The sequence below is a fragment of the Pseudoalteromonas nanhaiensis genome (assembly GCF_051235485.1).
GTDB classification, from domain to species: Bacteria; Pseudomonadota; Gammaproteobacteria; order Enterobacterales; family Alteromonadaceae; genus Pseudoalteromonas; species Pseudoalteromonas lipolytica_C.
In genome coordinates, this window is the sequence record NZ_JBPNYQ010000015.1 from 1 (window position 1) to 57,671 (window position 57,671).

54 protein-coding genes (1 of these 54 running past the window's edge) are annotated in these 57,671 nt (G+C 41.3%); 23 read left to right on the top strand and 31 right to left on the bottom strand.

Annotated features, from left to right (window positions below; translation table 11 throughout):
• Positions 1 to 282: 282 nt before the first annotated feature.
• The 10 genes from ACSFVZ_RS13350 to lrp form a co-directional block, all read right to left on the bottom strand.
• Positions 283 to 687 carry a LexA family protein gene (locus tag ACSFVZ_RS13350; RefSeq protein ID WP_435559050.1) on the bottom strand — a complete coding sequence of 135 codons (405 nt, stop codon included), beginning with the start codon at positions 685 to 687 and terminating at the stop codon, positions 283 to 285.
• 388 nt (positions 688 to 1,075) lie between these two features.
• Complete coding sequence (locus tag ACSFVZ_RS13355; RefSeq protein WP_235382486.1) at positions 1,076 to 2,398, bottom strand: ABC1 kinase family protein; 1,323 nt, start codon at positions 2,396 to 2,398, stop codon at positions 1,076 to 1,078.
• Between the two features lie 170 nt (positions 2,399 to 2,568).
• Positions 2,569 to 3,471, bottom strand: a complete 903-nt coding sequence (locus ACSFVZ_RS13360; RefSeq protein ID WP_435559051.1) for a sulfatase-like hydrolase/transferase — start codon at positions 3,469 to 3,471, stop codon at positions 2,569 to 2,571.
• A gap of 182 nt (positions 3,472 to 3,653) precedes the next feature.
• On the bottom strand, positions 3,654 to 4,112 hold the full coding sequence (locus tag ACSFVZ_RS13365) for a sulfatase-like hydrolase/transferase (RefSeq protein WP_435559052.1): 459 nt from the start codon (positions 4,110 to 4,112) through the stop codon (positions 3,654 to 3,656).
• Between the two features lie 173 nt (positions 4,113 to 4,285).
• Positions 4,286 to 5,590 carry a serine--tRNA ligase gene (serS, locus tag ACSFVZ_RS13370; RefSeq protein WP_135925091.1) on the bottom strand — a complete coding sequence of 435 codons (1,305 nt, stop codon included), beginning with the start codon at positions 5,588 to 5,590 and terminating at the stop codon, positions 4,286 to 4,288.
• Between the two features lie 9 nt (positions 5,591 to 5,599).
• Positions 5,600 to 5,986 (bottom strand): fluoride efflux transporter CrcB, encoded by a 387-nt coding sequence (crcB, locus tag ACSFVZ_RS13375; RefSeq protein ID WP_074989576.1) that lies wholly within the window; start codon positions 5,984 to 5,986, stop codon positions 5,600 to 5,602.
• On the bottom strand, positions 5,979 to 7,316 hold the full coding sequence (locus ACSFVZ_RS13380; RefSeq protein ID WP_435559053.1) for a replication-associated recombination protein A: 1,338 nt from the start codon (positions 7,314 to 7,316) through the stop codon (positions 5,979 to 5,981). The genes crcB and ACSFVZ_RS13380 overlap by 8 nt, the downstream gene beginning before the upstream one ends.
• A gap of 3 nt (positions 7,317 to 7,319) precedes the next feature.
• Positions 7,320 to 7,946 carry an outer membrane lipoprotein periplasmic chaperone LolA gene (lolA, locus tag ACSFVZ_RS13385; protein WP_435559054.1) on the bottom strand — a complete coding sequence of 209 codons (627 nt, stop codon included), beginning with the start codon at positions 7,944 to 7,946 and terminating at the stop codon, positions 7,320 to 7,322.
• A complete protein-coding gene (locus ACSFVZ_RS13390; protein WP_435559055.1) occupies positions 7,946 to 10,435 on the bottom strand; it encodes a DNA translocase FtsK in 2,490 nt (829 codons plus the stop codon). Before ACSFVZ_RS13390 ends, lolA begins: the two co-directional genes overlap by 1 nt.
• A 141-nt stretch (positions 10,436 to 10,576) precedes the next feature.
• Entirely contained in the window at positions 10,577 to 11,056 is a 480-nt protein-coding gene (gene lrp / locus ACSFVZ_RS13395) for a leucine-responsive transcriptional regulator Lrp (RefSeq protein ID WP_063704651.1), read from the bottom strand.
• A gap of 142 nt (positions 11,057 to 11,198) precedes the next feature.
• On the opposite strand from lrp, the gene ald reads away from it, so the two are divergent.
• Positions 11,199 to 12,320, top strand: a complete 1,122-nt coding sequence (ald, locus tag ACSFVZ_RS13400; protein WP_135925100.1) for an alanine dehydrogenase — start codon at positions 11,199 to 11,201, stop codon at positions 12,318 to 12,320.
• A 99-nt stretch (positions 12,321 to 12,419) separates the two neighbouring features.
• Here the strand turns inward: ald and rluB are convergent, their stop codons facing one another.
• The 4 genes from rluB to ACSFVZ_RS13420 form a co-directional block, all read right to left on the bottom strand.
• Positions 12,420 to 13,292 (bottom strand): 23S rRNA pseudouridine(2605) synthase RluB, encoded by an 873-nt coding sequence (gene rluB / locus ACSFVZ_RS13405; protein ID WP_135925103.1) that lies wholly within the window; start codon positions 13,290 to 13,292, stop codon positions 12,420 to 12,422.
• Positions 13,289 to 13,879, bottom strand: coding sequence for an SMC-Scp complex subunit ScpB (scpB, locus tag ACSFVZ_RS13410; protein WP_435559056.1), 591 nt, complete (start codon positions 13,877 to 13,879; stop codon positions 13,289 to 13,291). The genes rluB and scpB overlap by 4 nt, the downstream gene beginning before the upstream one ends.
• 130 nt (positions 13,880 to 14,009) lie before the next feature.
• Positions 14,010 to 14,531, bottom strand: a complete 522-nt coding sequence (locus ACSFVZ_RS13415) for an EF-hand domain-containing protein (RefSeq protein WP_435559057.1) — start codon at positions 14,529 to 14,531, stop codon at positions 14,010 to 14,012.
• Positions 14,532 to 14,737: 206 nt separating this feature from the next.
• The gene (locus ACSFVZ_RS13420; protein ID WP_135925109.1) at positions 14,738 to 15,172 is read right to left on the bottom strand and encodes an exonuclease III; all 435 of its coding nucleotides are present in this window, start codon (positions 15,170 to 15,172) and stop codon (positions 14,738 to 14,740) included.
• 246 nt (positions 15,173 to 15,418) lie between these two features.
• Here ACSFVZ_RS13420 and xthA point away from each other — a divergent pair, with 246 nt between their 5' ends.
• Genes xthA through ACSFVZ_RS13435 form a run of 3 tightly spaced genes read left to right on the top strand, consistent with a single transcriptional unit; the run spans position 15,419 to position 17,669 of the window.
• Entirely contained in the window at positions 15,419 to 16,228 is an 810-nt protein-coding gene (xthA, locus tag ACSFVZ_RS13425) for an exodeoxyribonuclease III (RefSeq protein WP_054552965.1), read from the top strand.
• Complete coding sequence (locus ACSFVZ_RS13430) at positions 16,225 to 16,875, top strand: energy-coupling factor ABC transporter permease (RefSeq protein WP_135925113.1); 651 nt, start codon at positions 16,225 to 16,227, stop codon at positions 16,873 to 16,875. Before xthA ends, ACSFVZ_RS13430 begins: the two co-directional genes overlap by 4 nt.
• Positions 16,872 to 17,669, top strand: a complete 798-nt coding sequence (locus ACSFVZ_RS13435; protein WP_138557371.1) for a putative RNA methyltransferase — start codon at positions 16,872 to 16,874, stop codon at positions 17,667 to 17,669. The genes ACSFVZ_RS13430 and ACSFVZ_RS13435 overlap by 4 nt, the downstream gene beginning before the upstream one ends.
• Here the strand turns inward: ACSFVZ_RS13435 and yfbV are convergent.
• Positions 17,666 to 18,112 carry a terminus macrodomain insulation protein YfbV gene (gene yfbV / locus ACSFVZ_RS13440; protein WP_138557370.1) on the bottom strand — a complete coding sequence of 149 codons (447 nt, stop codon included), beginning with the start codon at positions 18,110 to 18,112 and terminating at the stop codon, positions 17,666 to 17,668. The genes ACSFVZ_RS13435 and yfbV overlap by 4 nt on opposite strands.
• Positions 18,113 to 18,401: 289 nt before the next feature.
• Here yfbV and ACSFVZ_RS13445 point away from each other — a divergent pair, with 289 nt between their 5' ends.
• The 7 genes from ACSFVZ_RS13445 (at position 18,402) to ACSFVZ_RS13475 (ending at position 25,059) form a co-directional block, all read left to right on the top strand.
• Positions 18,402 to 19,616 (top strand): acetate kinase, encoded by a 1,215-nt coding sequence (locus ACSFVZ_RS13445; protein ID WP_435559058.1) that lies wholly within the window; start codon positions 18,402 to 18,404, stop codon positions 19,614 to 19,616.
• 4 nt (positions 19,617 to 19,620) lie between these two features.
• Entirely contained in the window at positions 19,621 to 21,777 is a 2,157-nt protein-coding gene (gene pta / locus ACSFVZ_RS13450; protein ID WP_435559059.1) for a phosphate acetyltransferase, read from the top strand.
• A gap of 210 nt (positions 21,778 to 21,987) precedes the next feature.
• Positions 21,988 to 22,380 (top strand): ACT domain-containing protein, encoded by a 393-nt coding sequence (locus ACSFVZ_RS13455; RefSeq protein ID WP_253040036.1) that lies wholly within the window; start codon positions 21,988 to 21,990, stop codon positions 22,378 to 22,380.
• A 3-nt stretch (positions 22,381 to 22,383) separates the two neighbouring features.
• Positions 22,384 to 22,881, top strand: a complete 498-nt coding sequence (locus ACSFVZ_RS13460) for a PTS glucose transporter subunit IIA (protein ID WP_138557368.1) — start codon at positions 22,384 to 22,386, stop codon at positions 22,879 to 22,881.
• A gap of 5 nt (positions 22,882 to 22,886) precedes the next feature.
• Positions 22,887 to 23,231: an ArsC family reductase gene (locus ACSFVZ_RS13465; RefSeq protein ID WP_135925138.1), complete on the top strand. Its 345-nt coding sequence runs from the start codon at positions 22,887 to 22,889 to the stop codon at positions 23,229 to 23,231.
• The gene (gene dapE / locus ACSFVZ_RS13470; protein ID WP_435559060.1) at positions 23,231 to 24,361 is read left to right on the top strand and encodes a succinyl-diaminopimelate desuccinylase; all 1,131 of its coding nucleotides are present in this window, start codon (positions 23,231 to 23,233) and stop codon (positions 24,359 to 24,361) included. The genes ACSFVZ_RS13465 and dapE overlap by 1 nt, the downstream gene beginning before the upstream one ends.
• Positions 24,358 to 25,059, top strand: coding sequence for a M15 family metallopeptidase (locus tag ACSFVZ_RS13475; protein ID WP_435559062.1), 702 nt, complete (start codon positions 24,358 to 24,360; stop codon positions 25,057 to 25,059). Before dapE ends, ACSFVZ_RS13475 begins: the two co-directional genes overlap by 4 nt.
• On the opposite strand, the gene ACSFVZ_RS13480 is transcribed toward ACSFVZ_RS13475, so the two are convergent.
• On the bottom strand, positions 25,040 to 25,897 hold the full coding sequence (locus ACSFVZ_RS13480) for a DMT family transporter (RefSeq protein WP_249930204.1): 858 nt from the start codon (positions 25,895 to 25,897) through the stop codon (positions 25,040 to 25,042). The two genes, ACSFVZ_RS13475 and ACSFVZ_RS13480, sit on opposite strands and share 20 nt — an antisense overlap.
• Positions 25,898 to 26,031: 134 nt before the next feature.
• Here ACSFVZ_RS13480 and ACSFVZ_RS13485 point away from each other — a divergent pair, with 134 nt between their 5' ends.
• From ACSFVZ_RS13485 to ACSFVZ_RS13500, 4 genes are read left to right on the top strand one after another with little or no spacing between them, the layout of a single operon-like run.
• Complete coding sequence (locus ACSFVZ_RS13485; protein ID WP_138557365.1) at positions 26,032 to 27,396, top strand: COG3014 family protein; 1,365 nt, start codon at positions 26,032 to 26,034, stop codon at positions 27,394 to 27,396.
• Between the two features lie 8 nt (positions 27,397 to 27,404).
• A complete protein-coding gene (locus tag ACSFVZ_RS13490; RefSeq protein WP_135926286.1) occupies positions 27,405 to 27,830 on the top strand; it encodes a YcfL family putative periplasmic lipoprotein in 426 nt (141 codons plus the stop codon).
• Positions 27,831 to 27,840: 10 nt separating this feature from the next.
• On the top strand, positions 27,841 to 28,452 hold the full coding sequence (lpoB, locus tag ACSFVZ_RS13495; RefSeq protein ID WP_421968116.1) for a penicillin-binding protein activator LpoB: 612 nt from the start codon (positions 27,841 to 27,843) through the stop codon (positions 28,450 to 28,452).
• A 12-nt stretch (positions 28,453 to 28,464) separates the two neighbouring features.
• Positions 28,465 to 28,932, top strand: coding sequence for an outer membrane lipoprotein (locus ACSFVZ_RS13500; protein ID WP_199526714.1), 468 nt, complete (start codon positions 28,465 to 28,467; stop codon positions 28,930 to 28,932).
• A gap of 25 nt (positions 28,933 to 28,957) precedes the next feature.
• On the opposite strand, the gene ACSFVZ_RS13505 is transcribed toward ACSFVZ_RS13500, so the two are convergent.
• Together ACSFVZ_RS13505 and ACSFVZ_RS13510 are read right to left on the bottom strand one after the other, a co-directional pair.
• Positions 28,958 to 30,175 carry a pyridoxal phosphate-dependent aminotransferase gene (locus tag ACSFVZ_RS13505; RefSeq protein WP_135925153.1) on the bottom strand — a complete coding sequence of 406 codons (1,218 nt, stop codon included), beginning with the start codon at positions 30,173 to 30,175 and terminating at the stop codon, positions 28,958 to 28,960.
• Positions 30,176 to 30,268: 93 nt separating this feature from the next.
• Positions 30,269 to 30,613 carry an Hpt domain-containing protein gene (locus ACSFVZ_RS13510; RefSeq protein WP_135925156.1) on the bottom strand — a complete coding sequence of 115 codons (345 nt, stop codon included), beginning with the start codon at positions 30,611 to 30,613 and terminating at the stop codon, positions 30,269 to 30,271.
• 127 nt (positions 30,614 to 30,740) lie between these two features.
• Between ACSFVZ_RS13510 and ACSFVZ_RS13515 the strand changes: the two genes are divergently transcribed.
• Positions 30,741 to 31,340, top strand: coding sequence for a tRNA-uridine aminocarboxypropyltransferase (locus ACSFVZ_RS13515; RefSeq protein WP_435559091.1), 600 nt, complete (start codon positions 30,741 to 30,743; stop codon positions 31,338 to 31,340).
• Complete coding sequence (locus ACSFVZ_RS13520) at positions 31,340 to 32,116, top strand: CLCA_X family protein (RefSeq protein WP_199526715.1); 777 nt, start codon at positions 31,340 to 31,342, stop codon at positions 32,114 to 32,116. Before ACSFVZ_RS13515 ends, ACSFVZ_RS13520 begins: the two co-directional genes overlap by 1 nt.
• Here the strand turns inward: ACSFVZ_RS13520 and ACSFVZ_RS13525 are convergent.
• Positions 32,082 to 34,577: an EAL domain-containing protein gene (locus tag ACSFVZ_RS13525; protein ID WP_435559063.1), complete on the bottom strand. Its 2,496-nt coding sequence runs from the start codon at positions 34,575 to 34,577 to the stop codon at positions 32,082 to 32,084. The genes ACSFVZ_RS13520 and ACSFVZ_RS13525 overlap by 35 nt on opposite strands.
• A 129-nt stretch (positions 34,578 to 34,706) precedes the next feature.
• A complete protein-coding gene (gene dcd / locus ACSFVZ_RS13530) occupies positions 34,707 to 35,294 on the bottom strand; it encodes a dCTP deaminase (protein ID WP_130051745.1) in 588 nt (195 codons plus the stop codon).
• A gap of 276 nt (positions 35,295 to 35,570) precedes the next feature.
• Between dcd and ACSFVZ_RS13535 the strand changes: the two genes are divergently transcribed.
• Entirely contained in the window at positions 35,571 to 35,897 is a 327-nt protein-coding gene (locus tag ACSFVZ_RS13535; protein ID WP_135925164.1) for a hypothetical protein, read from the top strand.
• A gap of 82 nt (positions 35,898 to 35,979) precedes the next feature.
• Here ACSFVZ_RS13535 and ACSFVZ_RS13540 read toward each other — a convergent pair whose 3' ends face one another.
• The 3 genes from ACSFVZ_RS13540 to apbC form a co-directional block, all read right to left on the bottom strand.
• Positions 35,980 to 38,928 carry a TonB-dependent receptor gene (locus tag ACSFVZ_RS13540; protein WP_435559064.1) on the bottom strand — a complete coding sequence of 983 codons (2,949 nt, stop codon included), beginning with the start codon at positions 38,926 to 38,928 and terminating at the stop codon, positions 35,980 to 35,982.
• 76 nt (positions 38,929 to 39,004) lie between these two features.
• Complete coding sequence (locus ACSFVZ_RS13545; RefSeq protein ID WP_435559065.1) at positions 39,005 to 41,647, bottom strand: family 16 glycosylhydrolase; 2,643 nt, start codon at positions 41,645 to 41,647, stop codon at positions 39,005 to 39,007.
• A 309-nt stretch (positions 41,648 to 41,956) separates the two neighbouring features.
• Entirely contained in the window at positions 41,957 to 43,036 is a 1,080-nt protein-coding gene (gene apbC, locus ACSFVZ_RS13550; RefSeq protein WP_253039534.1) for an iron-sulfur cluster carrier protein ApbC, read from the bottom strand.
• Between the two features lie 178 nt (positions 43,037 to 43,214).
• Between apbC and metG the strand changes: the two genes are divergently transcribed.
• Positions 43,215 to 45,239 carry a methionine--tRNA ligase gene (gene metG / locus ACSFVZ_RS13555; protein WP_435559066.1) on the top strand — a complete coding sequence of 675 codons (2,025 nt, stop codon included), beginning with the start codon at positions 43,215 to 43,217 and terminating at the stop codon, positions 45,237 to 45,239.
• Between the two features lie 63 nt (positions 45,240 to 45,302).
• Here the strand turns inward: metG and lepB are convergent, their stop codons facing one another.
• Positions 45,303 to 45,962 carry a signal peptidase I gene (gene lepB, locus ACSFVZ_RS13560; protein WP_138557359.1) on the bottom strand — a complete coding sequence of 220 codons (660 nt, stop codon included), beginning with the start codon at positions 45,960 to 45,962 and terminating at the stop codon, positions 45,303 to 45,305.
• Between the two features lie 185 nt (positions 45,963 to 46,147).
• On the opposite strand from lepB, the gene ACSFVZ_RS13565 reads away from it, so the two are divergent.
• Positions 46,148 to 46,606, top strand: coding sequence for a hypothetical protein (locus ACSFVZ_RS13565; protein WP_435559067.1), 459 nt, complete (start codon positions 46,148 to 46,150; stop codon positions 46,604 to 46,606).
• Positions 46,607 to 46,813 carry a helix-turn-helix transcriptional regulator gene (locus ACSFVZ_RS13570; RefSeq protein WP_054552938.1) on the top strand — a complete coding sequence of 69 codons (207 nt, stop codon included), beginning with the start codon at positions 46,607 to 46,609 and terminating at the stop codon, positions 46,811 to 46,813.
• A gap of 58 nt (positions 46,814 to 46,871) precedes the next feature.
• On the opposite strand, the gene ACSFVZ_RS13575 is transcribed toward ACSFVZ_RS13570, so the two are convergent.
• Genes ACSFVZ_RS13575 through aceK form a run of 4 tightly spaced genes read right to left on the bottom strand, consistent with a single transcriptional unit; the run spans position 46,872 to position 50,431 of the window.
• On the bottom strand, positions 46,872 to 47,132 hold the full coding sequence (locus tag ACSFVZ_RS13575) for a DUF2999 family protein (RefSeq protein ID WP_054561248.1): 261 nt from the start codon (positions 47,130 to 47,132) through the stop codon (positions 46,872 to 46,874).
• A 53-nt stretch (positions 47,133 to 47,185) separates the two neighbouring features.
• Positions 47,186 to 48,148 (bottom strand): zinc-binding dehydrogenase, encoded by a 963-nt coding sequence (locus tag ACSFVZ_RS13580; RefSeq protein ID WP_435559068.1) that lies wholly within the window; start codon positions 48,146 to 48,148, stop codon positions 47,186 to 47,188.
• 8 nt (positions 48,149 to 48,156) lie between these two features.
• Positions 48,157 to 48,549 carry a hypothetical protein gene (locus ACSFVZ_RS13585; protein ID WP_171040403.1) on the bottom strand — a complete coding sequence of 131 codons (393 nt, stop codon included), beginning with the start codon at positions 48,547 to 48,549 and terminating at the stop codon, positions 48,157 to 48,159.
• 52 nt (positions 48,550 to 48,601) lie between these two features.
• Positions 48,602 to 50,431 (bottom strand): bifunctional isocitrate dehydrogenase kinase/phosphatase, encoded by a 1,830-nt coding sequence (gene aceK / locus ACSFVZ_RS13590; RefSeq protein ID WP_435559069.1) that lies wholly within the window; start codon positions 50,429 to 50,431, stop codon positions 48,602 to 48,604.
• A 105-nt stretch (positions 50,432 to 50,536) separates the two neighbouring features.
• Here aceK and ACSFVZ_RS13595 point away from each other — a divergent pair, with 105 nt between their 5' ends.
• On the top strand, positions 50,537 to 51,484 hold the full coding sequence (locus ACSFVZ_RS13595) for a LysR family transcriptional regulator (protein ID WP_435559070.1): 948 nt from the start codon (positions 50,537 to 50,539) through the stop codon (positions 51,482 to 51,484).
• Positions 51,485 to 51,595: 111 nt separating this feature from the next.
• Positions 51,596 to 52,039 (top strand): hypothetical protein, encoded by a 444-nt coding sequence (locus tag ACSFVZ_RS13600; protein WP_135925191.1) that lies wholly within the window; start codon positions 51,596 to 51,598, stop codon positions 52,037 to 52,039.
• Here ACSFVZ_RS13600 and icd read toward each other — a convergent pair.
• From icd to ACSFVZ_RS13615, 3 genes are all read right to left on the bottom strand, one after another.
• Positions 52,036 to 53,310 carry an NADP-dependent isocitrate dehydrogenase gene (gene icd / locus ACSFVZ_RS13605; protein ID WP_135925193.1) on the bottom strand — a complete coding sequence of 425 codons (1,275 nt, stop codon included), beginning with the start codon at positions 53,308 to 53,310 and terminating at the stop codon, positions 52,036 to 52,038. The two genes, ACSFVZ_RS13600 and icd, sit on opposite strands and share 4 nt — an antisense overlap.
• 107 nt (positions 53,311 to 53,417) lie before the next feature.
• On the bottom strand, positions 53,418 to 56,096 hold the full coding sequence (locus ACSFVZ_RS13610) for a 7TM diverse intracellular signaling domain-containing protein (RefSeq protein WP_435559071.1): 2,679 nt from the start codon (positions 56,094 to 56,096) through the stop codon (positions 53,418 to 53,420).
• 37 nt (positions 56,097 to 56,133) lie between these two features.
• Positions 56,134 to 57,671 carry the 3' portion of a TonB-dependent receptor gene (locus ACSFVZ_RS13615; RefSeq protein WP_435559072.1) on the bottom strand. It continues 727 nt past the right edge of the window, so 1,538 of the gene's 2,265 nt are visible here — the last part of the coding sequence; its start codon lies off the right edge, out of view — the gene reads right to left on this strand; its stop codon occupies positions 56,134 to 56,136.

Sequence of the window (57,671 nt, forward strand, 5' to 3'; positions counted from 1 at the left end):
GCTGGTTTAGCGCCAAATGAATCAGAGGTTAGATACCAAGATTCTAAAACTGTGGCCAAAATTAGTTGACCACTACAATTGAGAATTTACAAGAAACGGCGAAAAGAAACATTAAAATGATCAGGGAAGACCAAAGTACTTTTAAAAATGGAAAATTACATGGCTTTTGGATTCAACAGTTAGCTAATGCTCAATTAAGTTTAGACAATTTAAAATAGATTTATACAAAGAATATAACCAAACTTAGTCCATGATAATTCTTCTTTTAATCTTTTAGCGTCTTTAATTACTAAACTCCAAACAAGGCTTATGCAACCTTATACTCCTGGTTACAACCCCTTCTAAGCAAAAATCATCCTCTGGTGAGACATATACGGGCTTGAACTCATCAGAGGCTGATAGCAGCAACCGATTGTCTTTATCGATGATCTTACATACAAAGCAGCCGTTGTAACTTGCAACAACAATATCACCGGTACTGGCATCAACGGCCCTATCAACTAACAGTAAGTCACCATCATAAATCCCTACTCCCTGCATAGACTGCCCTGAGGCAATTCCAATAAAGGTAACATCAGGATGCTTTATTAAAAGCTGATCAAGCGAAAGACCTAATTCTTTGCATTGAGCTGCTGGAGATTCAAAACCTGTAATACCAGCTTCAATATAGATTGGAATAACGAACATAAAAACAAAAAACCAAACACTGTACACTGTACACTGTACACTGTACACATATACAGTATGGTGAAAAATTTAACTGTCTGAAAGTGGATTTTGAAGTCGCTTGAACTTAGGCTTACACAATTAGATTTTCTAATATGTTGTTTAGGAAGGGCTTTATAAAAACGCTGAGAATTGCATTTGTAATAAGCACTTTAACCGCTTGATTTTACAAAAGTATAAAAATGAGAAAAATGCACTTTTGCCTGTATAAAAAACAGTGTTTAATTTTTAATATTACATAATTTCAATAGGTTAACTTAATTTTTAAGAAAGTCATAGGGTGTCAGGGGTCGCAGGTTCAAATCCTGCTATGCCGACCATTTTTTCTACACCCCAAACTCCCGCTCTATTATTTATCCCTCTGTGCTTTAAACTCCTTAAAAATACTGTTCACATTCACTTTTGCGCCTAGCTTTGCAGCGATTAAAAACAGGCCTGCTAGTTTTCTGTGTACGAATAAGGCATCTACGGGTGGTGCGTGCCAATGCTCTGAAGCGGTGCTCATTTTTAGGCCGAGCTCTTTGATTCGTTTTGGTAAGTCGCTATTTGCAAAGTCATACTCACCTTGGTGACGCAGTGGCTCGCAGGCAAGGAGAAATATATCAACGACATTATCTATATATTCTTGCGCAAGCCCTTGTTGAAAATAGCCAATTTGCTGTGCTGCTGTTGCAACACCTGCTCTGTCGTTACTAATCGCGGCAGATAATAACTGTAAGTAACCAGCACTAATATGCTGAGGTAGTTCGCGGGTGGCGCCAAAGTCTAAAAGTACTAAGCGTTGATTGTCGACTTGATATTGATAGTTGGCAAAGTTTGGATCTGTTTGAACTAATTTAAAGCTAAATAGCTCCTGTAAAAACAAGCTTACTAACTGCTGAGCAGCTTTATTACGTAGCGCTTGCTCTGTGTTTACCAGTTCATCGAGCTCTTGTCCTTCAACAAAACTCATGACTAAAACTTGAGAAGAACTAAGCGAATCTACCACAGTTGGAATAAGGTAATTGTCGTCACCCTTTAAACACTCGCTGTAGCGTTTTAAATAATTTGCTTCTAATTCGTAGTCAGCTTCGTTTATAAGCTGTTGTTTTGCTTCATCGATAAGAGGCTGTATTTCTACCTCTTTGGGTAATAAGCCACTGAGCTTCAGAAGGTAAGCTAAGTTATCAACATCACTAGCAATGCCTTTTGCAATACCTGGGTATTGCACTTTAACTGCTAACTTTTCGCCCGATTCTCGATAAGCAATATGCACTTGCCCTATTGATGCCGCAGCAAATGGTCTGAGTTCAAAATGCGATAATTGCTCTAACCACGCATCACCCCAATGCTCACGCATTACTTTAACTAGCTGCTTTTGCGGCATAGGTGTCGCTTCTGAACGCAGCCTTGCTAAAATTGCAGATAGCTCAGGAGTAAGTAATTCGCCACTATCCATGGATAACAGCTGGCCCAATTTCATTGCGGCACCACGCAGGTTTGCAAGCTGTTCGGCAAAGCGCTGAATATTTTTGGGCTGTAACAGTAACTCTTGTCGTGATGTTTGCTTGCCCGTCGCCCATGCTTTTGTGCCTTCAAACAACATATTACCCGCCACTTTACTAGCTAAAGAGCCAAGCCGAACAGCGCGTGAAAACCGTGATGTTGGCACAGACTTTTGTTTATTACTCATAATGTTTCACACTATTAACTTAATGCTTTGAATACGTTGATTGCTCGGTTTTAGATCCACTTTAGCTTTTACAATCTTTTGCCCATTAGCATAAAACTAAAAAAGCCGCATGGTTTCCCGATGCGGCTATTTATTTAGATTAACAACTTAATAAATCGTTTTATTGAGTGTTACTGCTTACCAGACATCAACTGTTCCATCAGTTGGCTAAAGTCAAAGCTCGCTGCTTTTTGCAGTGGTGGATATTCAGTCAATGACTTAATGTGTTCACCAAGTAGATGTTGCACAGGCTCATTTAGCCATTGCTTAGCTTGCACAATGTCTGAACGGTCTGTTAAGCCATCAAAGCTTTCAAATGGGTCCATACGTAAGTTATAGATGATCGGGAACTTTTGCTTTTCGTACTGAGCGTAATAGTTTTCGCTTGTTTCGAAATGAAGCTTCCACTGTTTGTAACGTACGGCTTTAATGCTTGATTCGTAATAATACAGAAAACTATCACGCGCACTTTCGTCTGTTTTACCTAACCAGTAATCTAAGTTGTTTACGCCATCAATCGGTTGCTTGTGTTCTTTAAGCGCTTTTTTCACGATATTTGGTTCACCCGCTGCTGCTGCAAGGGTTGTGTAAATATCCATGTGCGATTGAATACCCGTTAGTATCGTATTTGCAGGGACTTTACCTGGCCAACGAACAATCATAGGAACGCGTACGCCGCCTTCGTAAGTTGTCATCTTTTCACCACGGAAAGGTGTTGTACCGCCGTGTAATCGAGCGCTGTGCTCAGGACCATTATCTGTTGAGTAAATAACGATAGTGTTATCAAGTACACCCATATCATCTAGCGCAGCCATTAACTCACCCACTTGCTGGTCATGTTCAATTAGGCCACTGCCGTATAAATCATGCTCTGTGGTGTACTCTTCAGCTAAATAACGACTTTCGTCACTTAAACGCGTATACATGTGCATACGACTTGGGTTAAACCAAACAAAGAAAGGTTTATCAGCTTTTTTTGCACGCTTGATAAAATCTAGGCTCGCAGCCATAAACTCTTTATCTACGTTTTTCATACGTTCGCGAGAAAGCTGGCCGGTATCTTCAATTTTTTGTTTACCTACTTTACCAAAACGTGGATCAACCGTTTTATCATCTACATTAGTTGCGTAAGTATGTAAAACACCTCGCGTACCATACTTTTTGAAAAATTCAGGGTCTTTTGGATAATCACGTTGCTCGAATTCTTCTTGCGTATTTAAGTGATATAAGTTTCCAAAAATTCATCAAAACCATGAACGGTTGGTAAGTGCTCGTTGCGATCACCTAAGTGGTTTTTACCAAATTGACCGGTAGCGTAACCTTGCTCTTTAAGAACTTCAGCAAGGGTATAAGAGCCCGCTTTTAAACCAAGCTCTGCGCCTGGTCTGCCAACAGTTGTCATGCCACTACGGATTGGGTACTGGCCGGTAATAAGGGCAGCGCGACCAGCAGTACATGATGGTTGTGCATAGTGATCGGTAAACATTGCACCTTCATGGGCAAGTTTATCAATATTTGGGGTTTTATAACCCATTGTACCTAGGCCATATGCACTGACGTTTTGCCAGCCTACATCATCGGGGAATATTATGAGGATATTGGGCTTATCTTTAGCAAAAGCGACAGAGCTTGCTAAATACAAAGCAGCAGATGCTACGGCGAGTAGTTTTTTCATAACAGCAGTCCTTCGTGTATTGTAATAAAATACTATGTGATTTAGTTTTAAAACTGATAGTACCTATTTTTAGTTTACTAAACATACTGCTTACCGCAATTAATTATTATCAAAAAATAAAAAAAACCGCATGGTTTCCCAATGCGGTTTCATAAAATGACTAAAAATTAAGCCTATTTAATTACTTCTAAGCCACCCATGTATGGACGTAATACTTTTGGCACGATGACCGAGCCGTCAGCTTGTTGGTAGTTTTCTAAGATTGCTACAAGGGTACGACCAACCGCTAAACCTGAACCGTTTAGTGTGTGAAGTAGCTCAGGTTTTTTCTCGCCTTGACGACGGAAACGCGCTTGCATACGACGTGCTTGGAAATCAACCATGTTTGAACATGATGAGATTTCACGATAGGTGTTTTGTGCAGGTAACCAAACTTCTAAATCGTAAGTTTTTGCTGCACCAAAGCCCATATCACCTGTACATAAAATCACTTTACGGTATGGCAGCTCTAATGCTTGTAAGATTTGTTCAGCGTGACCTGTTAGTTCTTCTAGTGCTTGCATTGAATCTTCAGGTTTTACTAGTTGTACTAATTCAACTTTGTCGAACTGGTGCTGACGAATAAGACCACGGGTATCACGGCCATAGCTACCCGCTTCACTACGGAAACATGGTGTATGTGCTGTTAAACGAATTGGTAAGTCGCTTTCGTCGTAAATTTCGTCACGAGCACTGTTAGTAAGCGGCACTTCCGCTGTAGGAATTAAGCTGAAACCTGGTTGTTGCTGACCGTCGTCATCAACTAAACCTAATGTGTGGAATAAGTCACCAGCAAACTTAGGTAATTGACTTGTGCCGTATAAGCTTGCGCTATTTACTAGGTAAGGCACATACATTTCTGTATAGCCATTTTGCTCTGTGTGCGTATCAAGCATAAACTGCGTAAGAGCACGATGCATACGTGCAACTTGACCGCGCATAACGGTAAAACGTGCACCACTGATCTTAACGCCCATTTCAAAGTCTAGGCCGTTAACATCTTGACCAACATCAACGTGATCTTTTACTTCAAAGTCGTATGACTTAGGCGTACCCCATGTTGAAATCTCAACGTTTTGATCTTCGTCTTCACCAACAGGTACTGATTCATCAGGTAAGTTTGGAATAGCAAGTGCAATTTGCTTAAGCTCTTCTAACACTGCATCTTGCTCTGCTTTAACGCTGTCTAGTTGGTCGCCAAGATTACTAACTGAATCAAGCAGCTGTTGTGCTTTTTCGTGCTCGCCTTTCGCTTTTGCTTGGCCGATAGCTTTGGAACTTGCATTACGCTCGCTTTGAAGTTCTTGCGTTTTTACTTGTAATGTTTTGCGTTTTTCTTCAAGAGCAGTCACTGCTGCAATATCAAGCTCGAAACCACGCGTTGCTAAACGTGCAGCCGCTTGTTCAATATCTTGACGTAAATATTTAGAATCTAACATGTTCGATTTTTAACCTTTTTGCATTACCAGCTGAAGGCCCAGCCAAGCCATAAATATACACACCACCACGTTTAAGGTGATATTGAGGGCCATTTTAAAAAAGTGACCTTGTTGCAATAGCAACAACGAATCCATTGAGAATGTTGAAAAGGTGGTCAATGCACCTAAAAAGCCAATACCAATTAAGGTTTTAGCTGGGCTAACAGCGATTATTTCTTTTTCAATCAAGCCGTACAAAATGCCCATTAACAATGAACCAAGAATATTAACTGTCAACGTGCCAAAAGGGAATCCCCTACCCAGCAGTTTTAGCATGGTTTCGCTAAGAAAATAGCGTAAACATGCTCCTGATGCACCACCTAGCGCAATCATCATGTAAAGTTTCAAACTATTCATAACGTTTAATATCACTTTGCTCGTTGCGCTGAGTTAAGTAGTCCAGCTTTTGTTTGATTTTTTGTTCAAGTCCACGTTCGGTTGGGAAGTAATACTGGCGATCATTAATTGCTTCTGGGAAGTACTTTTCGCCAGCCGCAAATGCACCTTCTTCATTGTGAGCATAACGATATTCAGCGCCATAACCTAAATCTTTCATTAAACTTGTTGGTGCATTGCGTAAATGCTCTGGCACAGGATAACTCGGCTCATTTTTAGCATCTTGTAGCGCTTGGTTAAACGCCATATACACAGCGTTACTTTTCGGTGCACTTGCTAAGTAAATAGTGGCTTGTGCAATAGCGCGCTCACCTTCACTTGGGCCAACACGTTGAAAAATATCCCACGCATTGAGTGCAACTTCCATTGCTCGCGGGTCAGCATTGCCAATATCTTCTGTGGCAATCGCTAATAAACGCCTAGCCACATAAAGTGGGTCGCCGCCACCGGCTAAAATACGGCAGTACCAATATAAGGCGCCATCAGGTGAACTTCCTCGTACTGACTTATGAAACGCTGAAATCAAGTCGTAAAACTCATCACCGCCTTTGTCGTATTTGGCTAAGTGAGTTGGCAGTACTTGGCTTAAAACATGTTGATCAACAAGATATTTACCCTGCTGCTCCGTGGTTAAATCAACCGCTTGTTCTAACAAGTTAAGTACTTTTCGCGCATCGCCATCACTTGCTTGGCAAAGCGCCTGTTTGGCGTTATCGGCAATTTCAATGTGTTTTTGGCTAAGCTCTACGTCTTCACGCAAGGCGCGCTCAATCACGGTAAATAAATCGGTTTGCTCAAGCGCTTTTAAAACATACACACGGGCACGAGACAATATCGCGTTATTGAGTGCAAATGATGGGTTTTCGGTGGTTGCGCCAACAAAAATAAAGGTGCCATCTTCGATATGTGGTAAGAATGCATCTTGCTGAGATTTATTAAAGCGGTGCACTTCGTCTACAAATAATAAAGTGCGTTGTCCTCGCCCAGCAAGGTTTGCTTTCGCTTCGCTTACTGCCTCACGAATATCCTTCACGCCTGCTGTAACAGCCGACATTTGAATAAGGCTTGCATCGGCATGGTTAGCAATAATTTGCGCTAAGGTAGTTTTACCAACGCCAGGCGGCCCCCACAAAATAAGGCTGTGGCATCGTCCAGCAAGAATCGCTTGGTAAAGAGGTTTGTCGGGGCTCAATAGGTGCTGCTGACCTATATAGTCATTCAGTGTTTCTGGTCGCATGCGCGCCGCGAGTGGGCGCACATCAGGGCCAAAATTAAATCCGAGGTTACTCAAGCCTTAATCACCTTGGCTTTGGTCGTCAACTTCCACGCCCTCAGGAATGGTAAATTCAAATGTTTGAGCTGCAAGCGCTTCGTTTACTTTGGCATCTTTAAAGGTAAATAAAGATTGCTGACCAGAGGTGTCTAATACAGTTAGTGATGCAAGACCTTGCTCTTTAGCATTAAAGGTAATATCTAACTTTTCAACTTGGCTCTCAACGCCTTTGTTCGGCGTGACACTAAAGCCTGCCTCTGTTGCCACAACTTGGTACTTTGCCCATTGCTCAGGATCTTTTGAGGTCAACAATACAAACGGTGTTGAATCAATTAGGCTGTGGGTATTCATAATGGTTACTTGTTCAGCAAAGCTGTCGAAGTAATAAGTTTTGTCGCCATTTGATACAAACAAGGTGTCATCTGGGCTTTGTTGTTGCCAGCGGATCATCATAGGCTGCTGAAGGGCAATGTTCCCCTCTCCTTGCATGATAGCTTCACCTTGAGAATCGGTCACTTGTTGCGAAAACTGTGCTTTAAAACTTTTAATCGCAGCCAGTTGTTGTTGCAACGCTTCGCTGTCGTCTGCAAAACTTTGACCGCTTAATAAACAGCCCATAATTAGGGCTAGGTATTTAATTTTTTTCATTAATTTGCTCCACCATTTGGCACTAAGACTTCGCGGGCACCGTTATGACCCGGTGCGCTAACAATGCCTGATGTTTCCATTTGTTCAACTAAGCGAGCTGCGCGGTTATAACCTACGCGAAGCTTACGCTGCACACTCGACACCGACACTTTACCGGTTTCAATTACAAATGATACTGCTTCATCGTAAAGCGGATCTGACTCTTCATCACCGTCTTCACTGGTTTCTCCAGGTAGTAAAATTTCTTCTGTGGCATCACCACTTAAAATTTCATCTATATAATTTGGTTTACCACGTTTTTTCCAATCATCTACAACCGCGTGAACTTCGTGGTCGTCTACAAACGCGCCATGTACACGCACTGGCACACTGGTACCCGGCGGTAAGTAAAGCATGTCACCCATACCCAGTAAGTTTTCGGCACCTTGCTGATCTAAAATGGTACGCGAGTCAATTTTACTTGAAACTTGGAACGCCATACGCGTTGGAATATTCGCTTTAATTAAACCTGTAATAACGTCAACCGATGGGCGCTGTGTTGCTAGCACTAAATGAATACCTGCAGCACGAGCTTTTTGTGCAATACGAGCAATCAGCTCTTCCACTTTTTTACCCACGATCATCATCATGTCGGCAAATTCGTCTATCACCACCACAATACTTGGCAATTTACCAAGCTCTTCAGGGCCATCGGCCATGCCATCTGTGTCTTTAAAAAGTGGGTCTAAAATAGGGTGACCCGCTTCTTTCGCATCAAGCACTTTTTGGTTGTAACCTTTTAAGTTACGCACCCCAAGCGCCGACATTAGCTTATAACGACGTTCCATTTCACCTACACACCAACGCAATGCATTGGCTGCTTCTTTCATGTCGGTAACAACTTCACATAATAAATGTGGGATGCCTTCGTACACCGAAAGTTCAAGCATTTTCGGGTCAATCATGATCATACGAACATCATCAGGGCCCGATTTGTACAGTAAGCTTAATATCATTACATTAACGCCCACTGACTTACCTGAACCTGTGGTACCTGCAACGAGTAAATGCGGCATTTTGCCAAGGTCAGCACATACTGGCTCACCAGCAATGTCTTTGCCTAACACCATGGTGAGTGGTGATGGGTTTGATTCAAATTTAGGTGCGTTAATAACTTCACTTAGACGCACGATTTCACGGTGTTTGTTAGGTAGCTCTAAACCAACATAGGTTTTACCCGGAATAACCTCTACAACACGAACACTCACAGCAGACAGTGAACGCGCTAAATCTTTAGCAAGGCCAGTGATTTTAGCTACTTTAATACCCGGCGCTAAATCAAGCTCAAAACGCGTTACTACCGGACCTGGGTACACACCCACAACTGCAGCTTGAATGTTAAAATCAAGTAATTTGGTTTCAACTAGACGCGAAATACCATCAAGCTCTTCTTGCGATAATGGGTTTTTCGCTTTATCTGGGCGGTCTAATAAATCAAGTGATGGTAACGGGTTTGTAGGCGGCTGCTCATCTAGTAAGGCTTCAAACTTTTCTTTTGCCGTTGGCGGTGGCTGGTACGCAGGTTTTGCATTAGGCATTGGGCGCGCAGGCGACACAACCGTTGTTACAGGTTTTTCTGGCTCAACGACCGGGCTTTGATCAAGCGCATTAAGTGCCGATACAGTATCGAATGATTCGTCATCAAGCGCACTAAAGCCAATTTCTTGGTCAAGAATATCGTCAAGCTCATCAAAACCTTCAAATTCATCATCACTATTGCTTGGCTGTTTTTTCTGTGTTTGTGATGGCTTTGTTGCTGGCTCGTCTATGTCATCGAAACCTATAGCTGGGTTGCTATCTTGCTGTTCAAAGTTAGCGTCAGGCTCGGCTGACGTTGGTTTAACCGCTTCTCTTTCGCGATTTAACCATGCAGAAAACTGCGCGCGTAAGAAGTAGAATATTTTCATCACCCACTTACCAACAAAGTCAACAAACTGAACCCAAGAAACTCCAGTTAGTAGCGTTAGGCCGGCAAAAAAGAAACACAACAATAAAATAGAGGTGCCAGTGAAATTAAAAGTTGGCATCATGGCTGTGGCAATCACATCACCTACTACCCCGCCCGATGAAAAATTATATATGTCATCAAAATTGATGCTACTAATTGCCGTGGCTGAGGTAATGAATAATGCAAAGCCAATGACTCTTAGAGCAAGCGTGGTGTAGTCAAGCTGTAAAATACGATGAGGTTGTTTAAACAGTAAATAGCCAAACAGCTGAATGGCTACCGGCACAAGATAAGCTAGCCAGCCAAAACTAAGCAAAAGGATATCCGCAATCCATGCACCTGCGGTGCCGGTAATATTCTTAACATTAACAAATTCACCGGTTTGCGACCAAGAAGGATCGGCTGGATCAAAACTGATTAATGCACATAAAATAAATACTGCTGCAAAGGTACTAATAATTAGCCCCGTTTCTAACAGTCTTTGAACACCATTTAGGCGCATAGCTCCCTATTCCTTATTACTCTTTACTCATCGATTAGCAGTGAAATACCTTAGCAGGAAATGCCGTTTGATGCACTTTATCTTAACCTTGATGGACTGATAATGAACAAGTTTTTGTTACTCAATGTGTATTTTAACAGTTTAGGCAATATATGGGCGAATAATGACCCCTTGCTCACCTTTTACTTCTTCCATTACCACATAGGTCCGGCTTTCACTGACATTAGGTAGTTTTAGTAGAATATCCCCTAAAACATTTCGATATTCCGACATGTCGTTTACCCGCGTTTTTAATAGAAAGTCGAAATTACCTGATACTAAATGGCATTCAATAATTTCATCGTGCTTTTTAACTGCAGCGTTAAATTCTTCAAATACATCGGGTGATGTTTTAGTGATAGTCACTTCTACATAAACCGACAAACCTTGCCCGAGTTTTGCTGGATCTACCACGGCTTTATAACCGAGTATGTACCCTTCCCTTTCGAGCTTTTTTACCCGCTCTAAACAGGGTGTTGCACTTAGGCCTACACGCCTTGCCAGCTCTACGTTAGAGATCCGACCATCGAGCTGTAATTCCATTAAAATTTTACGGTCAATTCGGTCGAGTAATTGGTGCATAAGACAAACCAGAGTTTTAAACTGTTAAAATTAATTTTTTAGATTATATCACTAGAATATAACTTAAAAAAGGTGAGACACACTGGCATGTCATGAATATAATAGTCAAAAATTTTATCCCGTTCTATTAAGGCGAAAAACTATGATTATTGGTGTACCTAAAGAAATTAAAAACCATGAATACCGTGTAGGTATGGTTCCTGCGAGTGTTCGTGAACTAGTAAACCATGGCCACCAAGTGTTTGTTGAAACTGATGCAGGTATGGGCATTGGCTTCACTAACGAAGATTATGTTGCAGCTGGTGCTGAAATTTTACCAACCGCTGCTGACGTTTTTGCTAAAGCTGAAATGATCGTTAAAGTAAAAGAGCCTCAAGCTGTTGAGCGTGCAATGTTACGCGAAGACCAAATTCTATTTACTTACCTTCACTTAGCACCGGATCTTCCACAAACTGAAGACCTAGTTAAAAGCGGCGCAATCTGTATCGCTTACGAAACTGTAACTGACGCTCGTGGCGGTTTACCTCTTCTTGCTCCTATGAGTGAAGTTGCTGGTCGTATGTCTATCCAAGCTGGTGCACAAGCGCTTGAAAAATCAAACCACGGCCGTGGTATGTTACTGGGTGGTGTACCTGGTGTTGAGCCAGCAAAAGTTGTTGTTATCGGTGGCGGCATGGTTGGTCGTAGCGCAGCGCAAATGGCAGTTGGCCTAGGTGCTGATGTTGTTGTTCTTGACCGTAACATCGACGTATTACGTGCATTAGACGCACAGTTCGGTAACAAAGTTAAAGCTATTTACTCTACTGCTGATGCGTTAGAAAAACACGTACTAGAAGCTGACCTTGTGATCGGTGGCGTACTAATCCCAGGTGCAGCAGCGCCTAAACTAGTTACAGCTGAGCACATCAAAGCAATGAAGCCTGGTTCTGCTATCGTTGATGTTGCAATCGACCAAGGTGGTTGTATCGCTACTTCTAAAGCAACAACTCACGCAGATCCTACTTACATCGTTGATGACGTTGTTCACTACTGTGTTGCTAACATGCCAGGTGCTGTACCACGTACTTCTACGTTTGCACTTAACAACGCAACATTACCGTATATCATCAACCTTGCTAACAAAGGCTATAAGAAGGCGCTTCTTGATGATGCACATTTCTTAAAAGGCTTAAACGTGATCAAAGGCCAAGTTACTTATAAAGAAGTAGCTGAAGCTTTCAACATGGAATATGTTGACCCACGTACAGCGGTTGAAAATGCTTAATTAGCATTGTGCTCGAAACAAAAAAAGCAGCGAAATCGCTGCTTTTTTTATGCCTGTTTGCAAATAAATCAGTTTATCTGCAAACAATGATATTGCTGATTAACGACGCTTAGTTTGTTTAGCGCGTTGATTGTGCTTTTTAACCGCCTTACGGATTTGGTTAATTTTAGCACGCTTGTCTTTACGTTTTTCAGGAATAGCCGACAACTTAGTTTGTGTTTCGCGACCTAACTGTACAGTTTTACGTAAATAGTTAACGGTATCTAAATCAAGCTCAGCCCAACCACCTTGTGGTAAACGCTTATCAAGCTCTAACTTACCGTAACGAATACGAATAAGACGAGAAACTTCTACATCTTGCGATTGCCATAAACGACGTACTTCGCGGTTACGTCCCTCAGTCAACGTAACATTAAACCAACGGTTGATACCTTCACCACCCATAGGTTTAATATTTAAAAATTTTGCTGGACCATCTTCAAGCTCAACACCTTTTGTTAAAGTGCGTAGCGTTTCGTTAGTCACTTCCCCAAACACTCGCGCTGAGTATTCACGCTCAACTTCGTAACTTGGATGCATTAAACGGTTAGCAAGTTCACCATCGTTAGTAAAAAGCATTAAACCTGCAGTGTTGATATCTAATCGACCTACCGCAATCCAACGTTCGCCATCAACGCGTGGTAAACGATCAAATACCGTACGACGGCCTTCAGGGTCTTTACGTGTACATAACTCGCCTTCTGGTTTGTTATACATAAGTACACGACAAATACGCTCAGCTTTGTCTTCAATTTTCACAACGTGACCATCAACACGGATTACATCGCTTGCCTCTACACGGTCACCTAAACGGGCAACTTTACCGTTAACACTTACGCGGTTGGCATCAATGTATTTTTCCATTTCACGACGTGAACCCACACCAGCACGGGCTAATACTTTTTGTAACTTTTCAGTTTCTAAATTACTCATTCAGATAGTTCTCTCACAGAAGGATCGCTCAATAACTGGTTGATTTTACTTTCCTGAAGCTCAGGCAGTGGTGGTAATTCATCTAAACCAGCTAATGAAAAATAGTCTAAAAAAGCAGCAGTGGTGGCGTACAAGGCAGGACGCCCCGGCACTTCTTTGTGGCCAACAACTCTTATCCACTCTCTTTCTAATAATGTTTTAATTATCCCTGAGCCAACTGTAACCCCCCGTACTTGTTCAATCTCACCACGGGTTATGGGTTGTCTATAGGCAATCAAGGATAAAGTTTCTAATAGTGCTCTTGAGTATTTCGGTGCTCGCTCTTGCCATAAGTTTGCAAGCCAAGGTGCTAAACTTGCACATGCTTGAAACCGATAACCGCTGCCAACGGCAACAAGCTTAATGCCTCGAGTTTGATAATGCGTTTGAATTTGGTCAATTGCATTATTTATGCGTGGCATAGATACGCTTAAATCAGCTAATACTGTATCTTTTAAATGACGCTTAGACACGGGCTTCCCGGCAACAAAAATCGCGGCTTCTATGATTTCGACTAATTGTTCATCACTGATACGTTTTGCGGCCATTGCTACTAAAGGTCATTTTTACTCACTAACGCTCTATTATGACAGAAGTCGACCAAGGTTGGAAAAATTATTATAAAAAAGCCAGCGTAAAACACTGGCTTTATGGGTATTTAATAGCTGCTTTATAAAATTAGCTCTTGTTAAGCATCTCTAACGCGTCGTCTTCGGCAACTTCACTGCCATATTTATTAATGTAACTAATAAACTCATTGCGGCTTACACGTTTATCTTTGTTGCTATCCATATAGCCAAAGTGATTTGCAATGTCGTCGTCATCCGCTTCTTCAATAGAAATATAGCCATTTTTATCGTTATCTAACGATTTAAAGTCATTTTCGATTGGGTCAAATTTAGCGATTTCAGCTTTAAATGCTGATTCAGATACCTCACTATCAGTTGCAACCTTGCCTGTATTTAACCGCATGTAAGCATTAAATTCAGTACGGCTGATTTGCTCATCCATATTGGTATCGATATTTGAAAAGTGCTCCCAAATAGCATCGTCGTCAGCTTCTACTTTAGAGATATAACCGTCGTTGTCATTATCTAGGCTGCCAAAATCGCTGTCGATTTTTGCTAAAGAGTTACTCGCAGAACAGGCTGATAGGCTTAATGCTGCTAAAATTGTTGATGCTAAAGTTAACTTTTTCATAAGACATTTCCTTGTAGTCGATTAGATTCACTTCAACTGTTACAAGTTGAATGCCAAAATGCCTTATTAGCTAAAATCAAGCACTTACAACCTAGTTAAGTTAAGGTAAAGCCTATGATTTAGCAAGCTTTTCATTAATTACTGTAATTTTTTCATAAAAAAAGCGCTCTAAAAAGCGCTTTTTCAATCTAACTGTAATGTTGCTATTAGATAGCTGCGTTTTGGTAACGCTTGACGAAATCTGTTACTGCTTCGCCATTACATTTTAAAGTATTTAAGTTACCAATTTTTTCACGCACAGGTGTTAAACCTTTTTTAAGTGCAGTGATACAAAGTTGAGTCTCTTTTTGCTCATTTTTAGCAAACACTTCAACAGCTGCCTTTGTTGCAGCTTCTTGTGATTGTGCTTTTTTAGCAATTTCACGGATGTCAGTACCGTTACATAAAATGCTCTTTGAAAAACGTGACATTGAAATGCCATGCTTTGCTGCTTCTTTACGTGCAGCGGTAAACCCTTCGTTCGCACTTAAGCTACATAACTTTGATTCAATACGGTTATCAGCTGAAAAGTAGTGCGGGTTGCTTGCTAATGAGCCAAATGAGATACATGCAAGAGAAAGCATCACTAATTGTTTTTTCATGGTTTACCTTTAAATAGTACATAATATGAACGGGTGATTTGCGCGCATTATATAACCAAAAATAAGTAGATCAACTGAATTATTTATTTAATTTAATTATTAATACTGAGTTAACAATGTTTTTAAAATAAGCAGCAATTGATCAACATTTATTCAATTTGATTTTCGTAATTTGCTCATGAATAAGCCCTATTTTGATGGTAGAATTGCGCTAAACGAATAAACAAAAATTCAGATAGGTAATCCATGAAGGTAATCTCATTTAACATTAACGGCCTGCGCGCCCGTTTACACCAGTTGCAAGCGGTGATTGATAAACATCAACCAGACATCATTGGCTTACAAGAAATCAAAGTGCATGATGAAGCCTTCCCGCTTGAGGATGTACAAAAAATGGGTTATCACGTTTATTTCCATGGTCAAAAAGCGCATTACGGCGTGGCAATGCTATGTAAGCAAGAACCTAAATCGGTTGTAAAAGGTTTTGCAACCGATACAGATGAATCACAACGTCGTATGATCAGCGTAACAGTGACTCAAGAAAATGGTCGCGATCTTACTGTAATGAATGGCTATTTCCCACAAGGCGATAATATTGCCCATGAAACCAAGTTCCCATATAAGCGTCAATTCTATAAAGATCTAATGACCCACTTAGAAGATAATCACACACCAGAGCAAGATGTTATTGTGATGGGCGACATTAATATTTCACCAACCGATCTCGACATTGGTATTGGAGAGCCTAACCGTAAGCGCTGGTTAAAAACGGGTAAATGTTCTTTTCAACCAGAAGAGCGTGAATGGCTAAGCACGTTATTAAACTGGGGCTTTAAAGATACCTTCCGTGAACTATACCCAGAAAAAACCGAACAATATTCGTGGTTTGATTACCGCTCAAAAGGTTTTGATGACAATCGCGGTTTACGTATTGATGTGATTTTAGCAACCCCAGCGCTTGCTGAGCGTTGTGTTGAGTCAGGTATCGATTACGAATTACGTGGTATCGAAAAACCATCTGATCATGCGCCAATTTGGTCAACATTTAACGCATGATAGAGACGATGCAATGGCAGCTCCCTTTGTGGAGCTGTGTGGCTTTAGTACTTTGGCTAAGCTTTGATAAGCAAAGCGCATCCCAATTATTGGCAACACCAATAAGACAAGTGGGTGTGCTCGCGTGTGCTTTAGTACTTGCAATATTATGGCGCATTAAAGCGGGAATATTGCCGGGCCTCGAATTGCATATATTAGGGGTCACCGCAGTGACCCTGATTTTAGGTTGGCGACTGGCTATTTTTGCAAGCAGCCTTGCAAGTCTACTGCTGGTGTTAGTCGCTCAGTTACCACTGCCCTTATTACCGGTGCATTTACTGTTTACGGCATTTATACCTATCACGCTGAGTTACTTGTGTTTTGTACTTTGCTATAGCTATTTACCAAGACACTTTTTTATTTATATCTTTTTATGCGCATTTTTAACCGCGGCTGTTATCGCTTGTATCAAAATACTTACCAGTGGTGTGTTTTATTACTTATTGGGTGATTACAGTTTTATTGAGATTTCAGAAAACTATCTCATTCTATGTGCCATAATTTGGTTTCCTGAAGCAATGCTCAATGGCATGGCTATTACCTTGTTGATCACCTATCGCCCGCACTGGGTTAAAACCTTTTATGATAAGGACTATTTAGACTCATGAGTCTTCACTATCACTGCCCGCTTTGCAAACTTGAACTTACGCTAACCGATAAAACTTACCGCTGTGACAACAACCATAGTTTTGATATCGCCAAAGAGGGTTATGTCAATTTACTACCCGTGCAAAATAAAAAGTCGAAACAACCGGGTGATAACCTTGAAATGGTGCAAGCACGCCGAGCTTTTTTAAGTGCGGGGCACTACCTTTTTTTACAGCAAGCTTTAGCTGAGTTAGTGGCATCACTTAAACCAAATACAGTAATTGATTTAGGATGTGGCGAAGGCTTTTATACCCAAGCAATAGCAGCGCAATCGAGTGCCGAAGTATATGGTGTTGATATTTCGAAGCCGGCGGTAAAATACGCGGCTAAGCGTTATGAAAATGCAAATTTTAGTGTTGCCTCGATTAGCCAAGCCCCTTTTGCTGACGCATCTGCCGATGTGCTTGTCAGTGTGTTTGCCCCCTTATTTGCACAAGAACTTGCTCGACTTGCCAAATCGCAAGGCAGTCTAATTGTCGCAAGCCCAGGACCTTGGCATCTTAAAGAATTAAAAGCGTTTATTTATACGGATGTAAAACCACATACAGAGATAGAGCCACCAGCAGGGTTTAGTAAAGAGTCAATAAACTTACTAGAGCAACAGGTGCTATTGCCTGTTGATGAGATTAAACATTTAATTATGATGACACCGTTTGCTTGGAAGTTTCGCCCAGAGCATTGGCAGCAGATAGAGCAACAAGGCCCACAAAAAGTAACGTTATCGTTTTATGTGAGCCAGTTTATTCGTGATTAAAAGTGTTCTTTTGTGAACGCTTTATCCATCTTTTCGAACATATCTTTTAAAAGTTGAGCTAAATCTGTGTAGCATGGTTTTTCAGTTGTGAGTTGTGACTGATAGCCATGCGCCTTCATTTTACTATGCAGCTCGGTATACCAACTTAACATGGCTGGTTCTAAGCGGGTTTGAGCGCGACGACCTAACCACAGTAAGCCTTGAAAAGGTAACGACAGAAAAAATAAAGCGATAGTGATAGCTTGAGGGAAGTAATCACTACCTAAATAGTTTACTTGCATGAACACTGTGAACATAGCCAGAATAGGCATGACTGTGATCGCCAAGTCAGTGGCTTTGATCACTCTGAATTCAGCAAACATTGGAGCTAGCTCTTGTCGCATTGGCCACTTTTTCGCGTACTGACGACCTGTTTGCACTTGTGACATGACACCTTTTTGCATCATCACTCCTCGGGTTTTCATACTGTTTCACAACTGAGTGTAACACACTCCCGGATACAATCCCTGCAAAACCTGTCCTCGTTTTTATAACAATTTATGTCATTGACACTAACGTTAATAGTCTAAATGAGATAAAATGTTATCGGCTTAAGTCAACGAGACTTTAGTATAATTACAGCCCACCTTTGTTAAGTGTAGCAACAAAATACTTATTTACTATACTGGCAAAGAATTCTAATTATCAAGCCTTAATATACACTGACTGATATCGTACTTTTAGGACCTAGCTATGCCAACGCCCCTTTACCCACCACACCATGTTTTAGTACTGAACTGTGGTAGTTCAAGTTTAAAATTTGCCATTTTAGATGCCACCACTTCTGACGAAGTTATTTCAGGTTTAGCTGAGCGCCTTGGCTCAGACACGCCTTCAATCAAATATAAATATAATGGTGAAAAAAAGCTGATTGAACTTGCTAAAGGTCAAGCCCACGATGCGGCGATTGCTGAATTGGTTAAGCTAGTCAATAACTTAGGTCTTGCAGATAATTTAATCGCTGTAGGTCATCGTGTGGTGCACGGTGGCGAGCATTTCACTGAATCTGTACTTATCGACGATGATGTACTTGCAGCTATTGAAAAAACAGCGACACTTGCACCACTTCATAACCCAGCAAACTTATTGGGTATTCGCACTGCAAAGCAAGCGTTCTCAGCGCTGCCACAAATTGCCGTGTTTGATACTGCGTTTCACCAAACCATGCCAAATATTGCTTACTTATATGCTTTGCCTTACTCGCTTTATAAAGAGCATGGCGTAAGACGCTATGGTTTTCATGGTACCAGTCATTATTACGTTGCTGGTGAAGCAGCAAAATTATTAGGCAAAGAGCGCGAGCAAACTAATGTGATCAGTGCACATTTAGGTAATGGTTGTTCAGTGTGTGCGATTAAAGATGGCAAGAGCGTAGATACCAGTATGGGTCTTACGCCGCTTGAAGGCTTAGTGATGGGTACTCGCAGTGGTAGCATCGATCCGGGTTTATTCACCTTTTTAACGCAGCAACTTAATTACACGGCTCAAGAAATTGATGATTTACTCAATAAGCAAAGTGGCTTGCTAGGTATTAGTGAATTATCAAATGACTGCCGCACTATCGAAGAAGCCGCCGTTGAAGGCCACCCGCAAGCAAACCTTGCACTCGATATCTTCTGTTACCGCTTAGCTAAACAAATAGCTGCTTTTTTAGTTCCTCTACAACGTTTAGATGCACTTATTTTTACCGGCGGTATCGGTGAAAACTCAGATATTATTCGTGACAAAGTCATCACTCAATTAGGCTTTTTAGGCCTTGAGTGTGATGAAGATGCAAACTTAGCGGCACGTTTTGGTAAAGAAGGCCTAATTTCAAAAGGTCAAGCACATGCGAAAGCGTTTGTGATCCCTACCAACGAAGAATGGGTGATTGCTAACGATGCAGCCCGTATTGCACAGGAGGCTTAAGTAAATGGCACATAGAATTATGTTGATCCCTATATCAACAGGGGTTGGTTTAACGTCTGTTTCTGTTGGTTTAGTCCGCGCGCTTGAGCAAAAAGCGCTAAAGGTTAACTTTTTTAAGCCAATCGCACAGCCTCGTTCTGGCGATACAGGCCCAGAAAAGTCAACGCAAATTGTCACCCATGGTTCGCCAATTAATCCACCTACACCATTTGAGCTGAGCTATGCAGAGCAAATGATTGGTGATGGTAAAGGCGACGACTTACTAGAAGAAATCGTAGAGCGCTTTGAAAGCACTATTAAAGAAGACGAAATTGCGATTATCGAAGGTATGGTGCCAACACGTCGTCAGCCTTATGCTGGCCGTGTAAACCGCGAAATCGCGCAAACACTGGGTGCTGATATTGTTTTTGTATTAACACCAAGCAACGATAGCAATGACCAAATTGAAGACCGTTTAGAAATCGCCTCTGGCAATTATGGCGGTGTTAACCACCCTCGCGTGCTAGGTTGTATTTTCAACAAAGTAAATGCTCCTTTAGATGACGAAGGTCGCGCACGTGCAGACCTTGTTGAGGCCCATGAGCCTGAGCAACTTGAAAACGAATTAAACCGTTTAGCATCACTGCCGATTTTCAGAAAGCACCCATTTAAGTTATTAGGTTCAATTCCGTGGGATTTCGACCTAGTAGCGCCGCGTGTGCGTGATTTATGTGAATACTTAAAAGCCGAAGTCATTAACCAAGGCGACATGGCTCACCGTCGTTTACGTCGTGTCACTTTCTGTGCGCGAACGGTTTCAAACATTTTAAGCCACTTTACCCCGGGTGCATTACTGGTAACACCAGGCGATCGCTCTGATGTATTAGTTGCGGCTTGTTTATCAGCCATGAATGGCACCAAGCTTGGGGCGATTTTATTAACCGGTGGCTTTAAGCCTGAAGATCGCATTATGAAATTGTGCGAGCAAGCCATGGATACAGGCCTGCCAATTCTTGCAACAGAGGAAGATACTTGGCGCACGTCTTTATTACTGCATAACTTCAATATGGAAGTACCATGTGATGATGACCAACGTATCGATAAAGTAAAAGATCATAACGCCAGCCATATCGACTCTGATTGGTTAGACAGCCTTGCAAAAAGTGTTGGCCGTACTCGTAAAATGTCACCGCCTGCGTTTCGTTTCTTACTAACAGACAAAGCTCGTCAAGCGAATAAAACCGTAGTTTTACCTGAAGGTAATGAGCCGCGTACGATTAAAGCTGCCGCAATTTGTGGCCAACGTGGTATTGCTAAAACAATCCTGCTTGGTGACAAAGAAGAGATTTTACGTATTGCAGAGCAACAAGGTGTAGAGCTCAACGATAACGTTACAATTATTGAACCGAGTGATGTAATTAACGATTACGTTGCGCCTATGGTCGAAATTCGTAAAAACAAAGGCTTAACTGAAGTTATCGCCCAAGAGCAACTACTCGACAATGTGGTACTTGGTACCATGATGCTTGAGCAAGGTAAAGTTGATGGCTTAGTTTCGGGCGCTGTTAACACCACTGCAAACACCATTCGCCCACCGTTACAGTTAATTAAAACTGCACCTGGCTCGTCGTTAGTCTCATCGGTATTCTTTATGCTGTTACCTGATCAAGTACTGGTTTATGGTGACTGTGCAATAAACCCAGACCCAACCGCAGAGCAGCTAGCCGATATTGCAATTCAATCAGCAGACTCAGCCGCCGCGTTTGGTATTGAGCCTCGTGTTGCAATGATCAGCTACAGTACGGGTACTTCGGGTTCAGGTGCTGACGTAGAAAAAGTGCGTGAAGCCACTAAGCTTGCCCAGCAAAAGCGCCCTGATTTAGTGATTGATGGCCCACTTCAGTACGACGCTGCAATTATGGAAAACGTTGCGATTAAGAAAGCTCCTGGCAGCCCTGTAGCAGGTAAAGCGACGGTGTTTGTATTCCCTGATTTAAATACCGGTAATACAACCTATAAAGCCGTGCAACGTAGTGCAGACTTAATTAGTATTGGTCCAATGCTGCAAGGTATGCGTAAGCCAGTAAATGACTTGAGCCGAGGTGCATTAGTAGACGATATTGTTTACACCATTGCCCTTACGGCGATTCAAGCTAAGCAAGTTGAAAGCTTAGAAAATTAACCCTTCAAAAATTAGGCTAATTTATAAATTCTTTATAAATTAGCCTATTACCTTCTTTATACTGAGCTATTCCCATATTTATCCACAGAATCTGTGGACAAGATTTAAAGGCTAAACTGAGCAAATCCCCAGCAATCAAAATTATTGCGCTTTATCTTAACTTTGTTTACCTATACTATAAATTCAAAGGCTTCAAAGATAGGATCACAGATGTCAAAACAAACGTTACAACTTCATAGTGAAGAACTTACCATTCATAGTTTAGATGTTGATGCAACGATTGATCCTGCCCTACTCCAACAAGCTATTTTCTTTATTGCTAAAACCGCCGATGAGCTATCAATTGTATGCCCAAGTTCCTTTTCAATAGACAGTTTAGATCAAGAAACTGATTGGCTAGCACTTGAAGTGATTGGCCCTCTTGGCTTTTCTTTAACGGGTATTATGGCGAACATTTCCGGTGTGCTTGCTAAAGCGTCAATTTCGATTTTTGCTTTATCAACGTACGATACCGATTATGTCTTGGTGAAAAAGCAAAGCATGGCAAAAGCCATTACAGCACTTAGAAAAGACGGTTACCATGTGATAGGTGACGTTAAATAAGCCATGAGTATCGACGTTCAATATTTGCCTGAGCGCAGCCTAAGAAAAGCGCGTTGTATGGCAATCAAAAGCCCTTTTACAGGTCGTGTTAAAAGTATGGCTGAACACCCAGAGCCTTTTTTTAGGTATGCCACCGTTGGTCCTGGGATTTGTGTAGAACTAACGAGCCACAATATTATTGCCCCTTTCGATGGCACACTATTACAAGTTAAAAATGCAGGAAAAGAATATATTTTACAGGCCAAAAATGGTTTGAAAATATTATTAAATTTATCGTTTTCATCTATAGAAGAGCATATTAGCCACACCAACATTGCTAAGCTAAATGGCAGTAAAATTAGCCAAGGTGAGCGATTAGCCTATTTTGACCTACGCGAGCTAAGCAGCCCTATGCTAGGCACAGTTTGCGTGCTCAACAGCCATAATCTTGGCCCCCTTTATTATTCACTATCTCAGGTCATTGCTGGGGTAGATACTTTACTCACTGTAACTAAAAAGTAGAATTTATGACTATCATGTATGGTATCAGCAATTGCGATACAATTAAAAAAGCGAAAAAATATTTATCTGATAATAATCAAGAGTTTACTTTCCATGATTACCGTAAAGACGGCATCAGTGCAGAGTTAGTTAATGAATTTGCAGCGCATATTGATTGGCAAGATTTAGTTAATAAACGCGGCACAACTTATCGCCAGTTATCTGATGAACAAAAACAAAATCTCGATAAAGAATCAGCATTAGCATTATTAGTTGAGCAACCCGCGATGATCAAGCGCCCGCTACTTGTGCATAATGGCCAATACCACTTAGGTTTTAAAGCAGCTCAATACGATGAGATTTTTGCCTAATGACTCACCCTGTTATTGAACTTGCTCAAGCGCTTATCCAGCGTGAATCAGTGACCCCTGAAGATGCTGGTTGCCAAGCGTTAATGAACGAGCGCCTTGAAAAACTTGGCTTTAATATTGAATCACTGTTTTTCACCGATACGCTAAATACCTGGGCTCGCAAAGGAAACACATCACCGCATTTTTGTTTTGCTGGTCACACAGATGTTGTACCAACAGGTCCTGAAAAAAATTGGCAGCACCCGCCTTTTTCGGCACTGGTAAAAGACGGCATGCTACACGGACGCGGTGCAGCCGATATGAAAGGCTCCTTAGCAGCTATGGTTGTTGCCACTGAGCGCTTTATTGCAAAACACCCAGATCATAAAGGGTCTATTTCATTTTTAATTACATCAGATGAAGAAGGCCCGTTTATCAACGGTACAACCCGTGTTATCGATACCCTTGAAGCCCGTGGTGAGAAGATTGATTTATGCTTAGTTGGCGAACCATCGTCGCGAGATAAACTGGGTGATGTAGTAAAAAATGGTCGTCGCGGCTCATTAACAGGCTTTTTAACGGTTAAAGGTGTACAAGGTCACGTTGCTTATCCACATTTAGCCCAAAACCCAATTCACTTAGCTGCACCGGCGTTAACTGAACTTAGCCAAACCGAGTGGGATCAGGGTAACGAGTTTTTCCCTGCAACAAGCTTTCAAGTTTCAAATATAAATGGTGGCACCGGAGCTGGCAATGTGATCCCAGGCGAGCTCGACATTCAATTCAACTTTCGCTTTAGTACCGAAGTAACCTATCAACAGCTACAACAAAGAGTTGTTGATATTGTTGAAAAACATAACCTTGATTATGAACTAAGTTGGATTGTTAATGGACTACCGTTTTTGACCGATCACGGTCCGTTAGTTGATGCTACAGTACACGCTATTAAGCAGGTAACCGGACGCGACACAGCGCTTGAAACCACCGGTGGTACATCTGATGGCCGTTTTATTGCGCAAACAGGTGCCAAAGTCATTGAGCTGGGCCCTCGTAATGAAACCATTCATAAAGTAAACGAATGTGTTAGCACAGATGATTTAATTCAGCTTGCAGATATTTATGAAATCATTTTAGAGCAACTGCTTACATGAACCAAACCGAGCTTAAACAATGCGCCACAGGGTTAAGTAGCTCACATTTAGTTGAGCTACAAAATCATCGCTTGCATGGTGATATTGTTGATGACTTTTTAGCCCTTCAACAAGGCGCGAAAGAAGCAGGTATTGATTTGGCGATAGCCTCAAGCTTTCGCGATTTTCAGCGTCAAAGTGCTATTTGGAATGCTAAATTTCAGGGTCTTCGCCCAGTTTATACTCTTGAGCAAAAAACGGTAGACTTACAACGTTTAACTGATACTGAAAAGTGTCACGCGATTATGCTTTACTCTGCACTACCGGGGGCAAGCAGGCATCACTTTGGTACCGACCTCGACATCTACGATACCCGCCCTATTGACGATGATTATCAACTGCAATTAACACCTGATGAGTATTCGACCACAGGACCATTTACTAAGCTTGCTGTATGGCTTGATAATAACCTTGAAAAGTATGGTTTTTATCGCCCCTATCAAGAATATAAAGGCGGGGTTGCCCCTGAGCCTTGGCATATTAGCCATATCAGAGCTTCAGCAAAGATGATGCAGTATTTGTCAGTTGAAACATTACAGCAATGTATTGAACAAAGTGAGCTTAGCGGCAAACAAGCGATTTTAGCTGAACTTAATACGCTTTATGAACGCTACGTATTAAATATCAATGCCCCTAAATCTAAAGACTGCGCTTTTTAGCCATTAAAAACACCAAAACAGCGCCAAGAATTAAGGCGCTGGCTATTATTAAACGCGTTGTCAGTTGCTCATCTAAAAATAGCACCCCCGCTATTGTAGCAAGCACTGGGACTGTTAGTTGTACCACACCCGCTTGGCTACTTTTTAGTTTTGGTAGTGCAACATACCAAATACTGTAACCGACTCCTGATGCAAGTGCTCCTGAGGCTATAGCTAAGCAAATCCCGATAGCTGAGACTGCTTGCCAATCAAAAGCAACTACAAGGACTAAAATCGGCACAAGTATTAAACTTCTTAAAAAGTTAAAACTAGTTGCTTGCAGCGGTGATCTGCATGATTTTCCACGAATGCTGTAAATTCCCCACGCTACGCCACTTATTGCCATAAGCATAGCGGGTAAAAAAGAGGGCACTGTTGCAGAGGGCAACATTAAATAAATAAAGCCAGCAAAGGCTACAAACAACGCCCCCCACTGCACTTTACTAAGCGGCTCTTTGTTAAAAACACTATGGCCTATCATAGTCAGTTGCACCGCAGAAAATAAAATAAGTGCGCCCGTGCCGGTATTTAAATCAACGTAGGCAACTGAAAAGCAGAGCGCGTAAACAAATAAACTAAGCGCACTAATATTGTTACCTTTATCGGTTAAAGGCTTAGCTCTTTGCGATTTTAATTGCCACTGCAACAGTATAAGCAGCATCAATGCCCCACTTACCAAGCGTAAGGCAGTGAAACTTAATGGGTCAATATCACCACTTTGTAATGCCATACGACACAGCAAGGAGTTAGCTGCAAACGCACACAGTGCAATTAAAGTATAGAGTACAGTACTTAACAAATGTGGTGTTCCTTTAACATTAAAAAACACTAGACCAGTAAGTTGTCTATTAACTTACGATTTTTTACATAATTTATCATAGAAGGTTAAGCCGCGTATGCTAATCTGAGTACATTGTTTAAAAGGAGCGTTCAGTGCATCGACGTTTATTTATTGGCGCTGTTTTACTGTTATCAGGCTGCAGTACCATAGGTATTACTGATCTATTCCAAGATTATGCGACGCAGCTAAGACCTGTGCGCCAAGCTGTATCTCAAAATAATATAGAAAATGCGCAGCAATTGTTGCCGAGCAATAGCCGTGGCCACAGTAACTATTTATTGAATCAGCTTGAAACTGCTCGTCTTGAATTTTTAGCGAAACAGAATTCTCAGGCCAATGAGACCTTTGAAACTGTTTATCAAAACATGGAAAAAAAGCGTCAAGCAGCCAAAATACAACTAAGCACAAGTCTTGAACAAACAAATTCATTATTAACAAATGATTCAGTGATTGGTTATGAGCCTGCTGCCTATGAAATGACCATGTTACATAGCTACAAAGCACTGAGCTACGTATTTGATAACCAACTTGAATCAGCATTAGTTGAAGTTAGACGCGCAAATAAAGTGCAAGAAGATGCATTAAAAGACAACCAAGCTGTACTTGATGAACAAGCAGAAAATGCAGCTGAGGGTTATCCCGATATGGCCGAGTTAATTGGCAATGTTAAAAATGGTTTTCAAAATGCCTTTACGTTCTATTTATCGGGCCTCCTTTATGAGGCGGATAAACAGTTTGATGATGCCTATATCGACTATAAAAAAGCGCTCGAAATAAATAGCGATAATAGCTACCTACAACAAACTGTTTTACGACTTGCTAAAAAACAAGGCTTTGAGCAAGACTTTGAAGAATTTAGTAAACGCTTTGGTGAACTTAAGCAGCATAAGCCAAACACAGGCCAAGTAATTGTAATTGCAGAGCAAGGTTTAATACCAGCAAGACAAGAGTTTCAATTACGCTTGCCTATTTATTCGTCCCGTGGAGATGCGCGTTTTTATAGTATCGCTATGCCTGTATACCGCGGCGCACCTTATGCAAATAACGACAAGAACATTACATTGGATGGCGACAACTTCATCCTTAAACCAATCGTTAGGCTCGAGGCACTAGCAGCGAAAACACTTAAAGATCAAAGTACAGGAAGAATTACCAGACAAGTAATGCGCTTGGTTGCAAAAGAAAAGATGCGTGCTGAACTGGCAAGAAGCGGCGGCGATGTGGGTAATATTTTAGCCAATATATATAACATGGCCTCTGAACAAGCAGATACAAGAAGTTGGCTTACCTTACCAAGTCAATTAAGTATTGCCCAAAATACCATGACAACTGGTGAACATGTTTTATCTGTACCAGGTCGTGGCGAAATAAACTTTTCGGTTAGTAAGCAAGGGTTAACCTTAATTTTCCTAACCTCTATTAATAGCTACTATGACACACATGTCGTTCAACTTTAGGAGCAATGATGAAATATTTAGTGCCACTATTAACCATTTTACTTGTTGCGGCCTGCTCCTCACGCCCGACCACTTCTGGCATTGGTGTTGAGCAAACTGCAAAACAATATAACCAACAATTGATCGTTAATAACCCAGAACTAGGGCAAAAACTTGCAATTACAGATGTAAAAACACGCCAAACAAACGGCTTAACAGATGTGGTTGTAACATTGGCAAGCCAATATAAAAAATCACAGTATTTACAGTACCAATTTACTTGGTATGACGCTGATGGTTTTGTTATACGCGGCAATCACTCTCCTTGGCAACCCATAACCTTATTTGGATTTGCTAAAACACAGTTACCGGGCTTAGCCCCGACAGCAAATGCTGTCACCTTCTCGCTTGCAGTGCGTGAAGTGTCAACAGAAGCACAAGAATTTGAAGATTAAGGAAACCATGATGAAATTACTTTCTGTTAAATCGGCTGCGGCCATTGCGATAACTAGCACTTTGCTGCTTTCTGGTTGTGCCAATAAAGCGGTGGTTAGCTACGGCGATGCTCAGGCTGTTGAAACAACTGATATCAACTTTGGATCAACCGATCTACAAAAAGTAGCAAGCCAAATGACAGACTCGTTACTTGCTTCACCTGTGGTTGGCACAATGACAGCAAATAGTCGCCCAGTCGTGTTTGTAGAGCGTATCAAAAATAAAACCAGTGAACACATTGATACCGAATCAATCACCGATTCAATCTCAACACAATTACTACGCAGTGGTAAGTTTCGCTTTGTTGATATGACACGCGTTGAAGCGGTACGTGAGCAACTTAATTTTCAAAACGATGACCCGCTAGTTAACCCAAGTACAGCGATTGCATTTGGTCAACAAGTTGGGGCTCAGTACATGTTATACGGCAACTTATCGAGCATTGTTAAGTCAAATGCTGATAAGGCTGATGTGTATTACAAATTTACTATGCGTTTAATGGATTTAAAAAGTGGCCTAGTTGAATGGGCTGATGAAACTGAAATCCGTAAAACACGCGAGAAATCAACTTTTGGCTGGTAGTCAGGAGGATGTATGAAATACTTAGTAACAATCCTGGTAAGCTGTTTATTACTCAGCTCGCCTAGTTACGCTGATTATCAGCGTAATAAAGCAGTGCCAGTACAGCAGGTGTTATTTGGATCTGTGCAATCGGTACGAACGATTACTGATCAAGAGCTAGTTAGAGACAAAACTAATGGCTGGGAAACCTTTGGCGGTGCATTACTCGGGGGCGTTATTGGTAATCAGTTTGGCGGCGGCAGTGGCCGTACCGTCGCAACCATTTTAGGTTCAATGATTGGTGGCTCTGTTGCTCACAACCGTCAACAAAACAGTCGCGTTATACAATATCAACTCGTTGAATTAATGATAAAAGTAGAAAGCGGTGAACAATACATGGTTGTTCAAGATAAAGACAACCAGATGCTGTTTAATCAAGGCGATAAAGTTCGCCTTGTGTACCTCACCGATAACACGGTGCGTGTTGATAAAGCTTATTAAAAAAGCGAGCCTCGGCTCGCTTTTTTTAGCTTTGTCGATAATCAGCGAAGAATCGCTGCATCTTACTCATCGCTTCTGTTAAATCATCTTTGTTTGGTAAAAACACCAATCTGAAATGATCAGGATCTGGCCAATTAAAAGCACGACCATGCACAAGTAAGATTTTCTCGGCTTTGAGTAAATCTAAAATCATGCGTTCATCGTCTTTAATATTAAAGTGCGCCGTATCTACTTTCGCAAATGCGTAGAGTGCCCCTTTAGGCTTTTTACAGCTAATGCCGTCTATAGCATTCAATCCACGCCAAGCTATGTCGCGTTGCACATACAAGCGACCACCGGGGTTAATCAAATTGTCAATTGACTGCACACCACCTAAGGCTTGCTGAATAGCATATTGTGCCGGTACATTGGCACATAAACGCATTGATGCCAGCATATCCAAGCCACGGCTTAAATCGTCCATCATGCTAGTGCGGCCGCTTAACACCATCCACCCCATTCGCAAACCTGCTGCGCGGTATGTTTTAGCTAAACCATTAAAGGTGATAATTGGCACGTCATCGCATAAGGCCCCAATTGAGCTGTGAGTTGCACCATCGTATAAAATCTTCTCGTAAATTTCATCGCTCAATAACAGCAACTTATGTTCGCGAGCAATGGTAATAAGCTCCATAAGCAAGTCATCGCTGTAAACTGCACCTGTTGGGTTATTTGGGTTAATAAGTACCAAAGCTTTTGTTTTCGATGTGATTTTACTTTTTATATCAGCAATATCAGGAAACCAATCCTGCTCTTCATCACATAAGTAATGCACTGGGTTACCGCCAGCCAACTTAACTGATGCAGTCCATAATGGATAATCAGGTGCAGGGATCAAGACCTCATCGTCATTATCGAGTAATGCTTGTGTGGTCATTTGAATTAATTCACTTACCCCATTGCCAATATAAATATTATCGACATCAAGATTGTGTAAGCCACGCTGCTGATAGTGTTGATAGACAGCCACACGGGCTGAGTAGAGGCCTTTAGAGTCACAGTAGCCTTGGGCTGAATATAAATTACGGATGATATCTTTATGCATATCTTCAGGCATATCAAAGCCAAAGGCGGCAGGATTACCGATATTTAACTTTAATACTTTTTGGCCTTCATCTTCCATTTTTCGAGCTTGTGCAAGCACAGGCCCACGGATGTCATAACAGACACCGTCTAGTTTGTGACTCTTTTTTATTTGTGACATGGTTACCTCTACTAATGAGACTTTAGACTACCCCAGTAAAGGGCCACCATGCTAGTGGATTTTTGAAGTTACAACTGAAATAAATTCAAGTTTTTAACGGCCAGTAAACCAAGCCTGTAATTTTTCAACTGAACCTATAACTTGCTCATCTAAATAGCCAGCTTTTTGCTCAGCCGTTGCGAAATCACTTTCGTTTAAAGCATGTTCAATCGCTTGAGCAACTTCTGACAAACTTTGCGCGCCAAATTGTGCCGCATTTGACTTTAAGCTATGTGCATGGCGTGCTGCAGCTTCTGTATCGGTGCCTATGTTAGCTAACACCTCTGAACCTAGTCGCTGAAACTCACTACAACAAAAGCTCAAGGTATCTGCAAACTGATCACCTAAAAGCGATTCCATTCCTTCAAGTGCACTTTCGTCTATGGTGATTGTCGTCATTTTTATCCCTCAATCAAAAACATAAAACTAGAACCGCAACTTTAGCTGTTCTTAGTCAAAAAGCAAACCTGCTTTGTAGGTTAAGCTCATGTATACTATGGATACTTTTACCGTATTCCGAGTTTATATGGCTAGAGAATTATGCTCCCACTGTGGCTTTTCTACTAAAACTTGCTTATGTGATTCTATAAACATAATCAATAATAGACTAAAAATCATTATATTACGCCACCCAAGTGAGGAAAAAATTACTAAAAACACGGCGCATTTATTGAATTTAGGCTTAGCCAATTGCCAAATTATTGCTGGAGAATCTGAGCAAGACTTTGTTTCGCTGCAAACTTTGCCAGAATCTAGTACAGCTGTTTTATACCCAAGCCATGACGCATGGTATCTTGATGAGCAAAGCTCAGAAGTGAATATATTTAAACAAACACTAACACATCTGATTGTTATAGATGGCACCTGGAAAAAAGCATTTAAAATGCGCCAACTTACCCCTAGTTTACAAGAGTTTAAGACCGTTAGTTTTAAGCAACTACCTCAAAATCAGTATTTAATACGAAAAGCTCCCCGCGAAGATAGCTTGTCAACATTGGAGGCTGTAGCCCATAGTCTTCACTTAATTGAACAGCTTGACGTTACGCCATTGTATAAATTACTCGCAGCATTAGTTGACAAGCAAACTAAGCACATGCCAGAAGATGTAAGGGCTCGTTATCTTTAATGCGTGTTTCTAAACGATTGAGTGCAGGTTTTAATCGCCAAGGCCCCGACTACCGCTTTGATGATCAAGTTGATTTCAATGACATTCGTGACACGTTTGGGTTTCGTACTATGTTAGTGGGTAGCTGGGTGAACAAACAAGAGCGTCTACTCGCGGCTAATTTAATTTATGATGCACTAGCCGATCTTGCTCAAATATTAAGCTTACCGCCAACAGCTATTGGTCTGCGGGGTAAGCTTAATTTTGCTTTTGGTCATGGCGGCCAAAAAGGCGTACAAGCACATTATAATGCCCATAGCCAAACGTTAGCACTGGCTAAAAATGCCGGGGGTGGTGCACTTGCACACGAATGGTTTCATGCCTTTGATCATCATATCTGCCAACATTTATTTGCGAATAGAAAAAGCATGCAGTTTTGTTCTGCCTTATGGCTCGAACAGTCACCAGATTTAAGTCACCCACTTAATCAGCGCTTAAATGATTTTTATCATCAGGTTTTTTTAGATAACTCAGGTGCAAACCCAAATGAGTATGTAAAACAATCTATTGCTTTTGATCAGCAAGTAAAACAGCTATATATGAGCATGCCTGAGGAACTCGCAGCTCGCTGTTTTGAAAAGTGCATTGCCATGCACCCTGATATAAAAAATAGCTTTTTAGTAAGTGGTTTATCAACAAGTGGCTTAATCTATCCAGATGAGCAGCATGCGATGCGCTGCTTTGCAGCACTGCTAAATTACTTTAATCAACTAGGTTCGCTGTTGCATCAAAACTAAGTTCAACTTTCTGCACCTCACTAATCCAAGCTAAATAATCATCAGCACAAAGCGGCTTTGAAAAATAATACCCTTGTCCAAACTGGCAGCCATAACTTTGCAGCATAGTTAGGCTTTGCTGATCTTCAATTCCTTCTGCAACCACCTGCGCGCCTAGTGTGGCAGCAATGTCGCAAGTTGCCCGACAGATACTCTGATCATTTACTGAAAACGGTAGATTTAACACAAATTGTTTATCTATTTTCACTTCATCAAAGCCAAGTTGACTTAAATAAGCAAGTGAAGAATAGCCTGTTCCAAAATCATCAATCGCGAGTTTTAAGCCTATTAAACGATAGTCATCGAGTGTGGCTTTAATCTTTTTACTCTCCTCTAATGTAGCTGACTCAGTCAGCTCCAGCATAACCGACTCGGCACGCACATTTTGTTCATTTAAAATGGTGATTAACAGCACAGGTAAGTCTTTATTTAATAGATCTTTAGCCGAAATATTAATGGAAATAACGTGATCGGGTATCAGTGTGCAAAACTTCGCTTGCCACTGAATTCCATTTTCGACCACCCATTCAGTGAGCTGATTGATCACCCCCGCAGACTCTGCAATTGGAATAAACACATCAGGGCTCACTGCACCAAATACTGGATGATGCCAGCGTAATAGAGCTTCACAGCCCACTACTTTGCCTGTTTTCAAACAAACCTGTGGTTGAAAGTGTAAGCTTAACTGATTTTCATCTATCGCCATTTTAAGTCCTGCGGCAATCGATAATCTTTGTTCAGAAAGCCGCGCACTCTCAGAGTCGAACATTCGCCAACGCTCACCTTGTAAACGTTTTTCAGACATTGCTTGTATGGCACATTGTAAAATTTGCTTCGCGGTATTGCCGTGCATCGGATAATAGGCAACACCAATATCAACACTATCGACTAAATTAATATCTTCATGGGTGAGCCCTTCTTCAAATACCCCATGGATCAAACATGCAAACTGCTCTATATGACTGAGTTCTAATTCTCCTATCACTAAGCAACCAAACGTACTGTCATCAACATGAGCAAGCCATGCGCTTCTACTGGCTTGAATTTCAAGCTTTAATGCATTCATGGTCTGTAGCTGAGTATTTAAGATACTTAATCTTTCATTGATACAAATATTTGCTTGCTCAAAACCAAACGTAGAACGCGCATTTGAAAGAACATGTGGTTTAAATAATAAGACGGAAAAGTGCTGTTTCTGCGATACTTTTTTCATCATTTGTGCGAGCAAAAATTGCTTATTAGGCAGTTTAGTCTCCGCATCATGCAGCATCGAATAATTAAATGCCGCTATTTGCTGACGGTCTTTAAGTAACAGCACGGAACATATCGCCAGTGATGTGATAAGCAAAATGGTGTTATGAACACCATGGTAACCAATACCAAAGCCATTCCAAATGAATAAACTAAGCACCTGAGTCACAATCGTCATTAACATAAATACACGTAGATAGGTGCGGCTATTTTTTCGCTGCATTACACTAAAAAATACAGCAGCTGCAAAACTTAAAAACCCAATACATGAAACTATAAATAACCATTGATGATTAAACTGAGGCAATAGTGATGACAACACGGCCGCGCTGAGTAAACAAGCCATCATTACTTGCCACGCTTTTTTAAAGCGGGGTTTATAGGTATGGATTGCCAGAAAGTGATATAAGAAATAGCTCGCAAAATATAATGCAAACTCATTAACAGGCCATTTTGCTTCCCAATCTATGCCATTAACGAAATAGCTTATTAGCCCGTTATCAATCAAAAATCCGATACTAACCAGTACGAAGTAAGCATTCAGCAGCAGGTATTTTGGTTGCTGCGATACCACAAAATAAATAGCGCACACAAACATGCATATAATCAGCACACCTAAAATAGCGCCATAGCTTAAAATGATTTGATGTAAGTTTATTTCAAAGGTTTTAGCAGCAACTACCCCAACTTCTATAGTCAGCGCCCTATCGTGCTCAAAGTTAACCAGTGCCCAGCGATGACCTTGACTATGCTCTATTAACCAATGTGGTCGCACATTCGATAAGCTTTCAAGTGAGGCGAGCCGCTGATTATTGGTAGCCTGAGAATTTTCATCTAACAGATAAAACTTTACCCAGGTTAAATTTGGCTCACCTAGATAAACAACGTAATTTTTATTGTCGGGTAGTTGCAATAAATCGATTATTAACCAGTGGGATGTTTGCGGGGCAAGGCGGATTGAGCTGCTTTCGAGAGCATTTAGCTGTTCTGCATTTTGAAGTGATTGTTCCAGCGATTGACTTAATTTGGCAAGAGGCTCGGCAGAGTCAAGCAGCCAAATCGATGAACTCTCATTGGCAGCAAAGGTACTAAAGCTGTGTAAAAATACACAACACATTGTTATGAGCAGCGTTCTAACAACCCGATGGATGTGCTTGCCAATAAAATGCATTTTAGCTCCGTGCTTTAAACACCAGCTAAAAGTATGGGGGTAATACGCTTAAATTGCCAATTATGCAGACTTTAATTAGGTAAAAAGTTTAGGTGTATGGGCGTGTGGCACTAAAAGCCACACAATACTTTACTTATTATCATCACTTATTCGACTTGCAACAGCTGAGTTTTGATCCTTATATTTTGCATCTTTACGTGTGTTGTAAGGGTTCTCAGCAGGACTTGTCATGGTTTCAAAACTCATAGCGCCAATCTTCATCATTGGGCGTAGCGCTAATGGCAATTTACCTGAGTTATAAAACTCCAAAACAATATTTCCTGACCAACCGGGATCAATACGATGTGCAGTTACATGTACCATCAAGCCAAGTCGTGCTAACGATGAACGACCATCTAACCAACCTACAATATCAGCAGGTAAAGTTACTTTTTCATAGGTAATTGCCAAAGCTAATTCACCTGGATGAAGGAAAAAAGCTTCTTCTTCAGCAAGCACAATTTCATCACTCATAATGGATTCCATCGCCTTGTTTAGCTGATCTTTTGGACCACTTAAGTCAACATAAGCTGCGGTATGATCTTGGAAAACTCGAAATTTATTGCCCAAACGCAAGTCCACCGTCACACCTGAAATCATTTCTTTACTCGGTGTAGGCTCAATAACTATACGGCCTTCGTCAATATACTGCTGAATATGGGTATCTGATAATCTCATTTATTATTCTACCTAAAACAACTTAAACATATGATTTTAAGCTGAAAAAACACGCTAAGCTTAAACTTAAAAACACAACGAGTTTATTGTGTAGCAGTTAAGCAAAATGGAATGGACATAGTGTGACATATATTACACAAATCAGCAGCGTGTTGCGCTAATAAATCTCGATTAAATAAGTCTTCTCAGGTAACAACATCAGCTGTTTCTGATTTATCTGAAGTCATGAGTTTTGTTCTAATTGCCGAATTATAGGGAGAGTGAGGATAAGTTGTTATGGATTACGTTATTTTATCCGTAATAACATTGCCAGCATGTGTTGTTGCTATTTTAATCGCCAAACACTACGCTAAAAAACAAGAAATTTGGCACGGCTTTCTCGTCTTCATTGGCTCATTGTTACTAACAAGCTGGTCTGTGGTTGGCCTAGTCGCAAACGAAACTTTCTTTTTCCCGCTACCTTCATTACTCACCATGGTCTTTTATCTTTATTGTTATGGTGAAACCGACATTGTGTTTATGCCCAATTTATTAATTAACCCCGGCATTGCTATTTTCTGCTATTTTTCAGCTTACTTTTTCAGTCGCAATAAACTTTTTTAAGCGCTGTGTATCCTTTTTATATTTACTAAAATAAAAAGCCGCTCATTGAGCGGCTTTGGTTCTCATTAGGGTTCATATGAGATTAAAAGCTATAACGTGCACCGATTGTGTAACGAGGTCCGTATTGACGAGCAAATAAGAACTGCTCTTCATAACGGCCATATCCACGTTCAGTTTCGTTGTTAAGGTTTATACCTTCAAAGAAAACTGTCATGTTTTCATTAATGTCGTAGTTAACGCTTAAGTCCCATTGACCAAACGTATCGCCGAATTGTGGCGGCGCATCAGATGAGCCTTGCGCTTGACCAACACCAATCAAGTACGAATCACGCCAAGCGTAAGTAACTTTAACTGACAAGCCGTCTTTATCGTAGAATGCTTGGAAGTTAGCGGAATCACTCAAACCTGATAAAGGCGCTTGCTGTGTTAAACTATTAACATCAAATTCAACATCACCATCTACAAATGTAGCGTTAACACCTAAACCGAAACCACTTTCACCAAACAAGTGCTGTACAGCAACTTCAAAGCCATCTACCGATTTGCTATCAGTATTTTGTGGCTGAGAAATATTCCATACCATTAGTGGGTCTGCACTAGTTGGCTCGATAGCACCATCCGCATTACCATAACCAAGTGCCAGCATTTCATTGAAAATTGCATCACTCGTTGCTTGCTCACCGCGTGCTTCAACTGAAGCTACGGCCTCTTGATAACGTGGACCATTTAGAATGTCATGTAGACCTTCTATCGTTGTTTCAGTAATTTGCGTTTGAATAAAGTTATCAACGTCTTTTTTGAAGTAGCCAACTGATGCATAGCTGCCTTCGCCATAGTAATACTCAAGCGATAAGTCTAAATTCGTTGACTCAAACGGCAACAGGTTAGTATTACCTTGACCACCTGTACGCGAACCTGGTTTTGGACTACCAGTTAAGCTTCGACCACCAGCAAGGTTACCAAGCGGTGCTCGTGCCATGGTTTTACCCCACGAAACACGTCCAACAAGTTCATCTGTGATCTCAACTTTTACGTCGATATTCGGTAACCAGATATCATAATTACCTTCTTCTTGGTAAAAGTTATCTGTACCACCAGTTTCGTATTGCATGATCCATTCAGATGCACTCACCCAGTTAACTTGGCTTTCAACACGTTGACGAACCGTACTGGTTACATCTGTCTCTTCGTAACGTAAGCCTGCATTAATTTGAACAAAGTAGTCAGATAACTCAAACTCCCAAAGTGTATTGACGTAGAAGCTTTGCGTTTTTTCTTCTACATAGCTTTCACTGTCGATACCATCAAAAAATGGGTCAATTGAGTATTGGTTATCGCCCAATAAATCTTCGTTTAAAAAAGCAAGCTGACGAGCCAAAGCTTCTTCAAAGCTATAGGTGTAATAGTAATTTGGTTCAAGGGCACTACCACCACCAGCGAACTGATTTAGCATGTCACCTGTATCATTATAAGTGAACATACCGTCTGGGAAGATCTCTGTAAATGATGGGTTAAAGCCAGGACCACCACGTAAGCCACTCCACGCAGTAAAACCACCCATAGTTTGCTTGGTATTGGCAGCACCAAATTTGACTTTAACAAGTGGAATTTCAAAGCTGTCATTTAACCACGTAGCATGAAGCTGCGCTTGCTCTACATTAGACTCACCCGGCGAATAAATAAACTGGCTGAAGTTAGAATCAATTTCACTTGGATCAAGTACAGTAGTACCGTTTTTCCAATTCACATACGCATGCGGGATTTCACCAGTACGATAGTCATACACCTTGCTACGGAGTTGGTCAGAACCAAGAATGATCTGGCCGTCAGAACCTAAACCGTCATCTGCACCATTGTCTGTTTCATTCTTCGAATCGTGATAATCGAACTCAACTTCCCACGCATCGTTGATTTGCCACTCTAAATTTAAACCAATTGAGCGTGCTTTTACTTCTGTAGTGCCACGGCTTGCAGTAAATGAACCATCGTTACCACTAATATCGGCATAAAGTGCAGTACCATTTTCATCTAGCTCATAGCTATTAATGTTGCTGCCAAACTCATTCCAAATACCCCAACCTGTTGTTTCAACGCCTGTAATTGCACGGCTTGCCGTGTAATCAACCGTTGCAGTGAAGTTTTCAACTGGTGCATATTGTAAAGTCACTTGGCCGTTAGTACGCTCACGTTCAACATCAGCAATGCTGTAGTTCATATCTTTTGGAAAGAAATGGTTACCAACACGGTTGCCTTCACTATCTACTGGGCGTGGGTCAATGTAGTCACCTTCATCTAATGTTGGTAAATCTACATTCGCTTGCCAGCCTTGAATGTTTGCGCTTTGTTGTTGGAAATCACGCTCTTGATGTGAGAATGAAACGGCAAAGCCAACTGAATTATCAACATATGTATTACTGTACATCGCTGAGAATTCAGGAGTTACATCATCCCCTTTTTCATTTGACGAGTCGTGAATAGCCTTAATAGACGAACTAAATTTTTCACCTGGGCTATTTAAAGGGCGAGTCGTAATAATGTTTACTGTTGCCCCAAGACCACCACTTGGTACATCTGCTTGACCAGATTTTGCAACTTCAAGTGCACTTACACCGTCAGCGGCGATATTTTCAAGGGCGTAAGAACGTGTATAACCAGTACCCGGCATTTGACGGCCGTTAAGCATTACGAGGTTAAACTCAGGGCCAAAACCACGCACTGTGATTTCGCTGCCTTCGCCGTTTGAACGACTAACAGATACACCGGTAATACGTTGCAGTGACTCGGCTAAGTTAGTATCTGGGAATTTACCCATTTCTTCTGCCGAAATCGCATCAACTACACCTGTAGCATCGCGTTTCATATCCATGGCGCGGATCAAACTGCCACGAATACCTTTTACTTCAATAATTTCTATTTCTTTGTCAGCTTGCTCATCTTGCGCGTAAGCCATCGGCATAGTGCCAAACCCCGCGGTTAAGATCATCGCCACTGAAGCTGCAAGAGGCGTTTTAATAAATTTTGTGCTTTTCATGATTTACCTGCTTTTGCAATTTGTTGCCATGGTATGTAGGTGCCAGTTTGGCACCCACCATTGTTGCCAGTGTTAATTAAGGATTCGCAATGACTGCATTATCGATACGGTAAACCGCACCTTCACCCATGCCCCATGAAGGGAACACCATAACAACGTCGATTGCACTAATATCAAGGCCTGCACTTAGTAAATCGGCAAGTGTATATGTGTATGTTTGCCATTCACCAACCACTGGCTCGACACCTTCTTGGCTTGCACTTAGTGGAAGCTCCACAGCTTGCCCTGCATCGTTTGATTCGATTTTAAATAACCACTGCGCATCTTGGTTACTTGCATTTGAAACGATTTTCATTTCAAAACGCACTACACCTTGAGATAACATGTGTGATGCATCAAAACTTACGCCATCTGCTGCTAAGAAACCCATTACAGTTGGTTGAGCACCAATTTGAAACTCAGCAACTGAGCCGTGAGCTTCGTCGTCTGTTTCTACCGTTGGTGTACTACCAGCACAACAATCCCAAATGCTCCATTGGTCTGCTACGCTATCTGCAAATAAAGTGAGATCTGATTGCGGCTGCGGTGCATAAATACGTGCATTATCTATGCGGTACACAGCACCCTCACCTTGACCCCAAGCAGGGAAAATCATGATGACATCGATAGCACTCACATCTAAACCAGCTTGTAGTAGTGTGCTTACAGGGAATGTGTAGGTTTGCCACTCACCCGCAACCGGATCAACACCTTCAGTACTCGTATTAAGGTTAACTTCAACCGCTGTTGCCCCTTCATTTGACTCTACCTTTAACATCCATGGTGCATCAGGAGTTGATGGTAGCGATGTTATTTTCATCTCAAATTGCAACATACCGTCATCAACAAGTGAAGTCGCATCAAATTGAGTACCACTACCACCTGATGAGGTGCGGTTAATAAAGCCCATTACTGTTGGCGTTGCACCAATAGAAAACTCAGCAGTTACACCATGCTCTTCATCATCAACTACTTCAATAGGTGTTGAGCCCGCACAGCAATCCCACAGAGGCCAGTCTAGGTTAGTCTCATCAGTGAACAGTGTTAGTGAAGGTAATGTTGTTGAACCACCGTTAGTGATTTCAACATTATCAACACGGTAAACAGCGCCTTCACCTTGACCCCATGCAGGGAAAATCATTACAACATCAATCAAAGATACATTTAAGCCTGCGTCAGCTAATGTTTGTAATGGGAAGGTATATGTTTGCCACTCACCAGCTACAGGACTAACACCTTCAGTGCTAGCGCTTAGGTTTAGCTCAACGGCTGTCGCGCCTTCATCGCTTTCAATTTTGAAAAGCCAAGGTGCATCAGGAGTAGAAGGTAATGAAGTCACTTGCATATCAAAACGCACATAACCGTCTTCTAGCATAGCGCTTGCGTCATAAGGAGTGGCTTGGCCGTTTTCATCGGTAATAAATGCATCACGGCTAATGAAACCATTTACCGTTGGTGATGCACCCACAACAAATTCAACAACATCACCGCGCTCAGCATCTTCAACAAGTGCAGGAGTTGAACCACCACAACAATCCCATGCAGGCCAGTTAGGGTTAAAGCTGCTATCAAAAATAGTAAGCGGTGTTACTGTACCATCACTAGGTGGTGTAGGTGCAGGAGCTTTACCTTGTACTAGCGCATCTTCTAAATTATCGTAACCAGGGCGAACTGTTTCACAGCCTTTGCCTGTATCTGGGTCTTGTGCACATTCGTAAACACGAACATAGTCAACTTCAAAAGTTTGACCATTTTCAAATGCACTTTCATCAATGCCCGTTGCATTAACGTTTTCTGGCCAGTCACCGCCTACAGCAAAGTTTAAGATTAAATAAAACTCTTGATCATAAGGAGATGCATCCCAGAAAGTTGTTAACTCACCGGTTGTTTGATCAAAGTACTCTGTGTACCAACCTTTGTGTTTAAGTGCCAGAGCTTCGCCTTTAGCATTGTAAAGTAACTCTGATTTGCGCTGTGTTGCATATAGATAGTCGTCTACATACCAACGAATTTCACCTTCTTGCCATTCAATTGCATAGGTATGAAAATCATCCGCTGGGTTAGTGCCTTGATCAAATGTATAAGCCTTACCGCTTTGATCATTATTCGGCCACTCTTTACCATAGTGAAGCGTACCGTAGATATTTGACTCGACACCGTCATCTGTTGGGACTTTCAAGTTAACCGACTCAACGATATCAATTTCACCAGAGCGTGGCCAACCACCATACACTTCATCTGTTGGCATCATCCAAAATGCAGGCCATGAGCCTTGACCACTTGGAAGTTTGGCACGGACTTCGAAGCGTCCATATTTAAAATCAGCTTTGTAACGTGTGTTAATGCGCGCAGAGGTATAAGGTTTTGCAGCACCTTCTTCTGCAGGTAATGCAACGATGTTTAGAATACCATCAGCTACGAATGCATTTTCTTCACTGTCGGTATAACATTGCTTTTCATTGTTACCACCGCCAGCGCAATCTATTTCAAAATTCCATTTGCCCTCATCAATGGAATCGCCATCAAAGTTGTCTTCCCATACCACAACCCAATCTGAAACGGGCTCACTTGGGTCAATGGTATCGATTTTTGTGTCTGTGGCAGAGCCACCGCAGCCTGCTAACGTCGCCACAGATAGTGCCATAGCGAGTTGCGTTAAGTGTGTTTTTATTTTGTTCATTGCATTGAACCCTAACATTCTGTGTTTGTTAGTTTACAGCTGATATTAATAGCAAATATTAGTTTCAGCCAATTGTAAGCGCTTACAATTGAGGTCAAATAAAAAAGAACAAAAATGTAAGCGCTTACATAGAGTATGGCAAGGTTACTAAAACGTCAATAAATTATTAACAAATAAACCGAGTTTATTCTTAAATTTATCAAAAATGCTTCAGTAATGCGTAAATACAGGAGGATGCCAAATAAAATAAGATTATTTCATTAAAAACTAATGCAAAATACACACTAATTAATGACTAAATTTCAATAATTAGTCTTCTGTAATAACAATATCTACTTTGCTGGTCTGGGCTTGTTGATAATATAAACTACTAGCAAGGACCCGAGCTGCCGTTTTATAAGTACAACTTATTTCAGCCGCACTATCCTGCGCTATCAGATCACCTTGCTCTGAGCTCTCACGAATTTCAATTGCCAATGGGATATTAGCCAGCACAGGCACACCATGGCGATGAGCCAATGTTACAGCGCCATCTTTGCCAAAAACATGGTTTGGTTGACCACAATGACCACATAAGAAGTAACTCATGTTTTCAATTAAGCCAAGCACGGGGACGTTCACTTTATTGAACATAGCAATGCCCTTTTGCGCATCGGCTAAGGCTAAATCTTGAGGAGTGGTAATGATAACCGCACCACTAGCAGGTACTTTTTGGCTCATGGTCAATTGAATATCACCCGTGCCAGGTGGCATATCAACGATTAGATAATCAAGCTCTCCCCAAGCAGTTTCGTTCATTAATTGATTAAGTGCACCTGATGCCATAGGACCACGCCAAACAGTTGCATCATCACTTGGTACTAAAAAGCCGATCGACTGCGCCTTGAGGTTATGTGCCTCAAAAGGAAGTAAGTTTTTATTATCCTCTGTTTTAGGCTCAGCCCCTTGTAGACCCAATAGCAGAGGAATAGACGGACCATAAATATCGGCATCTAAAATACCAACCTGTGCCCCCTCTTGCTGTAAAGCCGAAGCAAGATTCACTGCCGTCGTTGATTTTCCTACTCCACCTTTGCCTGACGCAACGAGTACAATATGTTTTATTTGCTTAAAACTGTGTACGTTCGGTAACTTGACCTGAGCTGTAATTGACACAGGCACAGATAGTTTATCACTGACAAACTTTTCAATTTCGTTGATTTCGCCACAGCCAGCAAAAGGTAGGCTTAATTTGACTTGCCAGCTTTTATCGCTGTTTTGATTTAGCTCTTCGAGCCAGTCTTGCTCAATGCCAATAGCAAATGCGCTACTACGATAGGCGGCTAAGGCAGCAATGATAGGCGCTTTTTCAGCCGATTTACTTGAGAATAGTTTTGACAGTCCAAACATAGCAATAAATTAGCGTTTCTTTGATGAAAAGTGCTGCGGAATTATGTAACATTCAAGGCATTAAAACCAGACAATTAGATAATATCATTGCTTTAGCTTGTATATAAACAACTGGCAATAGATTAAATAATGATATTCGTGCATGTTTGCATCGAACTAATCTCAATTCGGAATGATTATGGCACAGCGAAAGATCCTGATTACTAGCGCATTACCTTATGCCAATGGCCCGACTCACTTAGGTCATTTACTAGAATACATCCAAACTGATATTTGGGCGCGTTTCCAAAAACAACAAAGTCATGAAACCTACTACGTTTGCGCGGATGATGCTCACGGCACACCAATTATGCTTAATGCGCAAAAGCAAGGGATCACGCCAGAAGAGATGGTTAAAAACGTCAGTGTTGAACGTCAACGTGACTTTGCTGATTTCAACATTGAGTTTGATAACTATCACAGCACGCACAGTGAAGAAAACCGTCACTTTAGCGAGTTAATCTACAACCGTTTAAATGAAGCAGGTCACATTAAAAAGCATACTATTTCTCAACTTTTCGACCCAGAGAAAGGTATCTTCTTACCTGATCGCTTTGTAACAGGCACTTGCCCAACGTGTAAGTCTGAAGATCAAAACGGCGACAGCTGTGATTCTTGTGGTGCTACATACAGCCCAACTGAACTTATCAACCCACGCTCTGTAATGTCTGGCGCTGAGCCAATCTTAAAAGATTCGGAGCATTACTTCTTCGACCTTCCTGCTTTTGAAGACATGCTTAAAGAGTGGTTACACTCAGGTACGATTCAACAAGAAATGGCGAATAAGCTTGATGAATGGTTTGCTGATGGCTTACAGCAGTGGGATATCAGCCGTGATGCACCTTACTTCGGTTTTGAAATCCCTGGCGCACCGGGTAAATATTTCTATGTATGGTTAGATGCGCCAATTGGCTACATGGCGAGCTTTAAAAACCTGTGCGACAAAAAAGGGATTGATTTTGATGCATTCTGGCGCGAAGACTCAGATGCAGAGCTTTACCACTTCATTGGTAAAGACATTATCTATTTCCACAGCCTATTCTGGCCGGCAATGTTAGATGGTGCAAAATTCAGAAAACCTACTAACGTTTTTGCACACGGTTTTGTGACTGTAAATGGCGCGAAGATGTCTAAATCAAAAGGCACCTTTGTAAAAGCACGTACTTATCTTGATAACCTAGATCCTGAGTATCTTCGTTATTACTACGCAGCAAAACTAAACAACGGCATCACTGACCTTGATTTAAACCTTGAAGACTTTGCACTGCGTGTAAACTCAGACTTAGTAGGTAAAGTGGTTAATATCGCCAGTCGCTGTGCAAGCTTCATCACGAAGAAGTTTGATGGCAAGCTTAGCGACACCGTAATGGACGAAGCGCTATTAGGTGAATTCCAAGCAGCTTCTGCAAGCATCGCAAATCACTATGAAAACCGTGATTACAGCCGTGCAATTCGTGAAATCATGGCCCTTGCTGATAAAGCAAACCAATTCATTGATGCTAAAGCGCCGTGGGTGTTAATTAAAGACGAAACAAAACAACAAGAAGCACACGATGTTTGCTCACTTGGTTTGAATATGTTCCGTGTACTTATCACTTACTTAAAACCTGTTCTGCCAGGTATGGCAGCAAACGTTGAAGCCTTCTTAAACGACGGTTTAACATGGCAAGGCGCGCAAACAGCGCTTGTTGGTCACGCAATCAATAAATTCAAACCGTTAATGCAACGTGTTGAAATGGATAAAGTAAACAAAATGATTGAAGAATCAAAAGAAAGCCTAGTTGCTGAAAAAGACAAGATTGATCCAAACAGCCCACTAGCTAAAGAGCCAATCAGCCCTGAAATCGAATTTGACGACTTTGCTAAAGTTGATTTACGTGTAGCGAAAATTGCTAAAGCAGAACATGTTGAAGGCGCAGATAAGTTATTAAAACTAACTTTAGATTTAGGTGGCGAAACGCGCCAAGTATTTGCAGGTATTAAATCTGCGTATGCACCAGAAGACATCGAAGGCAAGCTAACGGTTATGGTAGCGAACCTTAAGCCTCGTAAGATGCGTTTTGGTATGTCTGAGGGCATGGTATTAGCAGCTGGCCCTGGCGGTAAAGAAATTTATATTCTTAACCCAGATGAAGGCTCAGAGCCTGGTATGCGTGTAATGTAATTACACAATTACTAGCTTATAAATGAACCGTTGTGTTTAAGGCACAACGGTTTTTTTGTTTAGCTAAGGTGCTAAGTATAAATCATGCAAAACCCGCTCTTTTCGAGGTAAGTAATAATCATCATAATCGAGTGATACAAGCACTCTTTTAGCTTTACCTAATAACTCACTGCGAGGCACTAAGCCAATTACTCGCGAGTCTGCACTATTATCGCGGTTATCACCCATCGCTAAATACATGTCCTTGGGGATAACGACAGGGGCAAAATGCTGCATCACCGAAGGCGTTTTTGATACTTGAATAGCGTGCTGAACACCAGCAAGGTTTTCAATAAGTGTCTGCTGCTGTTGCTCATCATTATCTAGTTCGTAATCAAGCGCTTTACCGTTAATGATCAATTTATTATCTACTAATGTCACTGTATCACCCGGCACGCCAACGACACGCTTTATTAAGCGATTATTTGCAGCTTTAGAGTCAAATACAATGATATCACCGGCTTTTGGCTCATCTGTGCGCATTAGCGAAATATGACTAAATGGCACACGCAGATCATAAGCCATTTTATCTGTTAAAATTCGGTCCCCTTCAACGATGGTCGGGTTCATTGAACCTGTTGGCACTTCATACCAATCAGCCACCGCACTTCTAAAAACACTCATCAAACAGATGAATAAAATCAACGAGCGGTTATTTTTCCATACTTTCAAAAGCCAGTTCATATTCGTTCCTTATTTGTTGTTTGTTTTCATAAGAGCCACTGAGGTTCAAATTAGTTCTTAACTAAATGTAACGAAATACGTCAATGATAAAAATACCATACATGATGTCAAAATTATTTGACATCACAAGTAATGAGTAGTTTACTTAACATCAAGTCAAATATTTTTTACATTGGATAATAACGATGAGCTACAAAGAAATGACAATTTGGGGCACCTTGGTGGTAACCATTGGCCTTTTAAGCTATTACCTTTTAGGGATTAATTCACTTCAAGCTGCAGGTGAGCTTAACCAAGATACCATGGTGTCTTATTTGTATAAGGTTGTTGTAGTAGCGGTGATCTTAGAGATCATTATGCAATCTATGCTTGCGGGTATTAAACACAAAGAAGCAGACTTAGGAGATGATGAGCGCGATAAGCTTATTGAGCTAAAAAGCACCAAACTTGGTCATTGGTTTTGCTCTGCAATTATTTTAATGTGTGTATTTTTAACAACGCAAATTGAGCGTGTGTCTGGGCGTATGCTGTTACCTGAGGTCTCTGATCTATATAATATTATGCACTTTCTTATTATTGGTTTTTTAGTGAGTGAAATTATTACTATTACTAGCAAAGCGTATTTATATCGAAGAGACAGCTAAATGACAAAACAGCTCAGTAATACCATTCGAGAACTTCGATTTCATCACAATGAAATGACGCAACAAGCATTAGCAGAGGCTGTTGGTGTTTCAAGGCAAACCATTGTAGCGATTGAAAAAGGTAAATATTCCCCCTCTCTTGAGGTGGCTTTTAAGATTGCACAGTTGTTTGATAAAAAACTGGACGACGTGTTTTCGTATCAATAATACTAACAAAAAAGGTTAGACAAATAGCTAACCTTTTTTCAATTCGAATCATTCAATTTTATGACTGCTGATTTTTGAACTGCGCTTTGGCTTGTTCAACTTCATCATCACTGATGCCAACTGATTCAGCCGCTTCTTTAATAAGATGTGGCTGAGTCATCACTAATGCCATCAGTTGCTGAAGCTTCTCTGGTGGAATACCTAACTGTTGAACCAAACCCATTGCCATCATTGGGTTTTCCATAAACGCTTGGAACAACTCACGCACTTTTTCGTCACTGACATTGTGCTCTTTGAGCATTGCAATAATTGGGTTCATACTAACCTTTACTTTTAACTACTAATAAAACCAATAATATGGGCAAATTGCTGTTATTCAACTAACAGAACCACTTTTCCCGAATTTTCGTTGTTATCTAAAATGCGGTGCGCCTCATTTGCCTCTTGCCAATTTAAGGTTTTATAGATATTGCAATCGAACAACCCTTTAGCCAAATCATCATAAAAGCGCGATATAAACTGCTCTTTTAAATCGCGCTTAAATTCAATTGAACGGTTACGTAACGTTGATGCATGAAATGAAATCCGCTTACTAAGTAGCCTTGCAAAGTCAACCTCAGCAAAGCGTGCATCTAAAAATGCTAACATCACAATTTGGCAATCCATGGCTGCAACAGCAGCATTTTTATTTAAATAGCTTCCTGATACAGGATCAACAATGGTATTGGCCTGTAAATTATTGGCTTTAAAATATTCTACAAAGTCGGTGGTTTTATAATTGATAGTATGGTCTGCGCCAAGCTGCTTGGCATGCTCGCACTTTTCATCGCTACCCGCGGTAATCACTACTTGAGCGCCTGCGCGCTTTGCCATTTGAATTGCCGCACCACCGACACCACTGGCTCCCGCATGGATCAGTGCCGTTTGCCCCGCTTTGAGCTGACCAAATTGAAATAAGGCAGAAAAAGCCGTTAAGTATACTTCACTGATAGCAGCGCCCTCTGCCATTGTCATTTCATCTGGTAACGGCATGACTTGCGCAGCATCAACGGCAACATACTCGCTGTAAGCACCGCCCGCACACAAGGCAAAAACGCGTTTATTAAGCCAGTCACCCGATACTGCACTACCTTGCTCAACAATGGTACCGGCGCATTCTAACCCTAGAATTTCACTGTCACCTTTGGGCGCAGGATATTTGCCCTGTCGCTGTAAACAATCTGCCCGATTAACGCCGATCGCCGCTACAGCAATAAGAACTTCGTTATCTTTTAGAGTTGGTTTATCTGTTTGAGCAAAATGTAACTGTGAGTCTTCGTGCTTAATATAACGCATATCACCTTCTATTTAATTCGTTGCCAGACCTCAGCTTCGACTAATTTGCCATTTTCATACAAGGTGTGGTGCCACAAGTCACCTTCTATTTTGTAATCAAATGCCATAGTCTTACCAAGTAATGAAGGTACATTACCATAGGAAAAAGTTTCGATAAATTGCTGGTCTTGCAAAACATATTTGCCGCCACCAGCATAATGAAAGTTGCCTTGCTTTTGGGTGATATAGCTAAAATGACTGGGTGTTATCAGTTTAACTGAGGTTATTTCTGGTGCTTTTGCCGTCACATAGCCGTCATTGGTTGCATATTTGCCTTCAACAAATTGCCAGCTACCTAATAACGGATTGGCGCTTACCATAGACGAAATAAATAAACTCGATAATAACAGTGTGTTTTTCATAGTGCGTTCCTTAGCATTTTTTTAAATAGCATACGCTAACACTATGTTCCTATTAAACAGTTGTAGGATGAGATTTTTTCATTTGTGCTCTCATCGAAGAAAAACGCCAAGACTGTTTATAAGGGTATACATCAAGCAATTGCCCATCGTTTATAGCCGCTTGGAGTTGCTGCCACATAGTAGCTGTAAATATATCTTGATGGGCTGCATTAAAGTGCTCAAACGCCCGCTTATTGGCGCTAAAAAAGATTTTAAACTGGCTCGGAAATATGTCGTTTTCGGCAATATCGAAGTAGCTCTCGCTACTGAGTTCATCCAATGAATCCTCGGTTTTTGGCAGCTCTCTAAATTGACACTCTGTCAAAGGGCAAATTTCATCGTAGTCATAGAACACCACTCTTCCCCAACGTGTAACACCAAAGTTTTTCATCAGCATATCACCGGGAAAGATATTAGCCCCCGCGAGCTCTTTTATTGCCTTACCGTAATCAACCATAACTTGCTGCAGTTTTCGCTCATCACAGTCGTTGATGTACAAATTAAGCGGTGTCATTTTACGCTCTACATACACATGGCGCAAAATAAGTGCATTTCCCGAAATCACTAGGCTATCAGCAATTTGCTGCTGCATTATTTCTATAAGCTCTTCACTAAATCGGCTTAAATCAAATGCTAAATAACGAAATTCATGGGTATCAACTAGCCGGCCTACTCGGTCGGCTTGTTTAACAAAGTCGTATTTAGCCATCACCTGCTGTTTGGTAGCCGTTTTTGGTGCGCTAAATTTATCTTTAATGACCTTGTACACATAATCTGAGCCTGGGGTGGTAAATACCAGCATCACCATGCCCGGCGTCCCCGGCGCAAGTGTGTATTTATCATCAACGGGGCTATTACGCGTAGTATCAACTTTGTAACGATAAAACTCGGTTTTCGCGTGTTTGATAAAGCCTATGGCATTAAACAACTCAAAGCGTTGCTTATGAGGCATTAAAGCACTGAGGTAATCAACGTATCGGGCAGGTTGGTCAGTATCGACCATAAAATATGTACGCGCAAAGCCAAACAACAAGCTTAGTTGATCAGCTCCCATCATCACAGCATCAATGTGCAGACCTTTTTCACTGTTTAATAGCGCAATCGCAAATGGCATGTTATCGCCATTTTTCGCAATACAGCGACCTATGATGTAACAGGCTTTATTTCTAAAAAACAATGAATTAGCGTATTCAATATAGCCATCGTTAAGAGCAAGCAGCTCATAAACTTGTGGGCATTGCTGTTTTGCTCCAGCAATCAAGGTGCGCTGTAACATGGCAACATCATCAGCAAAGTTAGCGTATTGTGAGCGAAACACATGACGTTTGATCAAGCTGCTGATGGCAGTTTCAAAGCCATTTTGCAGGGAAATACGGCTAACCAATGAATCAAAGGGCCTTGGCCCCAATTGATAGCGCGCTTTTAGTACAAACAAGTGCACATTGCGGATTTTTCGAGAGTCCCAGATTGCACCGAAGGTTGAATTAAAAAACGTATGAGCAATGGGCTGATTTTCGTGGCTTTGCACCATCTCTGCGTATATTTGTTTGGCTAATAGCCAAAGCGCTGGGTCGTCCACTTCACTATAAGCAATAATTTTTACCGCTTGGCTTACCTTTTTGACTTGCCCCTCGTAAACCTGCAATCGCGATTTCATAGCCCCTTGAACTTGATGCCACTGGCGCTGTTCAAAGCGACTTTGCGCACTGAGGGTAATATTTAAAAACTCTGCAAACATAGCCTCAAAGCCAGCATACACCGCACGGGCAAGCTTAGTCGCTACGACCTGATTTAACTGTTCGCTGTGTGATTTAACAGCCAAATTTGAACTCTGCTGTGGCATTATTTTTATCGCTTATGCTGATTATTTTAGTTGCCTTGTTTACACACAATAGCAAGCGCGCTTTAATTTAGGTAATTAATAAAGATAATAAATAAGATTGATCAAATGAATATTAGGCACGTCGACCTCAACCTATTGGTGTATTTAAATGTCCTCATTGATGAACAAAGTGTGTCTAAAGCCGCCAATAAACTGGCTTTGACTCAACCTGCAATGAGTAACGCCCTTAAGCGTTTGCGAGATTTGTTTGATGATCCATTATTAGTGAGAGCCGCTGGCACAATGACGCCAACCGCCAAAGCGCTCAGCCTTAAACCTGAGATAGAATCACTGTTAAAAATGGCCGAAGAAATTACTCAGCCAAGTGAGGTATTCGACCCGAGCACCGCAAATATTACGTTTCGGATCATGGCAAACGACTACCTTGAATCAACGCTTATTGCGCCGTTTATTACCGAGCAGCTAGCAAAAAATCCGGGGCTTAATTTTGATATTTTGAGCCCAAGCGATGTTAATCTTCAGGATATGGAAAAAGGCACCATCGACCTTGCTATTAACCGCTTTAACGGCCTGCCCCGCTCATTCCATCAAGCCAGTGTGTGGCGCGACAATTACTGCTGCTTAACACACCCAGACAATCCCTACTTACAACAGCAGAACCTTGAAGGTTATCTGGCACAAGAACACATTTGGGTGAATCGGGCTGGTTGGGGCGTAGAAGCGGCCGTGACGAATAAATCAGGCAGCCAAAAACTCGGCTGGGTCGATGAGGCCTTATGGCAACTAGAACAAACCCGCAATATTCGTGTATTCACCCGCCATTACATGGTGGCAAGCTTGCTGTGCCAATCACCAAAACTTATCGCCACACTCCCTCGCCGCCAAGCCATGTTATTAGCAAAACACACTGATTTGGTGATAAGTCCAGTGCCATTTCAAATCGTGCCTATTGAAGTGAAAATGTTATGGAGCCCTTTGTTACATCACGCAAACCCGCACCAGTGGCTGCGCAGAGAGCTACTTGCCTTTGCCGGTACGGTGGCTGATCGCTAAAAACAACATAATATTGATAAAATCAATATCAGTTATTGAAAACAACAATTTCATAAATAATGAGTGAAGGGCTAGAGTGAAGTTAAGCACATAAACAAAGAGAAAATGATTATGGAAACTTCAGCGCAATTCACTCAACAGGACGGCCTTTACATCAATGGTCAATTACACTCATTCATCGAGCAGCAGCTTTGTAAAAAAAGCGATTTAGCTTGCGAAGAAATTTACCAAACACTGGCAACAATGGTTGATGAGTTTGGCTGCCAATGCCGTAAAACCAAACATCAAGATGATGATGTTTTACAAGCAGACACACTGTTAAAAGCATATAGCACAGTACGTACTCACCCGCATTGTCATGTAGATGCGCAAACTACAACCGCAGTACTCGATGAATACTGTTGCCAAGTACCGGCAATTTTAGTGGTAGCGTTAATGGACACATTAACAGGCATAACAAGTAACGAACCAGGTGCAGAGCACATTTACCAACGTGCAGCACAGTTAACAGGTAAACCATGTGTCTACGCAGTTAAAAGCGCCAATGCCGCTTAATATGGTTCATTATTTGAGTTACTTATTCGCGCGATGATGCTTTTTGCAAAATCACTGCAACTAAGCATCGTCGCATCGGCTACTAGGTTAGCCAAATCAAACGTCATTTCACTTGCGCTAAGCGTCTGCTCTAGAGCTTTTTCTATTTTATTCGCCGCTTCGTGCCAGCCCATAAAACGTAGCATCATGACCGCACTTAAAATACTGCTTGTTGGATTTGCACTGTCTTCCCCGGCAATGCGATTAAATGTGCCATGAGTCGGTTCAAAAAAGGCCACTTCATTATTTAAGTTTGCCGCAGGCATAATACCCACGCCACCGACTTGTGCGGTTAGCATATCAGCTAAGTAATCGCCGTTTTGATTGGTTGTTACCACCACATCAAATTGCTCTGGGGTGAGCAGCGCTTGTTGTAGCATGTTATCGGCAATCACTTCTTTGATGATTAAATCATCTTGCTCGTCACGTTTGATCACTAACCAACGACCATTTTCATGCGCTATAGCGTTAAACTCTTGCTCAGCTAGGGCAAATGCCCAACGTTTAAATGCGCCATCGGTAAATTTAAGTACATTGCCTTTGTGCACCACCGTCAGTGATTCACTGCGCTCTTTAAGGGCAAAGTTGAGCGCGTAACGCATCAAGCGTTCTGCCGCCTCTTTCGAGCTATTTTTAATGCCAATGCCGCATTGATTATCAAAACGAAGTCGGGTAACACCCATTTCTTGACACAAAAAATCAAGCATACGCTCGTTATCAATACTGCCAGCCTGCCACTCAATGCCCGAGTAAACGTCTTCAGAGCTGTCGCGTATTACAGTGATATTGGTTTTTTCAGGTTCTTTTAAAGGTGATGGTAAGTGTGGATAACTGCGAATGGGCCGCATGTTTACGAATAAATCCATCTCATGACGAAGAGCCACATTTAAAGAACGAAAACCACCACCAAGAGGAGTAGTTAACGGCCCTTTGATAGCAATTTTATATTGCCTGACAGCATGTAAGGTTTCTTGCGGGAACCAATCACCATCGTAAAGCGCAGCAGCTTTTTCGCCATTGAACACTTCCATCCAATGTATTTGTTTATCACCTTGATAAGCATGACTCACCGCAGCGTCGACAATATTACGCATTACAGGAGAAATATCTTGGCCAACACCATCGCCTTCAATATAAGCAATAACCGGATTGTCAGGAATATGCCATCGCCCTTTACTATCGATAGTAATTTGTGCGCCCTTTGCTGGCACCGAAATGTGTTGATACTGCATCAAACTTTCCAAGCAATATGTTTTAACATTATTAGTATCAAGAAATAGCTAATTTGTCTGTGCTCATAGCGAAATAACGAGCATTCAACTAATTGATGTATCAATTATTAGTGAATGACATTGGCTATTTCATCTTCCATAGCGCAGAACAACGAGGCGATAAGTTGTGTATCAATCGTGACGGTGTCGTTTTTCAGCGCAGTATCTACGGCAACGGCCTTAACATAAAGCTTTTCACATTCGAACATATTGGCTGCGCCTTTTAACATATGCACATTTCTACTTAAACCATCGATATCCATGTTTTTGTACTGTTCACGCATTTCTACATACTGGCTTTCAAGGCCTTTAATATAGTCATCTTTGAGGGCCTGAAATTCTTTTTCGGGCAACTTGATGTCTGCCAATTCATCACAATCTAAATAGCTGGCAATTTTGTGGCTAAAGCCATTTCTGTCGATTGGTTTGGCTATTAAATCATTAAAGCCTTGTTTCATATAACGGGTGACTTCATGTTTCATAGTATTGGCTGTTAGGGCAATGATAGGTGCAGTAACACCTGTTGCCTGCATCATTTTTAATGCTTCTTGACCGTCCATAATCGGCATTTGAATATCCAGTAGAATAAGGTCAAAGCTGTCTTCGAGGGTTGCTTGCACAGCGTCTTTGCCATTTTCAACGGTGGTCACTGTCAGCCCCATACGCTCTAATATTCGTGCAATTAAACGTCGGTTATCTGGGTGGTCTTCAGCAAGTAGCACGCGCCCTTTTAGATTTTCTGGCGCATCGAGTTTACTAAATGGTGAGGTTTCAATAAGCTTCACTTCGCTCATGTCATTGAGCCAACGTGTGTTATCTGTGGTGTACACCGACATGGTGAAAATAAATTCACTGCCAGAACCCACATTACTTTTAACGCTGATATCACCATCCAATTTCTGCGCAAGGCTCTTTGAAATGTTAAGGCCAAGCCCGGTGCCACCATACTGGCGAGAAATACTAGAATCCGCTTGATAAAAGGCACTGAACAAGGCTTGTTGCTCTTTGTCTGTCATGCCGATACCGGTGTCTTTTACGCTTATCGACAACTTATCGTTATGACAGCTCACCGTTAAGGTTATACGCCCCACTTGAGTGAACTTAAGGGCATTGGTTGTGAGGTTTAATAAGATTTGCCTTAAACGACTCGGATCGGTGATCAAGTAGTCTGGCAACGGGAACTGATAATCCACACTGAATTTTAAGCCTTTATCGCGTATTTGCTTACCGATCAACGACTCAATATTGGCAATGGTGGCAAACAAATCTGTTTCGACTAAATCAATCTCTAGCTTGTTTGCCTCAATTTTTGACATATCGAGTATATCGTTTATTAACCCAAGAACATGGCGGCTATTTTGTAAAATAACGCCAATACCATGATTACGCTCATGAGGCTTGATATCACCAAGCATAATGCCGTCTGCATAGCCAATTATTGAGGTCATTGGGGTACGAATTTCGTGGCTGATATTTGCCAAAAAGCGACTTTTGGCTTCATTGGCATCTCGTAATTCATCAGCCAACTCTTCAAGCTCTAAGGTTCTTAATTGTACTTTTTCTTCTAAGTTTTTGTTTAGCTCTACGTTGTCATCATGTAATAACCTAAACTTGTCAGCAACAGCAAATGCTAGCAACATAGCGTCCATTGCCGTGCCTATCAAACCCAATAAATACAAATTAATTGAGGTGGCTGGCAACAAGCCTAAATTAGTTAAATTCCCGACCATGTTCGGTAGCATCATGGCAATATAGGCAAGCACAAAATAACGTGCCGGCTTAAAGCCAATCAGCATACAACGAATACCAATGTACAGGCCTAAACACAAAGCAACACCGGTAACTAATGTCGCCCAATAAAAACCAAAGCTTGGCCATAAAACACAAAAAGGGATGCCTAAAGTCGCAATAACCCCTACCGTTAAGGATAATTGAGCGAGCTTAGGGAACGTTTCTTTTAATTTGAGTAAATTATTGTAAAACAGAATATTGGTTAATGGTGTTAAGGCAAAACCTAGCCAATGAAGGTGCGGGTTATAGTAGCCAAACAATTGGTCTGATATATGAAAAAAATGACTCCATGCAAACACCCAAGATGCCGTAAATAACGCATAGTAAAGGTGAGTAACATCACGTGAGACTAAATAAATTAATAAGTTATAAAGTCCTAACGCAATCCCCACTCCAAAACAGAGCATCATGATCATATTTTCAAGAGTAATGGTTTCAAAATAATCTTGATAAGGTGTTAGTACCAGTTTTGCTGGGGTATAAAAGTAATCACTTTCAAAATAAGTGATTAGCGTATAGTGTTTATCTTTTTCAAGAGATAAGCGGTTACCATAGTGAAACGCAAATTGATTTGGTTTTACACCGCCTGTAACAAACTGCTGAACCGGTGAGTTTGGATCAGTCATGTCGTAGATTCGACTTTCTATTTTTGATACAAGAGTGTTGTAGGGATAAAGTACTAAATCTTCAAATTCACTTTGATTTTCTATTTCAACGATTAGCCAATAACTGCCTCCGACTGAGCTAATACGAGATTGTGGCTTTTTATTTGCGCGCCATTTAGAGATCTCAGCCACTGACGACGGAAACATATTATCATTTGCGCTTAAAACTTGCCCAACATCATGCAGGTTTTGCTCCGCTGAGACATTCGTGTATACAAATGTCTCTTGTGCAAAGACCGAAGAACATAACAATAGAAAAAGCAGACCACAAATACACAGCTTTAACCGCATTCACTAGACTCCTTCACTACAACAAGCCTGCTGGTAATTAAAATTGAAAAGAAACGTCAAAACCATATCGTCTCCCTTCTCCTTTAAAGTCTTCAAGCATGCCTAGGAACGAGCTTAAATCGAACTTTAACTGACTGTATTCAGTATCAAATAAATTTTTGCCCCACAAAGTAAATGACCAATTATCAACATCGTATTTTAGATGCGCATTAACAATACTAAAACCTTCTTGGCGGGCATAGGGATTCATGTTCTGGTCAAAATAAAACTCAGACTGATAATCGTAAATAATGTTGGCCGATAACGGATACGACGCCAAGCTGGTATCGTATTTTAATCCCGCTGATACATTCCATTTAGAGGTAAAAGGCAGTTGATTATCGGTAATGCTATTACCAAGTGGGTCAACATAGTCCTCAAATTCTGCATGGGGGATATAACCCACTGCAAGTAACATGGCTAATTGCTTAGTTGCTTGATAGTTAATTTCAGTTTCAAGACCATAGATTATTGAATCAGCAACATTTTCAAGTAATTGCACAGGCGGCATTTGCGGTGTTTCTGACGCTTGGTTCATAAACACTTGTTGGTCGTTGTAATCATAATAAAACGCCGCCCAGTTCATTCTTAATTGTTGCTTAGGCCAGTACGACTTTAAGCCAATTTCATGGGCATTCAAGCGCTCTTTACCGTAATTCGCTAAAATTGCTTGTTCTTCAGATGATAAGAAGCCGCCATTGTAGCCGCCACTTTTACTGCCATTTGCAAATCGATAATAAACATTGCTTGCATCAGAATAACGGTAATTAATCGCAATTTGCCCTGTAAAACCGTTATCTGATTGCTCATCAGTAACGCGGTAAAATGGCACCAGCACACCAGTTAAATCGTTCACATCAACCACGGTATTTAATGTGGCGATTGAGTCATACTCTAGTGATTCATAGTCATATCTAAGGCCTGCTGTAATCATCCACTGTTCTGCGACAGGCACTTCAATTTGGCTAAACACGGCCAAATTCTGCATCTTGATTTCATTATCGTAGATAAAGGTAGCAGTTAAGTTTGTTGGTAAAATGCCGCGAAAATCGCGTAAAATATCATTTAAATTATCTTGCTCAATGGTTTCATCCGCGAAATAAACACCACTCGTTAGCGTGTAATCTGCAAATTCATTTAACAATCTAAATTCTTGGCTAAACATTTGGGTATCTAACCCAAGTACCCCTTCGCATAAGCGAGCTGGTGAACCATCGCAATTAAAGGCATGGCTTCTTTGAAGATCATTAAAGCTCGACAATGAAGTAAATGTAGTTTGCTCGTTTACATGCCAATTTACTTCAGCGATAAAGCCATAGCCATCAGATTTATGAGGTGAGTCATTATTTACGCTTACCTCAAAAAAGTCATCACTACCATCATTAAAGCCAAAGTTATCAAAACAGCGTGTTGACCCCGCATCTGCTGGTGAACAAAGTTCACCGGTTAAAGGGTTCGCTACAACACCAATACTCCCTACAGGCTGGACAATACCGTCCCAATCTTCAATATGCGCTTGCAGGTAAAGATCAACCT

Coding starts and splice junctions, on each gene's coding strand:
- ACSFVZ_RS13350 (WP_435559050.1), bottom strand. CDS start 687: ATGTTCGTTATTCCAATCTATATTGAAGCTGGTATTACAGGTTTTGAA.
- ACSFVZ_RS13355 (WP_235382486.1), bottom strand. CDS start 2,398: ATGAGTAATAAACAAAAGTCTGTGCCAACATCACGGTTTTCACGCGCT.
- ACSFVZ_RS13360 (WP_435559051.1), bottom strand. CDS start 3,471: ATGAAAAACGTAGATAAAGAGTTTATGGCTGCGAGCCTAGATTTTATC.
- ACSFVZ_RS13365 (WP_435559052.1), bottom strand. CDS start 4,112: ATGAAAAAACTACTCGCCGTAGCATCTGCTGCTTTGTATTTAGCAAGC.
- serS (WP_135925091.1), bottom strand. CDS start 5,590: ATGTTAGATTCTAAATATTTACGTCAAGATATTGAACAAGCGGCTGCA.
- crcB (WP_074989576.1), bottom strand. CDS start 5,986: ATGAATAGTTTGAAACTTTACATGATGATTGCGCTAGGTGGTGCATCA.
- lolA (WP_435559054.1), bottom strand. CDS start 7,946: ATGAAAAAAATTAAATACCTAGCCCTAATTATGGGCTGTTTATTAAGC.
- ACSFVZ_RS13390 (WP_435559055.1), bottom strand. CDS start 10,435: ATGCGCCTAAATGGTGTTCAAAGACTGTTAGAAACGGGGCTAATTATT.
- lrp (WP_063704651.1), bottom strand. CDS start 11,056: ATGCACCAATTACTCGACCGAATTGACCGTAAAATTTTAATGGAATTA.
- ald (WP_135925100.1), top strand. CDS start 11,199: ATGATTATTGGTGTACCTAAAGAAATTAAAAACCATGAATACCGTGTA.
- rluB (WP_135925103.1), bottom strand. CDS start 13,292: ATGAGTAATTTAGAAACTGAAAAGTTACAAAAAGTATTAGCCCGTGCT.
- scpB (WP_435559056.1), bottom strand. CDS start 13,879: ATGGCCGCAAAACGTATCAGTGATGAACAATTAGTCGAAATCATAGAA.
- ACSFVZ_RS13415 (WP_435559057.1), bottom strand. CDS start 14,531: ATGAAAAAGTTAACTTTAGCATCAACAATTTTAGCAGCATTAAGCCTA.
- ACSFVZ_RS13420 (WP_135925109.1), bottom strand. CDS start 15,172: ATGAAAAAACAATTAGTGATGCTTTCTCTTGCATGTATCTCATTTGGC.
- xthA (WP_054552965.1), top strand. CDS start 15,419: ATGAAGGTAATCTCATTTAACATTAACGGCCTGCGCGCCCGTTTACAC.
- ACSFVZ_RS13430 (WP_135925113.1), top strand. CDS start 16,225: ATGATAGAGACGATGCAATGGCAGCTCCCTTTGTGGAGCTGTGTGGCT.
- ACSFVZ_RS13435 (WP_138557371.1), top strand. CDS start 16,872: ATGAGTCTTCACTATCACTGCCCGCTTTGCAAACTTGAACTTACGCTA.
- yfbV (WP_138557370.1), bottom strand. CDS start 18,112: ATGCAAAAAGGTGTCATGTCACAAGTGCAAACAGGTCGTCAGTACGCG.
- ACSFVZ_RS13445 (WP_435559058.1), top strand. CDS start 18,402: ATGCCAACGCCCCTTTACCCACCACACCATGTTTTAGTACTGAACTGT.
- pta (WP_435559059.1), top strand. CDS start 19,621: ATGGCACATAGAATTATGTTGATCCCTATATCAACAGGGGTTGGTTTA.
- ACSFVZ_RS13455 (WP_253040036.1), top strand. CDS start 21,988: ATGTCAAAACAAACGTTACAACTTCATAGTGAAGAACTTACCATTCAT.
- ACSFVZ_RS13460 (WP_138557368.1), top strand. CDS start 22,384: ATGAGTATCGACGTTCAATATTTGCCTGAGCGCAGCCTAAGAAAAGCG.
- ACSFVZ_RS13465 (WP_135925138.1), top strand. CDS start 22,887: ATGACTATCATGTATGGTATCAGCAATTGCGATACAATTAAAAAAGCG.
- dapE (WP_435559060.1), top strand. CDS start 23,231: ATGACTCACCCTGTTATTGAACTTGCTCAAGCGCTTATCCAGCGTGAA.
- ACSFVZ_RS13475 (WP_435559062.1), top strand. CDS start 24,358: ATGAACCAAACCGAGCTTAAACAATGCGCCACAGGGTTAAGTAGCTCA.
- ACSFVZ_RS13490 (WP_135926286.1), top strand. CDS start 27,405: ATGAAATATTTAGTGCCACTATTAACCATTTTACTTGTTGCGGCCTGC.
- lpoB (WP_421968116.1), top strand. CDS start 27,841: ATGAAATTACTTTCTGTTAAATCGGCTGCGGCCATTGCGATAACTAGC.
- ACSFVZ_RS13500 (WP_199526714.1), top strand. CDS start 28,465: ATGAAATACTTAGTAACAATCCTGGTAAGCTGTTTATTACTCAGCTCG.
- ACSFVZ_RS13505 (WP_135925153.1), bottom strand. CDS start 30,175: ATGTCACAAATAAAAAAGAGTCACAAACTAGACGGTGTCTGTTATGAC.
- ACSFVZ_RS13510 (WP_135925156.1), bottom strand. CDS start 30,613: ATGACGACAATCACCATAGACGAAAGTGCACTTGAAGGAATGGAATCG.
- ACSFVZ_RS13515 (WP_435559091.1), top strand. CDS start 30,741: ATGGCTAGAGAATTATGCTCCCACTGTGGCTTTTCTACTAAAACTTGC.
- ACSFVZ_RS13520 (WP_199526715.1), top strand. CDS start 31,340: ATGCGTGTTTCTAAACGATTGAGTGCAGGTTTTAATCGCCAAGGCCCC.
- ACSFVZ_RS13525 (WP_435559063.1), bottom strand. CDS start 34,577: ATGCATTTTATTGGCAAGCACATCCATCGGGTTGTTAGAACGCTGCTC.
- dcd (WP_130051745.1), bottom strand. CDS start 35,294: ATGAGATTATCAGATACCCATATTCAGCAGTATATTGACGAAGGCCGT.
- ACSFVZ_RS13535 (WP_135925164.1), top strand. CDS start 35,571: ATGGATTACGTTATTTTATCCGTAATAACATTGCCAGCATGTGTTGTT.
- ACSFVZ_RS13540 (WP_435559064.1), bottom strand. CDS start 38,928: ATGAAAAGCACAAAATTTATTAAAACGCCTCTTGCAGCTTCAGTGGCG.
- ACSFVZ_RS13545 (WP_435559065.1), bottom strand. CDS start 41,647: ATGAACAAAATAAAAACACACTTAACGCAACTCGCTATGGCACTATCT.
- apbC (WP_253039534.1), bottom strand. CDS start 43,036: ATGTTTGGACTGTCAAAACTATTCTCAAGTAAATCGGCTGAAAAAGCG.
- metG (WP_435559066.1), top strand. CDS start 43,215: ATGGCACAGCGAAAGATCCTGATTACTAGCGCATTACCTTATGCCAAT.
- lepB (WP_138557359.1), bottom strand. CDS start 45,962: ATGAACTGGCTTTTGAAAGTATGGAAAAATAACCGCTCGTTGATTTTA.
- ACSFVZ_RS13565 (WP_435559067.1), top strand. CDS start 46,148: ATGAGCTACAAAGAAATGACAATTTGGGGCACCTTGGTGGTAACCATT.
- ACSFVZ_RS13570 (WP_054552938.1), top strand. CDS start 46,607: ATGACAAAACAGCTCAGTAATACCATTCGAGAACTTCGATTTCATCAC.
- ACSFVZ_RS13575 (WP_054561248.1), bottom strand. CDS start 47,132: ATGAACCCAATTATTGCAATGCTCAAAGAGCACAATGTCAGTGACGAA.
- ACSFVZ_RS13580 (WP_435559068.1), bottom strand. CDS start 48,148: ATGCGTTATATTAAGCACGAAGACTCACAGTTACATTTTGCTCAAACA.
- ACSFVZ_RS13585 (WP_171040403.1), bottom strand. CDS start 48,549: ATGAAAAACACACTGTTATTATCGAGTTTATTTATTTCGTCTATGGTA.
- aceK (WP_435559069.1), bottom strand. CDS start 50,431: ATGCCACAGCAGAGTTCAAATTTGGCTGTTAAATCACACAGCGAACAG.
- ACSFVZ_RS13595 (WP_435559070.1), top strand. CDS start 50,537: ATGAATATTAGGCACGTCGACCTCAACCTATTGGTGTATTTAAATGTC.
- ACSFVZ_RS13600 (WP_135925191.1), top strand. CDS start 51,596: ATGGAAACTTCAGCGCAATTCACTCAACAGGACGGCCTTTACATCAAT.
- icd (WP_135925193.1), bottom strand. CDS start 53,310: ATGCAGTATCAACACATTTCGGTGCCAGCAAAGGGCGCACAAATTACT.
- ACSFVZ_RS13610 (WP_435559071.1), bottom strand. CDS start 56,096: ATGCGGTTAAAGCTGTGTATTTGTGGTCTGCTTTTTCTATTGTTATGT.